At 50.0% G+C, this 56505-nt stretch carries 60 protein-coding genes and 1 pseudogene (1 of these 61 only partly in view); 30 read left to right on the plus strand and 31 right to left on the minus strand.

Translation table 11 applies throughout. The annotated features are described in order from the left end of the window. Positions 1–480 precede the first annotated feature (480 nt). Together FD737_RS11845 and FD737_RS23705 are read left to right on the plus strand one after the other, a co-directional pair. Positions 481–702 carry a DUF2116 family Zn-ribbon domain-containing protein gene (locus FD737_RS11845; protein ID WP_097117055.1) on the plus strand — a complete coding sequence of 74 codons (222 nt, stop codon included), beginning with the start codon at positions 481–483 and terminating at the stop codon, positions 700–702. A 289-nt stretch (positions 703–991) separates the two neighbouring features. Next, on the plus strand, positions 992–1162 hold the full coding sequence (locus FD737_RS23705) for a hypothetical protein (RefSeq protein ID WP_166935051.1): 171 nt from the start codon (positions 992–994) through the stop codon (positions 1160–1162). A gap of 1528 nt (positions 1163–2690) precedes the next feature. Here the strand turns inward: FD737_RS23705 and FD737_RS11850 are convergent. Continuing rightward, on the minus strand, positions 2691–2897 hold the full coding sequence (locus tag FD737_RS11850; RefSeq protein WP_141398999.1) for a hypothetical protein: 207 nt from the start codon (positions 2895–2897) through the stop codon (positions 2691–2693). A gap of 215 nt (positions 2898–3112) precedes the next feature. Between FD737_RS11850 and amyA the strand changes: the two genes are divergently transcribed. Then, a complete protein-coding gene (gene amyA, locus FD737_RS11855; RefSeq protein WP_160833570.1) occupies positions 3113–4603 on the plus strand; it encodes an alpha-amylase in 1491 nt (496 codons plus the stop codon). A gap of 52 nt (positions 4604–4655) precedes the next feature. Here amyA and FD737_RS11860 read toward each other — a convergent pair whose 3' ends face one another. After that, positions 4656–4886, minus strand: a complete 231-nt coding sequence (locus FD737_RS11860) for a hypothetical protein (protein ID WP_097117052.1) — start codon at positions 4884–4886, stop codon at positions 4656–4658. A gap of 293 nt (positions 4887–5179) precedes the next feature. Here FD737_RS11860 and FD737_RS11865 point away from each other — a divergent pair, with 293 nt between their 5' ends. After that, complete coding sequence (locus FD737_RS11865; RefSeq protein WP_097117264.1) at positions 5180–5389, plus strand: DUF3606 domain-containing protein; 210 nt, start codon at positions 5180–5182, stop codon at positions 5387–5389. 68 nt (positions 5390–5457) lie between these two features. On the opposite strand, the gene FD737_RS11870 is transcribed toward FD737_RS11865, so the two are convergent. Beyond that, on the minus strand, positions 5458–6831 hold the full coding sequence (locus tag FD737_RS11870; RefSeq protein ID WP_160833571.1) for a methyl-accepting chemotaxis protein: 1374 nt from the start codon (positions 6829–6831) through the stop codon (positions 5458–5460). Positions 6832–7163: 332 nt separating this feature from the next. On the opposite strand from FD737_RS11870, the gene FD737_RS11875 reads away from it, so the two are divergent. Both FD737_RS11875 and FD737_RS11880 read left to right on the plus strand, forming a co-directional pair. Then, positions 7164–8939, plus strand: a complete 1776-nt coding sequence (locus tag FD737_RS11875) for a GGDEF domain-containing phosphodiesterase (RefSeq protein WP_160833572.1) — start codon at positions 7164–7166, stop codon at positions 8937–8939. Positions 8940–9436: 497 nt separating this feature from the next. After that, the gene (locus FD737_RS11880; protein WP_160833573.1) at positions 9437–9760 is read left to right on the plus strand and encodes a hypothetical protein; all 324 of its coding nucleotides are present in this window, start codon (positions 9437–9439) and stop codon (positions 9758–9760) included. Positions 9761–9841: 81 nt separating this feature from the next. On the opposite strand, the gene FD737_RS11885 is transcribed toward FD737_RS11880, so the two are convergent. From FD737_RS11885 to FD737_RS11905, 5 genes are all read right to left on the minus strand, one after another. Next, the gene (locus FD737_RS11885) at positions 9842–10066 is read right to left on the minus strand and encodes a hypothetical protein (protein WP_160833574.1); all 225 of its coding nucleotides are present in this window, start codon (positions 10064–10066) and stop codon (positions 9842–9844) included. Between the two features lie 494 nt (positions 10067–10560). Then, entirely contained in the window at positions 10561–10788 is a 228-nt protein-coding gene (locus FD737_RS11890) for a YgdI/YgdR family lipoprotein (protein WP_160833575.1), read from the minus strand. A gap of 13 nt (positions 10789–10801) precedes the next feature. Continuing rightward, positions 10802–11035, minus strand: a complete 234-nt coding sequence (locus FD737_RS11895; protein WP_097117047.1) for a YgdI/YgdR family lipoprotein — start codon at positions 11033–11035, stop codon at positions 10802–10804. Positions 11036–11527: 492 nt separating this feature from the next. After that, positions 11528–11866, minus strand: a complete 339-nt coding sequence (locus FD737_RS11900; RefSeq protein ID WP_160833576.1) for a hypothetical protein — start codon at positions 11864–11866, stop codon at positions 11528–11530. Positions 11867–12504: 638 nt separating this feature from the next. Further along, the gene (locus FD737_RS11905) at positions 12505–12711 is read right to left on the minus strand and encodes a hypothetical protein (protein WP_097117045.1); all 207 of its coding nucleotides are present in this window, start codon (positions 12709–12711) and stop codon (positions 12505–12507) included. 335 nt (positions 12712–13046) lie between these two features. On the opposite strand from FD737_RS11905, the gene FD737_RS11910 reads away from it, so the two are divergent. Beyond that, positions 13047–13361 carry a hypothetical protein gene (locus FD737_RS11910; protein WP_160833577.1) on the plus strand — a complete coding sequence of 105 codons (315 nt, stop codon included), beginning with the start codon at positions 13047–13049 and terminating at the stop codon, positions 13359–13361. Here the strand turns inward: FD737_RS11910 and FD737_RS11915 are convergent. Beyond that, positions 13351–13590, minus strand: coding sequence for a hypothetical protein (locus FD737_RS11915; protein WP_160833578.1), 240 nt, complete (start codon positions 13588–13590; stop codon positions 13351–13353). The genes FD737_RS11910 and FD737_RS11915 overlap by 11 nt on opposite strands. Before the next feature lie 1065 nt (positions 13591–14655). Between FD737_RS11915 and FD737_RS11920 the strand changes: the two genes are divergently transcribed. The 5 genes from FD737_RS11920 to FD737_RS11940 all read left to right on the plus strand — a co-directional run bounded on the left by FD737_RS11920 (position 14656) and on the right by FD737_RS11940 (position 16859). After that, a complete protein-coding gene (locus FD737_RS11920) occupies positions 14656–14838 on the plus strand; it encodes a general stress protein (protein WP_160833579.1) in 183 nt (60 codons plus the stop codon). A 464-nt stretch (positions 14839–15302) separates the two neighbouring features. Further along, positions 15303–15557, plus strand: a complete 255-nt coding sequence (locus FD737_RS11925) for a hypothetical protein (protein WP_160833580.1) — start codon at positions 15303–15305, stop codon at positions 15555–15557. A 269-nt stretch (positions 15558–15826) separates the two neighbouring features. Beyond that, a complete protein-coding gene (gene ycgZ / locus FD737_RS11930) occupies positions 15827–16069 on the plus strand; it encodes a regulatory protein YcgZ (RefSeq protein WP_039328007.1) in 243 nt (80 codons plus the stop codon). A 104-nt stretch (positions 16070–16173) separates the two neighbouring features. After that, complete coding sequence (locus FD737_RS11935; RefSeq protein WP_097117040.1) at positions 16174–16446, plus strand: hypothetical protein; 273 nt, start codon at positions 16174–16176, stop codon at positions 16444–16446. Positions 16447–16592: 146 nt separating this feature from the next. Then, entirely contained in the window at positions 16593–16859 is a 267-nt protein-coding gene (locus FD737_RS11940; RefSeq protein WP_097117039.1) for a biofilm development regulator YmgB/AriR family protein, read from the plus strand. Positions 16860–17075: 216 nt separating this feature from the next. Here the strand turns inward: FD737_RS11940 and FD737_RS11945 are convergent, their stop codons facing one another. The 3 genes from FD737_RS11945 to FD737_RS11955 all read right to left on the minus strand — a co-directional run bounded on the left by FD737_RS11945 (position 17076) and on the right by FD737_RS11955 (position 18076). Next, the gene (locus FD737_RS11945) at positions 17076–17273 is read right to left on the minus strand and encodes a hypothetical protein (RefSeq protein ID WP_160833581.1); all 198 of its coding nucleotides are present in this window, start codon (positions 17271–17273) and stop codon (positions 17076–17078) included. A gap of 79 nt (positions 17274–17352) precedes the next feature. Then, positions 17353–17613: a hypothetical protein gene (locus FD737_RS11950; protein WP_160833582.1), complete on the minus strand. Its 261-nt coding sequence runs from the start codon at positions 17611–17613 to the stop codon at positions 17353–17355. Between the two features lie 157 nt (positions 17614–17770). Then, on the minus strand, positions 17771–18076 hold the full coding sequence (locus FD737_RS11955; RefSeq protein ID WP_097117036.1) for a hypothetical protein: 306 nt from the start codon (positions 18074–18076) through the stop codon (positions 17771–17773). Positions 18077–18316: 240 nt separating this feature from the next. On the opposite strand from FD737_RS11955, the gene FD737_RS11960 reads away from it, so the two are divergent. After that, the gene (locus FD737_RS11960) at positions 18317–18616 is read left to right on the plus strand and encodes a hypothetical protein (protein ID WP_160833583.1); all 300 of its coding nucleotides are present in this window, start codon (positions 18317–18319) and stop codon (positions 18614–18616) included. A 40-nt stretch (positions 18617–18656) separates the two neighbouring features. Here FD737_RS11960 and FD737_RS11965 read toward each other — a convergent pair whose 3' ends face one another. Beyond that, positions 18657–19817: a diguanylate phosphodiesterase gene (locus FD737_RS11965; RefSeq protein ID WP_097117034.1), complete on the minus strand. Its 1161-nt coding sequence runs from the start codon at positions 19815–19817 to the stop codon at positions 18657–18659. A gap of 571 nt (positions 19818–20388) precedes the next feature. Here FD737_RS11965 and FD737_RS11970 point away from each other — a divergent pair. Further along, entirely contained in the window at positions 20389–20649 is a 261-nt protein-coding gene (locus FD737_RS11970; protein ID WP_097117033.1) for a hypothetical protein, read from the plus strand. A gap of 960 nt (positions 20650–21609) precedes the next feature. On the opposite strand, the gene FD737_RS11975 is transcribed toward FD737_RS11970, so the two are convergent. The 3 genes from FD737_RS11975 to FD737_RS11985 all read right to left on the minus strand — a co-directional run bounded on the left by FD737_RS11975 (position 21610) and on the right by FD737_RS11985 (position 23543). Continuing rightward, entirely contained in the window at positions 21610–21822 is a 213-nt protein-coding gene (locus FD737_RS11975) for a biofilm development regulator YmgB/AriR family protein (RefSeq protein ID WP_160833584.1), read from the minus strand. Positions 21823–22112: 290 nt separating this feature from the next. Then, on the minus strand, positions 22113–22421 hold the full coding sequence (locus FD737_RS11980) for a hypothetical protein (protein WP_160833585.1): 309 nt from the start codon (positions 22419–22421) through the stop codon (positions 22113–22115). 582 nt (positions 22422–23003) lie between these two features. Then, positions 23004–23543: a VOC family protein gene (locus FD737_RS11985; RefSeq protein ID WP_160833586.1), complete on the minus strand. Its 540-nt coding sequence runs from the start codon at positions 23541–23543 to the stop codon at positions 23004–23006. A gap of 152 nt (positions 23544–23695) precedes the next feature. Between FD737_RS11985 and FD737_RS11990 the strand changes: the two genes are divergently transcribed. After that, positions 23696–24034 carry a DUF4440 domain-containing protein gene (locus FD737_RS11990; RefSeq protein ID WP_306439520.1) on the plus strand — a complete coding sequence of 113 codons (339 nt, stop codon included), beginning with the start codon at positions 23696–23698 and terminating at the stop codon, positions 24032–24034. A 131-nt stretch (positions 24035–24165) separates the two neighbouring features. Here the strand turns inward: FD737_RS11990 and FD737_RS11995 are convergent, their stop codons facing one another. Continuing rightward, the gene (locus FD737_RS11995; protein WP_160833587.1) at positions 24166–24576 is read right to left on the minus strand and encodes a cupin domain-containing protein; all 411 of its coding nucleotides are present in this window, start codon (positions 24574–24576) and stop codon (positions 24166–24168) included. A gap of 136 nt (positions 24577–24712) precedes the next feature. On the opposite strand from FD737_RS11995, the pseudogene FD737_RS12000 reads away from it, so the two are divergent. Together FD737_RS12000 and ttcA are read left to right on the plus strand one after the other, a co-directional pair. Then, positions 24713–24914 (plus strand): annotated as a pseudogene (locus tag FD737_RS12000) (tyrosine-type recombinase/integrase); the annotation flags it as partial. A 48-nt stretch (positions 24915–24962) separates the two neighbouring features. Continuing rightward, positions 24963–25898, plus strand: coding sequence for a tRNA 2-thiocytidine(32) synthetase TtcA (ttcA, locus tag FD737_RS12005; protein WP_097117026.1), 936 nt, complete (start codon positions 24963–24965; stop codon positions 25896–25898). Between the two features lie 52 nt (positions 25899–25950). On the opposite strand, the gene FD737_RS23710 is transcribed toward ttcA, so the two are convergent. The 3 genes from FD737_RS23710 to FD737_RS12015 form a co-directional block, all read right to left on the minus strand. After that, positions 25951–26097 carry a hypothetical protein gene (locus FD737_RS23710; RefSeq protein ID WP_167347098.1) on the minus strand — a complete coding sequence of 49 codons (147 nt, stop codon included), beginning with the start codon at positions 26095–26097 and terminating at the stop codon, positions 25951–25953. A 306-nt stretch (positions 26098–26403) separates the two neighbouring features. Beyond that, on the minus strand, positions 26404–27387 hold the full coding sequence (zntB, locus tag FD737_RS12010) for a zinc transporter ZntB (RefSeq protein ID WP_034821343.1): 984 nt from the start codon (positions 27385–27387) through the stop codon (positions 26404–26406). A gap of 213 nt (positions 27388–27600) precedes the next feature. Continuing rightward, positions 27601–29220, minus strand: a complete 1620-nt coding sequence (locus FD737_RS12015) for an ABC transporter substrate-binding protein (protein ID WP_160833588.1) — start codon at positions 29218–29220, stop codon at positions 27601–27603. Between the two features lie 210 nt (positions 29221–29430). On the opposite strand from FD737_RS12015, the gene mpaA reads away from it, so the two are divergent. After that, positions 29431–30144 (plus strand): murein tripeptide amidase MpaA, encoded by a 714-nt coding sequence (mpaA, locus tag FD737_RS12020; protein ID WP_160833589.1) that lies wholly within the window; start codon positions 29431–29433, stop codon positions 30142–30144. Here the strand turns inward: mpaA and ycjG are convergent. Next, on the minus strand, positions 30113–31099 hold the full coding sequence (ycjG, locus tag FD737_RS12025; RefSeq protein ID WP_160833590.1) for an L-Ala-D/L-Glu epimerase: 987 nt from the start codon (positions 31097–31099) through the stop codon (positions 30113–30115). The two genes, mpaA and ycjG, sit on opposite strands and share 32 nt — an antisense overlap. Before the next feature lie 153 nt (positions 31100–31252). On the opposite strand from ycjG, the gene tpx reads away from it, so the two are divergent. Beyond that, on the plus strand, positions 31253–31756 hold the full coding sequence (gene tpx, locus FD737_RS12030) for a thiol peroxidase (protein ID WP_160833591.1): 504 nt from the start codon (positions 31253–31255) through the stop codon (positions 31754–31756). Positions 31757–31832: 76 nt separating this feature from the next. Here tpx and tyrR read toward each other — a convergent pair whose 3' ends face one another. The 7 genes from tyrR to pspA form a co-directional block, all read right to left on the minus strand. Further along, on the minus strand, positions 31833–33398 hold the full coding sequence (gene tyrR / locus FD737_RS12035) for a transcriptional regulator TyrR (RefSeq protein WP_034821366.1): 1566 nt from the start codon (positions 33396–33398) through the stop codon (positions 31833–31835). Positions 33399–33611: 213 nt separating this feature from the next. Then, a complete protein-coding gene (locus FD737_RS12040) occupies positions 33612–34685 on the minus strand; it encodes a YcjF family protein (RefSeq protein WP_160833592.1) in 1074 nt (357 codons plus the stop codon). Continuing rightward, positions 34682–36079: a YcjX family protein gene (locus FD737_RS12045; protein ID WP_097117021.1), complete on the minus strand. Its 1398-nt coding sequence runs from the start codon at positions 36077–36079 to the stop codon at positions 34682–34684. Before FD737_RS12045 ends, FD737_RS12040 begins: the two co-directional genes overlap by 4 nt. Further along, complete coding sequence (gene pspD / locus FD737_RS12050) at positions 36060–36308, minus strand: phage shock protein PspD (RefSeq protein ID WP_097117020.1); 249 nt, start codon at positions 36306–36308, stop codon at positions 36060–36062. The genes FD737_RS12045 and pspD overlap by 20 nt, the downstream gene beginning before the upstream one ends. Before the next feature lie 57 nt (positions 36309–36365). After that, complete coding sequence (gene pspC, locus FD737_RS12055) at positions 36366–36713, minus strand: envelope stress response membrane protein PspC (protein WP_097117019.1); 348 nt, start codon at positions 36711–36713, stop codon at positions 36366–36368. After that, positions 36710–36937, minus strand: a complete 228-nt coding sequence (gene pspB, locus FD737_RS12060; protein ID WP_034821383.1) for an envelope stress response membrane protein PspB — start codon at positions 36935–36937, stop codon at positions 36710–36712. The genes pspC and pspB overlap by 4 nt, the downstream gene beginning before the upstream one ends. Before the next feature lie 59 nt (positions 36938–36996). Beyond that, on the minus strand, positions 36997–37662 hold the full coding sequence (pspA, locus tag FD737_RS12065; RefSeq protein ID WP_034821385.1) for a phage shock protein PspA: 666 nt from the start codon (positions 37660–37662) through the stop codon (positions 36997–36999). Between the two features lie 163 nt (positions 37663–37825). Between pspA and pspF the strand changes: the two genes are divergently transcribed. The 6 genes from pspF to sapF all read left to right on the plus strand — a co-directional run bounded on the left by pspF (position 37826) and on the right by sapF (position 44754). Further along, positions 37826–38824, plus strand: coding sequence for a phage shock protein operon transcriptional activator (pspF, locus tag FD737_RS12070; RefSeq protein WP_097117261.1), 999 nt, complete (start codon positions 37826–37828; stop codon positions 38822–38824). A 664-nt stretch (positions 38825–39488) separates the two neighbouring features. Beyond that, positions 39489–41111, plus strand: coding sequence for an ABC transporter substrate-binding protein SapA (gene sapA, locus FD737_RS12075; protein ID WP_160833593.1), 1623 nt, complete (start codon positions 39489–39491; stop codon positions 41109–41111). A gap of 2 nt (positions 41112–41113) precedes the next feature. Then, positions 41114–42079: a putrescine export ABC transporter permease SapB gene (sapB, locus tag FD737_RS12080; RefSeq protein WP_160833594.1), complete on the plus strand. Its 966-nt coding sequence runs from the start codon at positions 41114–41116 to the stop codon at positions 42077–42079. Then, complete coding sequence (gene sapC / locus FD737_RS12085; RefSeq protein ID WP_097117017.1) at positions 42066–42956, plus strand: putrescine export ABC transporter permease SapC; 891 nt, start codon at positions 42066–42068, stop codon at positions 42954–42956. The genes sapB and sapC overlap by 14 nt, the downstream gene beginning before the upstream one ends. Next, entirely contained in the window at positions 42956–43951 is a 996-nt protein-coding gene (gene sapD, locus FD737_RS12090; protein ID WP_045814412.1) for a putrescine export ABC transporter ATP-binding protein SapD, read from the plus strand. The genes sapC and sapD overlap by 1 nt, the downstream gene beginning before the upstream one ends. Positions 43952–43953: 2 nt before the next feature. Beyond that, complete coding sequence (sapF, locus tag FD737_RS12095) at positions 43954–44754, plus strand: putrescine export ABC transporter ATP-binding protein SapF (protein WP_160833647.1); 801 nt, start codon at positions 43954–43956, stop codon at positions 44752–44754. Between the two features lie 42 nt (positions 44755–44796). Here sapF and FD737_RS12100 read toward each other — a convergent pair whose 3' ends face one another. After that, positions 44797–46476, minus strand: coding sequence for a DUF262 domain-containing protein (locus tag FD737_RS12100; protein ID WP_160833595.1), 1680 nt, complete (start codon positions 46474–46476; stop codon positions 44797–44799). A 250-nt stretch (positions 46477–46726) separates the two neighbouring features. Between FD737_RS12100 and fabI the strand changes: the two genes are divergently transcribed. Beyond that, positions 46727–47515, plus strand: coding sequence for an enoyl-ACP reductase FabI (fabI, locus tag FD737_RS12105; RefSeq protein ID WP_007892455.1), 789 nt, complete (start codon positions 46727–46729; stop codon positions 47513–47515). Between the two features lie 287 nt (positions 47516–47802). Then, entirely contained in the window at positions 47803–48924 is a 1122-nt protein-coding gene (locus FD737_RS12110; RefSeq protein ID WP_160833596.1) for an oxidoreductase, read from the plus strand. Here FD737_RS12110 and FD737_RS12115 read toward each other — a convergent pair. Together FD737_RS12115 and FD737_RS12120 are read right to left on the minus strand one after the other, a co-directional pair. Further along, positions 48921–49817, minus strand: a complete 897-nt coding sequence (locus tag FD737_RS12115) for a LysR family transcriptional regulator (protein ID WP_097117015.1) — start codon at positions 49815–49817, stop codon at positions 48921–48923. The two genes, FD737_RS12110 and FD737_RS12115, sit on opposite strands and share 4 nt — an antisense overlap. 252 nt (positions 49818–50069) lie before the next feature. Then, on the minus strand, positions 50070–51659 hold the full coding sequence (locus FD737_RS12120) for a PTS transporter subunit EIIC (RefSeq protein WP_160833597.1): 1590 nt from the start codon (positions 51657–51659) through the stop codon (positions 50070–50072). A gap of 248 nt (positions 51660–51907) precedes the next feature. Here FD737_RS12120 and FD737_RS12125 point away from each other — a divergent pair, with 248 nt between their 5' ends. The 3 genes from FD737_RS12125 to FD737_RS12135 form a co-directional block, all read left to right on the plus strand. Then, the gene (locus FD737_RS12125; RefSeq protein ID WP_160833598.1) at positions 51908–54217 is read left to right on the plus strand and encodes an FdhF/YdeP family oxidoreductase; all 2310 of its coding nucleotides are present in this window, start codon (positions 51908–51910) and stop codon (positions 54215–54217) included. Positions 54218–54343: 126 nt separating this feature from the next. Continuing rightward, on the plus strand, positions 54344–56278 hold the full coding sequence (locus FD737_RS12130; RefSeq protein ID WP_160833599.1) for an exoribonuclease II: 1935 nt from the start codon (positions 54344–54346) through the stop codon (positions 56276–56278). 184 nt (positions 56279–56462) lie between these two features. After that, positions 56463–56505, plus strand: partial view of a carbon starvation CstA family protein gene (locus tag FD737_RS12135; protein ID WP_160833600.1) — the 5' portion only. Its footprint extends 2024 nt past the window's final position; only the first 43 of its 2067 coding nucleotides appear in the window; it begins with the start codon at positions 56463–56465; its stop codon lies off the right edge, out of view.

Genomic DNA, 56505 nt, shown 5'->3' on the forward strand with positions numbered 1-56505 from the left:
GATCAGGCTGCTGAGGATAAAAGCCAGGGGATACCGAAACCGGGAGCGCTTTAAGCTGGGAGTGATGTTCCACTACGGGAAACTGAATATGGCGTTCTGAGTCTCCCACCATGATCGGGGAAGACCCATTTACACACAGTATTAACGAGTTGGTGATGCTGTTCAAGCCGTACCGCTTGAGACTTTTTAAGCTGATTGAATGCTATAGGAATTAATACGTGAAGGGCATTTGATAAAGGAGATATGGTATGTAAAGAATCTCAATAGCCCATTTCGGCGATGGGTAACCCATGACCGGGAAGGAATATTTAATGCCGGGAATTTGTATGAAAAATCAGCAAATTCAGGCTATTTAAAGCGTTAAACTGCTTATTCATAACAAATGAACTAAGCTGAATGTCTGCGCAGTGAATGGCACCTGAGAACTCAGGCCGAAGAGTGCTCAGTAATACAACATAATGACAATAAGGACTTTAACTAATGGATGACGTGGATCTGGCTCAGGAACGTGAAGAAGCGCATTTAGCGGCCTCTTTGTCTGCCCGTAAGCCGCGCCTGGTAAGCCGAAATGGTAACTGTATCTGGTGCACTGATGAGGCAATAGTGGCTAACACCGCTTTCTGTTCTGCAGAGTGTGGCGAGGACTATCACAAGCATCAGCGTGAGATGAAGCAGAGAATTACTGGTGATTTGATATCTTGAAAAGTATTCACCAGAAACACAAAACCCTTTTTATATTGCTTATGTCAGATTAGCTGCTATGCGATTGGAAAATATTACCGCTAAGGCGATGTAGCACTGCCATTAGGAATGATGTCATATTGAACAATAAATTTCTGGCAACCAAAATTATGCCCGTACTTAACGGCCTTTATTACCTGTTAAAATAATTGAAATCAACATTTAATTCTACTCCTTAACTTTGACAGATTTTGTAGAAATTCTATGCTTAATTAGCAACATATCGTTGCCTTACCATGGGAAGCAAATTATGAAAAATTTATTAGGCGGGATGTTCATCATAGCGAGTTTGATTACACTGGCGGGATGCCAGCATGAAAGCCCTGCGGTGGGTAACGATGGCCGCCCACATGCACCGAGTAATGAGTCGGTGCCAGGTGGGCCATTGGGTAAGGGCCCGGTCGGACAACCACAGAGTTAAAACAAACCCTTTAACTAGAATGCTTAACCGCATGAATGTTTTAGTTATGCAGGAAAAACTGGCTTCCCTGCAGTGGTGACTCGACGCATCATTGCTGGCCAGAGATAATTAGGAAAGATTATCTGACACACTTCTCACAGACTGCAGTTAATAGCAATCTGTGTTTTTTATTTTCGGATTAGCAATATTTCAGTTACATACTAAACTGTTCCCGTTCCCAGCGGGACGCCATCAATTTAAGGCAAAACTTCTGCCGCCCGGATATCCATCCGGGTTTTATTTCTTCGCGCATGGCTAATCAACACCTTGAGACTCTTCAGCACTACTTGCCTTTGAAATTCATGGCGACAAAACATCTCTTATTTTCAGTGAGTGGCTTTCTGAGACAACCAACTTAAAAAAAGGAAATGATTTTATTTTAATCGTACTTTCAGAACGTATCAAAGCACTTCAATACATACTGAGGAGGTTTCAAACACCAAGGCCGGGTAGGTTCCTAACTTGGAAATTCAGTGTCTGCACGAACACCTTCGAGTTGCTGATAAGTGATGGTGGCAATATCGAAAGGCATTTGAATTTTATCAAAAATACGTTTTTTACACTTTTATAAAAATATACTCCATAGCATCAGGACGAATGAATTTTGAAATAAACGAAAAAACCTTTCAATTCTTTATTAAGATAGACGCAACAAATTTTAATGAATCTGCTTTTTAACTTCGATTAACCGGATTTTTAAATGAATTTAAATATCCTTTTGGCTTGACCGCTGCTCGCGCAGTCTTTTTCGATAATAAATGACTGTATTTAGTCGGCTCTTTATTCTGAAATTGGCATGGTTTATCACTTTTGCCCATCGGGGGTCAACGGTGTTCCGATTATAAGTTTTAAGAGCATCCAGCAAGGTACTCCACTGGCGGGCCTGGTAAGATTTGTCATCCCTCAGGTTAATTCGCATATGCTGTATGGTAGAATCAACCTGCCTTTTGGCTTCCAAAAGACTCAAACCCGACTGATGTGCCGCGGCTATTTTTCTAATCTCAACGACGTAAAACTGCAGATCAAATCCGTTTTCTCTCACTAACCCCACCACTCACTGCTAATTATTTTGAATATTAAATAGCAGAAAAAATCAAAAAATAAAGCGAAGCCGTGAATTTAAAAAGTCTAGCTTTTGGATTAACTATTAGATGCGCAATTTTTAAACTTGACAATTTACTTGATAGTAATCAACTAGTTCAGCGTTAACGACCTGGCACTTTAACTTCACGAGATTGATTTAAATATAAATGATTTGAATCATTCACACTCAATTCATCTAAGAATTTTTATTAAATCATGCTGCTATGTACGGAAGAGTTCAATAGCAATGAAAAAGAAATGTACAATTGATGTCATATTGTATAACTTTGGGCCGCGGCTATCGCCGCATGTAACGAATGGTGCATTGCATCACCTCTGTAAGTGTTTATGGATTTCCACTTATAGAGTTTTTTTTTAGAGTTAATCAGTCTAAACAAGCGCAGCTTTAGATTTCAAATTCACCACATGAAAATTTCCCTTCCCCAATTTCATTAGAACTATTTGGCAAGAAGTCATTCATAACGCATAAATCGATTGTTACTTCTTTTTCCTCACTTAGATTTCGACCACGCTTCAACATCTTTTCGTTATGTCGCATATCACCAAATGATTTAGAAATCGTCACAATAAGATAAATTTTATTTATCGACATCCAGCAACACATTAAAGGAGTTTAAGTAAAGATAAAAGACTCGTTTACGGCATTTTGCTTATACAATTCTAAAGAGCCCTGCTGCTTTTCTCACGACCAATCAATTTTTATTTCTTACGAGTTGTCAATGAAAAAAAGTAAAATATAAAAAACCTTCCGCGCTGCAAAAATCATTTTTCACTCCATAATTAAAATGTCTAAACATGGAGAAAAAAATGAAGAATCCAACTCTGCTACAGGCATTCCACTGGTATTACCCTGAAGGTGGCAAACTCTGGCCTGAACTCACTGAGCGAGCGTCAGACTTGAAGGAATCTGGAATAAACATGGTCTGGTTACCCCCTGCCTATAAAGGCGCCGGGGGTGCAGCTTCCGTAGGATACGACTCTTATGATCTGTTCGATTTAGGAGAATTTGACCAGAAAGGTAATATTTCAACAAAATATGGTAATAAGGAAGATTTACTCAGGGCTATCAGCTCATTGAAAGATAATGATATTGCTGTTTTATTAGATGTTGTTGTCAATCATAAAATGGGGGCTGATGAAAAGGAGGCAGTTCAGGTCAATAGAGTGGATGAAAACGACCGTACAAAAATTGACGAAGAAGTTGTTAACTGCGAAGCCTGGACACGCTATACCTTTCCGGCCAGAGCGGGAAAATACTCTCAGTTTATGTGGGATTTTAAGTGTTTTAATGGTGTAGACCACATAGAAAACCCATCAGAGGATGGGGTATTTAAGATAGTTAATGATTACACGGGTGAAGGCTGGAATCAGCAGGTTGATGAAGAAATGGGTAATTTTGATTACCTTATGGGCTCAAACATCGACTTCAGAAATCACGCAGTAACTGAAGAAATAAAATACTGGGCGCGCTGGGTCATGGAGCAAACCGGATGTAACGGCTTCAGACTTGATGCGGTAAAACACATTCCCGCCTGGTTCTATAAAGAATGGATTGAACATGTACAAGCTGTATCAGATTCGCCACTATTTATTGTGGCTGAATACTGGTCTTTTGAGTTAGACAAATTACAACAATATATAAACCAGGTTGAAGGGAAGACAATGCTCTTCGACGCACCTCTCCATATGAAATTTCATGAGGCATCTAAACAAGGCAGTGATTATGATATGAGCCGAATCTTTGAAGGCACATTAGTTGAAGCCGATCCTTTTCATGCGGTCACGCTGGTTGCTAATCATGATACTCAGCCCCTGCAGTCTTTAGAAGCCCCGGTTGAAGCCTGGTTTAAACCGCTGGCATATGCGCTTATCTTATTGAGAGAAAATGGCGTTCCTTCAGTATTTTACCCCGACCTCTTTGGAGCAGACTATGAAGACACAGGTAATGATGGTGAAACCCATCGTGTAGACATGCCAGTCATAGATAAACTCGATAAGCTAGTGCTGGCACGTCAGCAATTCGCGCATGGCGTCCAGACATCCTGGTTTGATCATCCTAACTGCATTGCATTCAGCCGGAGTGGCACGGCGGAACAACCAGGATGCGTTGTGATAATGTCAAATGGTGATGATGGTGAGAAAACGCTTAATCTTGGTGAACCCTTAGCTAATCGTATCTGGCGAGACTTCCTTTTTAATTCCGATGAAGTTATCAAGACTAATGAATCAGGTGAAGGCGTGTTTAAATGTAAAGCGGGTAGCGTAAGTGTCTGGGTTCTCGAAGAATTTATTTCCTGATAAGCTGCCCCCCACATTACTGTGCCGGCAGAATGCATACTGCCGGCAACAATTATTTGGTGGAAAGCTGATATTCTGGGTGTTTTCCTGCCAGCAGTAGTAAAAATTCGTATTCTCCCTGACTGAGTTGAGCAGGTTTCGAAAGCGACTCTTTCATCTGCCACACTCTCAGGCTCAGATTAAATCTTTCGGCTGCATTAGCCTGAGTCATACCCGCTTCAATGCGCAAGCTGCGAATGTCATTCTGGGCGGACATTACCGGTACAAAGTTGTTTTTCTTCATAACTTATCTCTGGCGTTAGTCTATGGTATGTGTAGTGGTCAAACAGATTTATAAATAACTTCACTTTCAACTGTTTAAGGCTAATATTTTTTAGTTATCGAATTAAAAAATATCGCTTCGCTTATACTTCCATCCCGCCTCGCTTAATAGCCGTCTCTATATCAGAAACATCCCATAAATAGTTTTAGACATTTAATAGGGAATATTCTGCTTTTTAGTTTTATCAAATCATTCAGAATCTGACACCCCAATGAGCCCCAATTAAATCAGAAAAATATCATATGAGGTTAGTCATGAAAGACCCAATTCAACGTCGCATTCCCCATGATTTGACGCAGGTAATAATAAATGAGCACTGGCAAATTACCTACTGGACTCTTACACTCCAAACCACTCAGGAAAGATTAACCAGAGCTATCAGAGAGGTTGGCTCAAATACAGAACTGATACGAACATGGCTCAGGGAGCATCCCCCTCTCATAACCCCCAAACCCATGATTTAATTATCTGTAATTAAGCGAGAGTTTATTATCATTTGAATCAGTTATGCCAGGCCGTCGATTAATATATCTCACACCTGTGTGGTTGCCGGTAATGCGAAATGAATGATGGTCTTAGCCATGTCTTCGGTTCTGGTATTGAGCCTTACGGCTGAACTTGCAACATGCCTTACCAATGTGGAATTTTGCTGTGTGACCCGTTCGATATCGGTAACTGCTTGCGTCACCTGAATGATCCCTTTGCTCTGTTCATTTGAAGCATAAGAGATTTTCCTGATGAGTTCATCTACTGAAGAAACGCATTGGGTCACCGCTCCCATGGTGTGCCCGGCACGGTCTGCGACCTCTTTGCCCTCATTCACACGAGCGAGAGTTGTATTGATTAATCCTTCAATTTCTTTGGCTGCACTTGCGCTGCGTTGTGCAAGTGTACGTACTTCTGTAGCAACAACAGCGAACCCTCTGCCCTGCTCGCCTGCCCGGGCTGCTTCAACGGCAGCGTTTAACGCCAGTATATTTGTCTGAAATGCGATACTGTTCACTGTGGCAGTAAACTGCCGTATTTTTTCGGCTTCCTCGGTAATACCATTCATCATGAGGCCAACTGAGTTCACCAGCTTTTCGCCTTCTCCGGTGATATATGCCGTTTTCTCAGCAAGACTGCTTGCTTCATCAGCACTTAATGCATTTTGCTGAACGTTCGCGCTCAGCTGGGTAATACTATGTGCGGTCTGCTCTAAGGAAGTTGCCTGTTGAGTAGTCCTTACAGAAAGGTCAGTATTGCCCGCTTCGATGTCTGCAGCCTCACGCTTCAGCAGGTCCGTATTATTCCTGATGGAAAGTACAGTTAATAAAAGACTGTTTTGCATGGCTTTCACCAGTGGTACCAGCTGCCCTACACAATTTCCACCCAAATCTTGCAGTGGATTAGTCAGTTCACCGGAAGCAATTCCTCTGAAATGTTCCCTTAAGGTTGCCAGAGGCTCAACGAGGTGCACGACCAGAAAGCGGTCGCAGAAAACCAGTAACATAAAGATAAATAATGAAGCAACGGTGAATGCTAACTCCAGTTTTTGACGATCATCGTTGAATGCATTCTCTTTGTCAGCCAGTCTCTCCTCGAGGAATTCTAAACGCTCTTTTGATGCTGAATTAAAATTTATATCAGAACCTGTTAAGGCTGTTCGAAATTCATCCCAGTCCGGTGTAGCAGGAACTTGTTCTGCTAAGGTTCTCTTTATGGAATCGTCACCTGATTTCATCGTATTACCTGCTCGGGTCAGAAAGATGAGTTGAGCAACCAACTTTCCCTCACGCTGCGTTTGTTTATGTAGATCTCTTAAGATTTCTGAACCATATAAGCCTGCAAGAGCAACAATAATAAAAGCGGCAACGAGAATGCACTGCACTACCCGGCGAATAGTAAAATTTGTAAGAAAGTTCATTTGATTACCTGGTGTTGTGATTAATTTAGACAAAAATAGTAACCATATAAATTATTTTAGTAGTGCGCTATTAGATTGCGCACAAGTGCGTTATCAGTTAGAGTCTGGCAGGCATTTAAAAAAAAGGAAATATTCCAGCAAGAAATATTTTTCTCAAACAGATTGACCCTTTTAATTAAACTAAAAAACAGGACGAACTCAAGGGGCTGTCTTATGATGGCGAAAGAGACAACAAAAAGCGTAATCTTCAGTCAGTTTTTAGCTTCTTCTTCCGGTCGGTTATTTTTCTTTCACTTTTACGTTCCGGTTATTAGACCCGGCACGGGGGATTTATGGTAAAAAATTTAAATGCTACTAATGAACGTCGAAAACGAGCGCTTGACTCCCTTCTCGCACCTGATGAAGGAAGGGACAGTGTTCTGAGAAAATTTGTTCATTTAGCCAATCAGGCGCTGGGTATCCCAGGAAGTTTCATTTCAGTTTTAGATGAGGAGTTCCAATACATTCGGGCCTCACATAATTTCTCACTGAAACACTCAAAAAGAGATGAGTCTTTATGCCAACATGTGGTTAATGACGACAATGCTCTCATCGTTCCAGATACATGGCTGGATGCTCGTTTCTTAACCCACCGCTTTGTTACTGGTGAACCCTACATACGTTTTTATGCGGGCGTTCCGCTCAAAGATCGTGAAGGCCACGTATTAGGTACTTTTTGCGTAACTGACCGGGAACCGCATCCGTTCAGCGATATGCAACTCGCGACACTACAACAGCTTGCTGAGTTGGTTATGTCATTTCTCGAAGCCTGGCATGCCACCGGTTTTAATGACCCTGTCACTCTCTTGCCCAACCGCTCCCGACTAATCAGCGATATGCAGTCGCTCGCTGCAGAAGGAGATAAGGTCAAGCGTCGTCTTATTATTATTGATTGCCTGAAAATGGCTCATGCTTATGACTTGGCTAAAACAGTTGGAATGGTGCCGGTTGAAGAACTTCTCAGGGATATAGCTATAAAATTGCCTCGCCGAATACGTCCTCAAAACGGTGAGATGTTCTATGCGCTTTCCACTGGACGTTTTGCCATTCTGGTGAGCGACGAAAGCCGCCTGGACGCCTCGTGGATTGCAGGGCGTATGGAAGGCATCTGTGCTGAGTTAGGTAATGGGATATCAATAACTCTTACTTCCCATGCGGGCCAAACGGATTTTACGGCGATTTCATCCAAAGCCTGTGATGTCGTTCGCCGTGCCTCGGCTGCGCTTGAAGAAGCGATCGATAAAAATTTACCCTCAGTGATGTATAAAGAGTCTGAAGAAATAAAACATTCAAATGATTTTACTCTTATGAATGAGCTTTCTGATGCAATACGTTTTGATAAAGGCTTATACCTTGTATATCAGCCTAAAACCTGTCTCACATCGGGTCAGCCCGTCGGCCTGGAGGCGCTGATACGTTGGACACATCCTGTCAGAGGGGAACTGTCACCCGCGGCATTTGTACCCATGGCTGAACAAACGGATCTACTTCATGAGATGACGGAATGGGTGATTGACAAGACGATAGCCTGCCTAAAGCGATACAATCGACAGAATATTCAATTGCCCATCACAATCAACGTCAGCCTGAACGATTTCGCGAAAAACAATTTTGCAGATTTATTAGAATCAAAAATGCTGGAAGCACGTTTATCTAATAATCTCTTGGGAATTGAATGCCTGGAAACTGAGCGGATTATAGAAAATGCACAGGCACTATCCGGTTTGCATAGACTTTATGAAAAAGGGTTTACCATATCTCTGGATGATTTTGGGACAGGCTATAGTAACATCAGTTATCTGAGACGAATGCCGCTGGATATAATAAAACTTGATCGCTCACTTATATCAGGTGTTTTAGAAGATACCTCCTCGCTTATCATCGCGCGCAGTATTATCAGAATGTTAAAAGAGCTGAATTATACGGTGCTTGCGGAGGGTGTAGAGGACGCTGAAGTAGCAATTCTTCTGCGTGATTTTGGTTGCGACCAGGCTCAGGGGTATTTCTTCTCTAAGCCGCTATCTGATCCCGAACTGGACATATGGCTTCAAAGACGCTTAAAGAACTGAAAGCACAAATTTAGTTAACTAGATACCTACTATGACTTGGTTGCGCATTACTCCATTAACACTATTCCTGTTGCTCACTTTGGTAAATTATAAGATTCATCCTGGACGTTTTAATCACAAAAAGCACTATAATTTTTGCTTAATACAGATAATTAAGCACCCTCTAGAGGGATGAGTAGCTTTAAGAATCGGTTATAAAAACAACTTTTAAATCCAGCTTTTAACCCGCTATTGCGGGTTTTTTCTCAGCAGTAAAACGATCAAAGCAATTCTTACATCACTCGTAGAAATACGTTTTTTAATTTAAGCTATTGTTTAACGACTGGATGCGCATAAAAAATCGCATTAATATGTAACAGCTTAAAATTCGAGTTGGCCTATGGCTGCTATTCTCACCCCACTTTGTTGCTTTCAAAAGCGTTCCCAAGGAAAATTTCTCTGCATGTAACCAAAGCAATGGTTAAATTGTGAAGGATTTATTGCAAAGGATGGCTGATATGAAACTTGCTCAGAAACACTATAGATTATTATCAATAATTAAAGAGAGAGGATCAGTACCCTCGTCCGTCAAACCCGTTGTCAGGAAAGAGTTATCAGAGATGGGGCTTGTTGAGTTTCTCTTAGGCGATGAATGGATGCGTGACAAAGAGCGATATAACTTACTCCGCGCGGGAGAGAAATATTGGATGAATATGACTTTAATCTGGCCGCAAATGCGTTTAAAAGCACCTGTCAGGGAAAACGAAACTCCAGTTAAAATCTATAGATCATTGTATTTTATAAAGTATTCAGAGATAGCCATACACATCTTTATTAGTTAATTACCAGTAAAATAGTACCGATTATTGTAAACACGCCCCCCGAGAGTAGCCCAACCAAAGAACTATCGAGAATAAACCAAGCTATTTTTTCTCAAACAGATTAGGAATTTCGGCATAATATATTGCTTCCATTGGACATATAACATTTTCAAGCCTTAACAATAGTCGCGAAATCATGGCACGTCTGTTGACACAACGGCGTTCACGCAGCAATTCATGCACCAGTTCACCAATCATAATCTCTGTTGGGGGTAATACTACCCTTTGAATATTTTCACCGCCTTCATCAAGATAATGAATATTCATTTTTTTCCAAAAAATTAACTAATAGTTCATAAACTATAGATCATATGACCAGAGTGGCCTTAATGAAATCAGGTCATATTTAACTAAATTTTAAATAATTGACATACCTCACAGAATTCCGATTATTTTTTCAATCCATTCCAATCACACAACACTTACCTCTCATTTAATCACTGAGTAAGCAAGACCTTGTATGATTACTTGACTAAATTTAATAATCGGCCACAAAAAATCCTTGTTTGGACTTAATATTTTGATGATAGTTTCACTCAAAATCTACATTTATTAGGTAAATTTAACAAATTCCAGTTAAACCTACTCCTTCAAATCTCCTCTGTACATTGTTGTAATGTTTTTTTAGCAACATTGATACCTGATTCAGATTTGAATTGAATCCAATGTCGGAAAGGCTTAATTTTTAATAGTCTAGGCAGTATTTTTACATTGTAACTAGGAATGTAAAAACACCGCCAGAGGTGACGGTGTTTTTTTGATTAATGTGGAATTTCTGATACTTCTTTGACTTCCTGCTTATTGATCTGTTGCTTAACACCGTTGGCATCAGTGTAACCTAGCAATCCTGCATCAGTCTCTGTAGGCTTACCATCGCTGACAATAGTTTTGCCATCATTAGTATGGATAGCATAGCTTGTCCGGGTACAGCCCGTTAACGCTGACAGCGCGATAATCGCGGCTAATGATGAAAAAATAATTTTTTTCATGAACTCATCCTTATCAATTATTTAATTCACTCATATTGGTGATTTTGTCGCGGTTGATTTGTTCAGTTCTTCCTGACTGTGCATCTTTGTAAGATACTAAACCCGTATCACTGTCAATTTGAGGTTTACCGTCTGTAACGATTGTACGACCGTCTGTGGTTTTGATAGCCTGATTTGAAGAACATCCCGCGACTGAAACTGCAAATGCTGAAGCAATTAGCAGGAAACCTATGCCTTTTTTATTCATTACTGATCCCTCATTTGGAAAAAAATTTTACTAACTGTTCAATAATAGATGGTTTCTAGCAATCTGCTTCAGAATTGTACTCATACCCCACGAAATGCAAAAAAGATATGCCAGTGAGGATTCCGGTTTTGATCTTTTTTATGAGTCAATCTCCATGCGATGCAGTAAAGACCTTAAAATTATGATGTTACCTTGTTGCTGGCGATTGGTCGTTCCAGAGAGTATTAAGCAGGTCTATTAAGTCGGACGTAACTATTTGTTGTGAAGCAGACTAACTGCGTTCCTTCACAGAGCAATTCGTAATACTCCCTTTTCGCTATTTTTTGGATTATGAGCATAGGCATATCCTGATTATTATGCTACCAGATGAATATTCGCTTATTGTTTGGAACCTGAGGATAAGTATGCTGAAGTAAAGAGTGTAAAATACTAACTAACACTACGGATTTAAATGCTGTTAGTTCAGATTGGTTAAATCGAGGCTCATTCAATTCAGGCTACGCTCACCGGCTTCATCCACATACCTTTCTTTTCTGAAAGAGCCCTGATGATTGGTTCAGAAAGGTCGACTTCTCTGGACAGTTTTTCAGACTGCCAATAGCGTTCGAGTGTGAGTCTGCCTGTCAGGTCACATGTACAATCCATAGTTGCTATGATTTTGTGCCGGGCGACATTACCCTGCATTGTAGGTACAGAACATACGACTGCAGAAAAATAGAGCTTCTCATCAAACAGGATCCACATACGGCCCGGTTCATGCTCAATGGTGCCGAGCATTTCAAAACGACGGTAAACTGTACTGGTGCTGTAAGACATTGGAATGACGTTCATGTGTATCAATCACTCAGGTGCGAATAGTAATAATTATGAACACGTTGCCGAGTATTCACTCGACACGATACCTCTAACTATAGGTTTAGAATATTTTTTTAATTCTATCCACCCCTATAATTCTTTATGGCGATTTTTTAATCACTCACTTGTACTCAATACTTGCCCTACCCACTCAAATAAGTGTGTAAAACCTCATTCGTTGTAAGCATACAATCCTTTTTGAAAGGGGTTTAAAAAACTATCGTGCACATCCCAACGCTAGCCATAACCCACTAATCTCGGCGACTATGCACTTCTGATAAGCACTGAATAGTGAATTTTACCTGAAAGAGTTAAGCCCAACACCTGCTTCATTCCACAGCCAATATTTATAATAGGAATGCCCGCATTAATTATGGCTGGCAAATTAGGGTGATTCTTATGCAGGCTGTATGCGGATTACACAAAATATCTTTGAACAGAGTGCTCTTGCGGACTTTTAGAGAAAGATTCTAATCAGGACAAATATTTTTTTGAATAAACCAGTATTTTGGCCTACCCTCAATCGGGCTTGGAATAGTTCCGGCTTTGGGTGAAATGGAAACAGAATTTTTTCCCGGGAATTGTCCCGGGATTTTTTTGCACTTAAGAAATGGCTATTGCTTCCCCACTCCATGGCTGTCTGGTAAAGGAAACCAATGCGATACGCGATATTGCCTGAATGTAGCGTCCCCCGGCATAAGAATTTGGGTGAAATTTTCAAATGATGCCTCATATTTTCCGCTTCCTACCCCTTCATCCGTACATATTGCAACTACCTGGCCGTCTGCGGGCTTTTCAACTTCATAATCAATCCAGTTCATACATTCTCCATTTTAGCTGGCTTAAAATATGGACTGCCTTTCCCCTTATCGCAAAGACAAATTCAATTTTAAGATAAACGGAAAATCGGTATCTGCTTTTTGTGGTTTCGGCCGATGATGGCCGCCTAAATCGTACAGAGTGAATCTCGTGTGCTTAAAAAAACAAAGTCGACGTAGGTGCTATGATCATAAATCGGAGAACCCGCTTTATATAGGCGATATGTTAAAGGCATTTGGCAGGCTGAAGCGATTTTGACTGCGGCTTTTTGGGGTCACCGGGAGACACCGGGGAACTTACCTATGTTGAAGAATGAAAAAGCGCTACGGAGGTGGCCATGCTCTGGATGGAAGAGGGTCTGTCTCTAAGGGTGGAAGAGTTGCCGGGCGGCCCGCGGCCGCTGCCGATGATGAGCGGGTTCAACCTAACTACCGCCTATCGGGCGCTAGGGTGTTTTAATCCGTCGGAAACGTCGGACGCCTATTTCATTCTTTCCAACGATCGCGATGAGGTCTGGTTTATTTGTAACCGGCACCTTAGAACCGTTGTTATACGCCGGGACTGCACGGCATTCCGGTTGCCGCTCTCCTTTTTCGGCAAGCATACTTTAACCGGCACCCTGTCGGCAGTCCTCCCCAGACTCAGCGATTAAAAAGCATCCTGAGCAGAACCATCAGATGTGCCGCCTCGGTTTCATCACTGGTCGCGTCAAGCCGCGCTATCATTTTCAGGCACACAGCAGTCCGCGTCAGCCGGCGCTCCTGTCGCAGGCTCTCAACGGTAATGCGGCCCAGCAGCGCAATCTGGCAGGGATGGGTAACCTGGCTGAAGTAACCGGAGAGTCCGGCATCTTTAACAGGTGGTAGTCCGTCCTGTCGCATGAAATACCCGTGTGGAGTGAATAAGTTCGGGCGCAAAATAACCGATGTAATGGCGCGTGTACAGCAGTAATCCGGCAGTGCTAAATTCTTTAAACAAAACTTGGCATTACTTCATTAAATTCATAAAGTTAAATTAACGCTCCGGTTATCAGGGAAGCTCATAGATAAAAATAACAGCGGCGGACGACTGCATGCCCATTACCCTGCACGATAACATCTTCAATCAGGTACTGAATCCGGAAGACACTAACCGGGCCGATACCCGGGTATTTCTTGCCGGCGATGCAAAGCCTTTACGCTGCCCTATTAATCTTGTACGGCTATTCCCTATGGCAGTACGCAGCAGAACGGCAGTTCAGGCTGTACGCACAGGAGCCCTAGCCGGAAACCGTCTATGCGGTGACTGGATGACAATGAAGACTACACCTCGCCCTAGCAAGCCAGCATATAGGTAAAGATATGGCGCAAAAGCCAGCCGCTGCATTAGTATACGCTGCATGGCCTGGCACGACGAGTTTTCTGCAATTTGCTGCCTCGCTGGTCGATCATCATTACCGACAGCGCGCAGACCAACGCGGCAGAAGTGATGTGGATGAGAATGGTAGCCTGGGCCCTGCGCGACCCGGAGCACCACGTGTACGTGTGGGACGGCACAGGTGAATCGGGCTGCCTGTACCCGGTACGCAGCTGGCTGGCATTTTGAGACCGCTGGCCCGCCTTTCTGCTGGGGCGTCCAGCCTGAAAGTCATCTGTGGAGACGGGGTGTTGTTAGCACACAGCCCCTAACGCTGCGCGGAACTGACACAGTTGCGGAACGGCACGGCCGCAAAACAGCTCTCCATCGGAGGGTTGTCACGCACCGTTCCGCGCACAAAGCCTGGCGCATTACCATGAAATGGCAAGCCGCACGCGCTGTCAGGCGCTCATTTAAGATACAGCCGTCCTGCAACTCGTGTCGCCGTCGTATTCCTGAAAAAAAGCGTGCCGAACTCAGGCAGTCCTGTGCCGACGTGCCACAATTTAACTGCCTGAAATGCAGGACATCTTTTAACTAAGGAAGACATCATGACAACAACAAGACGCGGTGGTGCTGGAAACTTTGCGGCCGATCCCGCACGTGCCTCCGAAGCAGTCAGTAAAGGCGGCGCCGCCAGCGGCGGCAACTTTAAAAACTGTCCCAACCGCGCACGCGAGGCCGGCCGTAAGGGCGGACTTATCAACCGCCGGGGTTCCAAATCTAAAATTTAATTGAGCTGAACATACGCGCGACGAGGCTAATATTACATCCCGGCGCGCTTATTTAGGGAATCTTCATTTCCTAAATGCTTTTTGATTCTGATACAGAATAATCTCCGCGTTTTTCTCAGTAATTTTTTTCTCGCCCGTCTCGAACTTTTAAAGGGTTAACCTTACAGCCTGACAGATGGTTAGCCGTAACACTTTCAATCCTCGGATGAAATTAAATCTCATATTACCCCGATTCCTTTAGATGAAATCGATTTCAGGTAACACTTAAATTTTATTCAGTATTTTCCGACGGTTAACCCTGATAGCCTGTCAGGCATCTGAATTCATGATGTTTTTATCTTCTGACGGAAGCTTTTATTTCAGGCTGGCCGGACAATGCGCTGAAAATAATGATACGGAAGAGGACTTCATTGCATTAAACCACTACACTGAAATACCGCTATAAGACTGAGAGTGAGCTGAACATGTTTGAAGACTTTCATAACGGAAACCAGCTGATTATTGGCGAGGCTGCGGTTCACCTGGCGATGAATAATACGGATATCACCGTTAATTCACTTATCCGGGAACTGGCTGATATGGCCGCAGCTGAAGAAGATCCTTTGCGCTGCGTGCAGATAAGAGGGGCGAAGCGCTGGCTTCGCGGGTTTAAATCATTACCGGGCAACCGGGACGAGCTGAGATGGGTCACCGGAGCGGGCCGCACCTCACCGCACTAAATAGTTTCCGCCTGTCCGCGACATACCGGGCAGGCATCTTTAATGACATCTCATCTGAACATCCTTCCTGTTGTACAACCTTTCCATTGAATCATTCACTCATTATTTGCGCACAGATACTCATCTAACTTACTGAATAATAATTGGAAGCATTTTTTGCACAAAAATAAAAGTTGTACAACAACACAATTGCTGTACAAGTTTGATTTAGTTGTATAACTTTACTGTCAGACAGAGCCGACTACATTTCAACCATTGAGAGGTTCACCATGCGTCAGAACGTTACGAAATTCCCGGACTCCGCCAGCGACATTGCGCATTACTTCAGCAAGGCATCGGCGCCGACCCAGCAGGAAACGCTGGGGCAGATTGTCGTTGAAATTCTGCGCGCAGGCAAGAACCTTAACCGCAAGGCCATCTGCACCAAACTGCTGCGCCGCCTTGAAGTGGCGGCAAATCAGGAAGAAGAGCGTCATTATCAAACACTAATCGGCATGCTGTTTGAACGCTGAGTTTTTTCGCTGTAAGCAGGTGATGCCCGCAGCGTGCATTCAGGACCGCCCGGAATAGTTGTCCTGCTACCCTGCCTGGAGGGCATTAACCTGAAGATGCGGGTATGAAAAATAAAGATTTAATACGCCTTGCCGATGTCGTCCTGGGTGAGGCCGTGGTAACGCTGCTGAGCATCGAAGACGGAATTAGCGCAGACAGCGTGGCTCGACAGCTCCGGGCTATGGATAGCAGTGAGACGACTCCGGACAGGCGAGAAGCTATAGCCTTGGCGCTGGGCGAGGTGCAGACGGAATTTATACAGTCCAGGGAAGGCCGTGATGCAGCAGTGCTGGCATTGGGTGCCCTTAATGGATCGGGTAGTAGTACAAAGAAATAATAGTAGCCGATTAACCCAGGACGAATCTCCGTATTTTCGGAGAGTGGCAGGACGCCCGCAGGATGTGGCTACCCAAGGGGTGGCCGTTATTTATTTCAGGCTATAAGCCTGGTCACTTTAGCCCGCAGGGCCTGACGGATAACACTATGCAGCTTAATGAACAACACACCTCTACAGAAGCAAGCATCATTCAGCACTTCCGTAGCTGCGGCGACGAGCTGGCCGCAGAAACTGCCGTGCTGGACGCAGTTATCCGCGACATCGTCATACATGGTAAAAAGGTGACCAGCAAAGCGATTATACTTTATCTGATCGCCGAGCTGGAGAGCACGACAGATGTGGGTGAGCTTGACATACTGCGCAGCGCGCTGGAAATCGTGGTGGGCAAAACGCCTGACGATGAAGGTTTTTGAAACTAATTCTGCTGCGTGACGTGCGCGGCGGCCATCGCAGCCGGGGAGTCAAATCCCCACTGCGAAGCCCACACGGAGCAGCTGATAGCGGCGGCAAGACTTACAACAATCCAGACTTTCACAGGCTTCTCCCGGCTTAAAAGTTTAACACTTCATAGTGTGGCACATCACCGTCAGTGAGCCAGGATGTATGTCAGAATAGGAGGAATCTGAAAGTCAGTGCATTTGCTCTGCCAGAAGCCTGATGGCGCGTTCGCAGCTTAGGCGCATTCCGGCAGTGCCGACCACTTCACTCATGCTGTGCAGGGCGCTGGTAATCTCGTGGAGAGTGAGGTGCTGGTCCGGCTTAAGAAGGCGAGCCACTACCGTTCCGATAACGGCGTAGATATCTTCGGCGGTGGTGTCATCATTCATATGACCTCCGTCCGTAAGGTGGATGAGTGTACAGTATAACAGAAAGGGGCAGTATCAGATACCGCAGCCCCCCATGGAGTCAGTGAAGCTTCTGCTCTGTCAATCCGGCAACCCTTTTCCCCCCTGTCTTTTCACCATTACGAATATGCATTTCCCGCCGTACTTCTTCAATAGCGCGCAGACCTGCGCGAATCCGATCTTCGTCCGTTTCAATTTCAATGGCCGATCGTAAGCGATCCGTCAGGGCCGCCCAGCTAATGGCCACGTCCTCATCCAGCAGCGCCGTGACGGCTTCGCCAAGAATAATGTCGGCCATTTTATCTTCAAAATCATTTTTCATGGGGTTATCCGGCAGCAGGTTTTGGGCGCAGAGCTTAGCACAGTGAAGCTGGCCCGAACATGAACGGGAAGGATACCTATAGAAAACATTTACGCGGCAGTGTTAACACGCGTCACGTCAGGGGAGTCCAGCAGAGCTAAGCTGTGCTGAAGGTACCTTACTCCAGCGCCGATAATTTCTTTCTGCGGCCGCGCTGCTTTGCTACGGGCGATGAGGCTGCCGCCACCTGTGAAGGCTTTTCAAGGCGATACAGGCAGACGTCGCCCCGCTCCGCCAGGCTTGCCGGCCAGATCATAGCCGCGTTCCCGTCCTCAACGTAAAGCTCGCCCAGCGGTTGCACCACGGCCCAGGGGGCACCTAGCATACGCCGCAGTTGCAGGATCTCCAGCGCCATGGCCACAGCTTCCGCTTCATAGCTGCCCTGATTTTCTGCGATTTGATTCAAACGATCTTCACTGAGCATTACTGACCCCCCTCTCAGTTATTCCCTTTTGCACTGATAGCCCGCCAGCGGATTGCCGGATACGCACCTCAGGTTCATGCTATAGACGTCTGCGGTGTTGATAAGTCTTTTAACCCGCTGCCTTTACGAAATTTTTACGAATAATAATGTGCCGTTAGCTTGCAGAGTCCGCAACCAGTTCTACGCTGGGCAGACCAGTGAAAAAAGTCTGCCAACTCTAAAATAACAAAGGCGAAAAAGATGATTCTAAGTGAGTTTATGCTGAGGTTAAACCGCTGGCCTCGCATGCATTTCACAGCAATTGAAAGCGAGCAACGTGATACCGGTATTGAGATTTATGCCATCGACTGCACAAACCAGACCAAAAGCCGGCTGCTTATTTATCGCACGCCCGACACACAACACGCTTCCGCAATGATGACGCATTTCATTAGCTGGCTTGAAAAAGCGAATCGTGGCAGAACTTTGCGGTTTGAGAAGGCACAAATAACGGCTGTCATGGCCGAGCAGCCAGCAACCAACCTTACCGCAACCTCCTAATCCTGTTGGGCCCGCTTTGGGCCCTTTTCTTTCCTGTATCTCAAACAGCCTCTCGGGTCTCCGGCCAGGCAACGGCCGCGCCTTTTGCAGTGAACAGGGCACCCTGGAAATCAGTGACACCAGCCGCCTCCAGCCACATCCATTCCTCAGGCTGTTCGATACCCGCTGCAATGACGTTTATCTCCAGCGCTGAACAACAGCGAAGCACTGCGTGTACCACCGCCTGACGGGGACCGCTGCGGTGAATATTGCGCACGATCGCTGCGCCGATGCGCACGCGGTCCGGCTGGACGTGCGCCAGCAGAGACAGTCCTGCCGAACCGTCACCAAAGTTGTCGATAGAGATACTGATACCGGCTTGCTTCAGTTGGCGTACCGCCTGAGTGAATGATTCCAGCTGAGAGATAACCTCTGTTTCACTGACGCCGAGTATTATTTGCTGCGGCACCAGCTCAGCACGGTCAATTGCGTTAATGAGCCGGCTAACGGCATCCGCAAGATTAACCAGCGTCATGGGCAATATGCTGACGTATAACATGATGTCGTCGGGACACGATCTGCCTGCCTTGTTCAGCGCCTCTGTGACGACGCTTAGGTTATACGCATAAAGCGCCTCGCCGGTCAGTCCATCCGGGGCTTCATCGGGTATGGCCTCGATGGCTGTGACCTTACGACCCAGAGGATCAACCACCGGGCGGAAGGTGACGCCCACCGCCGGGAACGGGGTACCGTTCTCATCCGGTACAAAGTCCCAATAGTCAGCGGGCAAAACCTCGAAGTAGTTTTCTTTCTCACGGGCTTCCACGAAGGTGCGTAAGAACTGCAGGCCCCGATCGTCGTATGTCAGACGATATTTAGACGTGCCGCGGTCAAGCACCGCCTGCAGCACACTGCCACTGTCATGGCGGCGCAGGTCAAACAGCTCCATTCCATGGTTGCCGAAGCGGCGCGACGGTGAGTAGTCGCGCATCAGCTCAACCACATTGTGGTGACGCCGGTCGGCGCAGATACGACCATAAATGTCCAGTACGCCCTCCTCCGGGCCCTCAAGAATCTGGAAGAAGTGCGTGCCGTTAAAGAGCAAGATCCCCGTAACCTGATGCCGGGCGTTGAGCAGGCTGGCTTTCTCCACCATACCCGGCAGGATGCTTATGGGTACCTCATCGGCAAGATGGCTTCGGTAAATAATTGTTGTAAGCATTTCTGGCTCCCTATTACCGCAGATTGTCACGGGCACCATAGCAGTTGGCTGACCATTCTCAAACCGGACCGGTAGTCACTCTCACCGCACCGCGACTTAAACGACGTAGACATCATTAAGCCTTTTTGTCCTCAACACAGGTATTAATTCATGCGGGTGCCGCGCTTCACAAAGCCAGTACGCATAGTAGCGAAGCATTTGTACGCAAAGTAATATCTTTCGATTTGAGCGCCTCCTGCATGCGTTTACCCAAAATCCTTATCAACAGTACTCAACCTGCGCGCCGCGAAAGGCTCAAGGTTACCGGCAGCACACGTCCACATTAACGCATGCAAAATCTGACGGATTGAACAGCCTGATTTAATTGTCAGAAAATAAATTTATCCGGCCACGGTTAATTCTTCGTGGATTACTTAAGTGGATTTTTTTTCATAAAGGGCCCATTAAACTCAGCAATTGATACAAATTATTACGAATTCAGCTTTTTTCAGAATAACCTACGGGCACTTTCACCATCTGCGACTACAGTGTGACGTGAGGCTGTCATCAACGTGAAACGGAGGTAGCTAATTTGTCTAATCATCACGACGGGAAAGGGCACGTCATTATTGGCGAAGCGGCATTAAGTCTTGCGCTGGGTGAAAAAGAGATAAGCGTGCATTCGCTTATTTCTGAGCTTGGACGCATGGCAAAAGCCGGCGGCAGCGATAACAGGCTCACGGAAATTTCGGAAGCCAGAAGCTGGTTGAAAAGCTTCAATGAGCCTGAACAGGCTGTCCGGTATCTGCCGTACCTGCAGACTTTTGCAGACCTGAACGACGAGAAGAACTGACGCCAAAGGACGTAGTCCGGCTCTGGCCGGAAGACGACGATGAAGATGACCTCACCGGTCTCGCCCAGGCGTGCACCGGCCGGAGAACCTGTCAGGGACGACACCCTTCGGTAGTACCGGCTTAAATCGCTTATAAAAAATGAATTTCACTACCTGACATCCCAGCATACAGTATCTCTTTTAACCAGAAGGAAACACGTATGTCCCGGTTTTATTACCTTCTCAATGCAGGACAGCATTACCAGTTACACGCCAGAGGATGCGTATGCCTGGAAGATCATCCAGAGCGTCAATTTCTGGGGTCTGCCCTCACCTATAGGCACGCCTATCAGATTGCATCGCAACGTATGAATGTTTGGGCCTCCATCTGTCGTCTGTGTATCGATGACAGCATGTCCGATACGCGGGACTCTACGCTCACACTTCATGCGCGATGAACTTTTTTAATCCTAAGTCACATTACGGATAATGATTCACACTCAGTAAAGTAACGCAGCTAAACTTAATGTCATCTATTTAAAGGTGACGGGAAGAACTATGTCAGAACATTTTATTCATGATGTAGCTATACCGCTGCCAGGTCATGAAGACGAAGCACCTGGCGGCAATCACGATATTCCACCTGACCGGAAATCCCTTTACTGATTGAACTGCTATCAGACTGTTTTTTTCCGCGCATGTTTATCAGCACCGCTTATCGCGATACACTGTATATATCCCCAATAAGCGGAGCGCATCTGAAAAACGGAAATGAAATAGAGGACCTTATGCACCAGGCTGTGGCTGTCGCGCTGAAGCAATTGCTGCGTCCCAGCGGGACCGTACATGTGCATGAACTCATCGCTGCCCTCTGGCGCCTGAAGGAGTCCGCCCCGGACAAAATAATGCGCGACTCCTGTGAGCGGGCTATCAGGTTACTGGCAAAAAAACTCAACTGAAATTATGCGGCGCCAGCCGCTTTCAGACACCGGGATCGTCCGGCGTATATCCCACGATCAACTGGAGCAGAACGCGCAGGATTTCCTGCCTTTCGGCGTTATTTTCAACCATGAGCTGATTCATGATATGCCGCATAATGGTTTTGTTATTCACCGGTGCCCCTATATAAATAAGGTTGTGGATAATGTCGTCCAGCGTTTCTTTCTGTAATGCATAACGGTCACCTTTAACCATAAGGCATGCCTGTATGTGTGCAACCGTATTGGTTTCTCTCATGCTGTGATGATCCCTGAATGCTCGCGCGATTCGCGTTGGTTTAAATTGCGCATTGGCTGGATTAAAGGTTGAAGATTATAGTCCTGCAGTCATAAATACTGCCGCTATAGTGAAGTATATGACAGTAAATGTATTGCGGAGCGAGCAAGCGCAGATTCAGAAAAAGCAGCTATTTGGGTAATTAAAACCCTGGCACTGACACATACGAAAGCGACAGGCATTACCTTACCTGCCGCCACAGTATGTGGTTATCTTAAGTCATCGTCATCTGCCATCAAGCGTAAGGTACTTTCCTGTGATGCAGTGCCTGAATGGCCTGCATCTGGTAAAAGCCAACTATCTTCACCAGTAGATTTAGCGCTAATACTACGGTGTCCTCGCAACCACTTGATGGCTTCCCTGATTGACAGCTCTCTTGAGTGACTACTGTCTGCCTTAAGCATCGCGGCCAATTCAGAGATAAGCGCATCGACGGTTATATCCTGTTCACGCACGGCTAGATTGACTGCTGCTTCACCAATAATTGCGTGACCGGTCATGTCTTCGCTGTACAACACGTTTGTACCTCGCTTATGAATTAGAGAACATTGTTTACTACGATAGTATTATAGCATTAACCTCCCCGGCTATATTATTTACCCGATGGGTTATGCCTATTAAAATATGCAACTCAATGTTGGAACTTTTCTCAACCTCTCTAAACAATAGGAATATTTGAATTACCTTGCGGCATGTAACAATCTCATCATTTATTTATAATAATGGTAGATAAGAGGTGCCTTAGAGTTTTCTATTGTTTAACTCTCACTTATGACGTTAAGGGATCGAAATTTCTCAACGCTTATGTAAACGACTTAATTAAATGTCTGGCATCATTAATGATTAGGTGACTAATCTAATAAAGTATTAACTAGCATAAGCAAAAGCAAGTTAATAACGAGATGTAATAGCAATGTGAGTCAGTAAACTGCTGATCTGAGCATAACTCAGAAGAGACATCTGATGATGAAAGTAAGAGGGGCTAGCTACATAGCTGACACAGTGCGTAAGTCAGCTATGGTTAAGTGTTTGCCAGTTTTAAGACACGTGCTGCGTGAATGGGCGCAGGTTTAGCTAAGCACCCTTACCTGAGATGATGACTACGGCGCAGGTATCCATGTCTCTGCTTCGCTATCATCGGGATAATAGTAACCATTCGGTATTGATTGAAGTTCAATCAGGCTGCCCCACGGAGCCTGAAAGTATACGCTAGCATTATTTTCGGTATCTTCATGACGGGAGTTACCATGTATTTCTGAAAGAAACCTTCCTCCCGCTGCCCTGACCCTTTCCACCGCATAATTTATATCGTCCACATAAAGAGAGATGTGATTCCAGCCAATATCCTGCAGCCTTACAGGTTGCTCCTGTTCTTCACTTTGTATCTCAAAAAGCTCGAGATTTGGACCATTACCAATCCGTAGCAAGCGCTGCTTGATAATCATTGTCCCGGAGCTTAAGCCTAATTGTTTCTCTGTATCTGCTCCCTGTCGTGGATGATCATGCTCTGTTAGGCCGTTATAGACAAATTTAGCGTCCAGCGCCTTCTGTAAAAATTCAGTTGCCTGTTGCAGGTCGGGAACGGTAAGCCCTACATGGTTTATGCCCCTGGTTGGCGCGCGCGTCGGTATATTTTCCATACATATCCTCCGGTTAGAATTATGATAACTTCTACAAAGAGTAGTACTTTTCTGCCCAATGAGCGGCGCGATAACTCATTGACACCCTTTCAATGCAAAAAAACGTCCTGTCAGATCATTAAGGGTTAATTAGAATGCTCCTTGAAAAGCTCATGTTGCTTGAATGCAGCCTTCACGGTGACAAACGCAACGACCGGGATTGGCTCGAGCATCTTCTTCATCCTGAATTCCGGGAGATTACACGTTCAGGCATGATGGTCGATCGCTCAGACACGATCATGTCGCTATTGAGCGAGAAAACTGCAAGTCCAATCATAAGCAGCAATTTCCGGTTAACCGAAATAAATGAAAGTTGCGCAATACTTCTTTACCGTACGTCTGATGCTGACGGGAGCCGACCTGCATTACGTTCCTCTTACTGGCTACTTTCGAAAGAGGGCCAGTGGTCTCTGATTTTCCACCAGGGTACGCCTGTACCGACGCGTGCTTAGCTAATTAGCCGCACTATTGTTTTCAGGTGTGATGCCCGGCAAATTCGAATATGAAATGAGTTCGACGGGTCGGTGCAACACAACCCGCACCAAAATGGACGGCAAAATTCTGAGTACTGTGGTCTTTTAAATCAGGCCTGGTATTCAGGTTTCTCTCCAGGAAGAGGTTCTGAAAGCTCCTGACCTTCAACTCCTGCGTAAAAAATTACCAGTTCAGCCCCCTGTTCAGACGTATACCCGCGGTGTGCGCTATTTACCGTTTCATTGATCGCCTCACCCGCATTAACGCGATATGTGGCGCCTGTATTCATGTCTTCAATTGTCAACTGTCCCGACAGGACGTATGCCGTGTTAGGCATGGCATGTGTGTGCCAGGGCAGCTCGCTATCAGGAGGTAAAGACATGCGCATTACCGAAATGAGTGGCTTGCCTTTGGAATACGCTTCATAAGGCTGCTTATTCCATGCTGTCCCACTCTGAAGAATAAGTTTATGTTCGATCTTATCCGAACCTTTATTTGGGGTCAGCTCTGCGTTTGCCATTGTCTATCCTTCTAATTGTGTATTTTCATGCTTTCAGACAAAAGTTTAGCAGAAGCAGAAAGATTGCTTTTTAAGCTCAACGCCAAAACAGCTTCAGAGCCGGACGTTGAAAATTCAAATTAATAATCAGATTGGAGCTGGAATTCGTCGCCGTAATCCGTACCATACGCGACATACTTTTGCCTGCTGGCTTTTTGTCGGCTGGCGCCAACCCGTCATTCATAGCGAATCAGATGGGGCATGAAAACGCGCAGATGGTATATGAAATCTACGCGACATGGATTGAAGAGATGAATGGCGAACAGGTTGACATGCTCAACAGCAAACTGGCTATCTGATAACAGTTGCCCCCTGTATGCCCCTTTTGGTTTCTGAGACAGTAAATAATGCATGATAATCAAGAAGTAACAAGAAAAGAGCAGTACAACCTGAACAAGCTTCAGAAGCGTCTGCGTCGTAACGTGGGCGAGGCCATTGCTGATTTCAACATGATTGAAGAAGGCGATCGCATCATGGTCTGCCTGTCTGGCGGTAAAGACAGCTACACCATGCTGGAAATTTTGTGCAGTTTGCAGAAGAGCGCGCCGGTGAACTTCTCACTGGTGGCGGTCAACCTCGACCAAAAACAGCCAGGATTCCCGGCACATATTCTGCCAGCGTATCTGGAAGAACAGGGTGTCGAGTATAAAATCGTTGACGAAGATACTTACTCCATCGTTAAAGAGAAGATTCCGGAAGGCAAGACCACCTGTTCGCTCTGTTCACGTCTGCGTCGCGGGATCCTTTACCGCACCGCTACCGAATTAGGCTGTACCAAGATTGCGCTGGGCCATCATCGCGACGATATCCTGCAGACCCTGTTCCTGAACATGTTCTACGGCGGCAAAATGAAAGGTATGCCACCAAAGCTAATGAGTGACGATGGTAAACATATTGTCATTCGTCCGCTGGCCTATTGCCGCGAAAAAGACATCATCCGCTTCGCTGAAGCGCGCCAGTATCCGATTATTCCGTGCAATCTGTGCGGTTCACAGCCGAACCTGCAGCGTCAGGTCGTCGCGGATATGCTGCGTGACTGGGATAAACGCTATCCGGGCCGTATCGAAACCATGTTCAGTGCGATGCAGAACATTGTGCCTTCCCACATGGCGGACATTAATTTGTTCGACTTTAAAGGCATTCAGCACGGCGATGAAGTGGTCGACGGCGGCGATATTGGCTTTGATCGCGAAACATTGCCGGTGAAACCTGCGGGCTGGCAGCCGGACGAAGAAGACGCGCCGGAAATGAGCGTGCGACTGGATGTGTTAGAAATTAAGTAATTTGTAGACGATTCTAATTAAGGCGCAGCGCTTCGGCTCTGCGCCTTTTTTATTACCGGTGAGGTGGCGGATCGATGATCGGTGGAAACTCGGGATCGTAGGGAGGATCGGGTTCCGGAATTGGCTGCGGATGAGGAATCGGTTCTGGAATCGGTGGCGGATCGGTTGGAATGGGATCGCTGGCAATGAGTTCTTGCATGCCCTGCTCCTTATCGCTGAATGTCCTTTAAGCATAGGAAAGGAAACACAGCCAAGCCAAGCGGGCAAAAAAAAGCCGGCGGATTAGCCGGCGTTGTACGAATCAAATGTGCTATGCAGTAATTCTAAAAAAGGAAGTAAGACAATATGGAGCGCAACGCCCATCGCTTGACGTTGCATTCACCTGCGAGAGAGAGTTTGCCCCTGTTAGGCGATCCACTTATTGATATCGATCAGGTTTTTCCCGCTTTTTTGCTTACAGCACCTTATTTAACAGCGGGTTAACGCTTATAACCTGAGACTTACATTACAACCAGTTGCGTCGTTTGAGCCATATCGCCACGCCCACCACCATCACCAGCAGTAGTACGCAGAACGCGGTAAAGCCCAGCGGCCAACTACCACCCGGAATACCGCCAAGGTTGACGCCAAACAATCCTGTCAGGAATGTCGCTGGCAGGAAAATCATCGCCATCAGCGACATGGTATAGGTGCGGCGGTTCATCGACTCTGCCAGTAAAGACGCGACTTCATCGGCCAAAATCCCGGTACGCGCTACGCCTGCATTGAGGTCATCCAGTCCGCGTCCCAGACGATCAGCAACGTCCTGCATACGACGACGGTCGTCATCATTCATCCACGGCAGTTTTTCACTTGCCAGACGGGCATATACATCACGTTGCGGCGCCATATAACGACGCATCACGATCAGTTGCTTACGCAGCAGCGCTAACTCGCCGCGTGCCGGAACCTGCTGATCCATCAACGCATCTTCCAGCTCGATAATTTTGTCGTGCATCTCTTCGATAAATTCGCTGGCGTGATCGGTGAGCGCATCGCAAACATCCACCAGCCAGCTACCGCCATCCACCGGGCCGTTACCGTTTTGCAAATCAGCCAGCACTTCGTCAATGGCATACACTTTGCGGCGACGCGTGGAGACGATCACTTTGTCGTTGATAAACACGCGCATGGCGACGAGTTGATCCGGTCGTGAATCGGCGTTGTGATTGACACTGCGCAGCACTATCATAAAACCGTCGCCCAGGCGCGTGACGCGTGGGCGCATGCTGTCGCCCGCTAACGCATCACGCACGGAATCGGGGATCAGCGGGGTATTTTGCAGCCACTCGGCACTTTGCCGTTGGGTGTAGTTCAGATGCAGCCAGCACGGACGCTCACAGTTGATGACATCTTTATCTTCAATCGGGATAACCCCGCCTTTGCCGTCGAGCTGGCAGGAGATAATGGCATCCGAAACTTTTAACGCTTTTCCTTCAATGACGTTCACTGACTCGCCTCACTTTCAAAATCAATACGATACAGTCTAGCGTGGCGCAGACGAGTTGCAATCATCAAGCTGTGAGCAAAGATGACAAGATAAAGGTGAGCATCCGCAGAAAGCGAGAGCGGCGACATCGTCATTGGATGCGTCTCCTTAATCCGTTGCTACGGTTATGGAGACGCACACAATCACACCACTCTGCTGATTAGCGTCGTTATATCAGTGCTTTTCGATCCACAGTTCGCGGCTGTAGGCGACATCTTCGGGATTGGTGATCGGATAACCTTTGACCCACGGTTTGATCAGTCGCCCGTTGGTATATTGGTAGATCGGGGCGATCGGTGCCTGATCGGCAATGATCTGCTCCGCTTTGTTGTAGTCGGTATTGCGGGCAGCCACGCTGGTTTCCATGCTGGCTTTGGTCAGCACCGCATCATAATCCGCGCTGTGGAAACGGGCGATATTGTCGGTGTGTGTTGAGGTCAGCAAACTCAGGAAAGTGGAAGGTTCATTGTAATCCCCGACCCATGACGCACGAATCACGTCAAAGTTACCGCTGTTGCGGCTGTCGATGTAGGTTTTCCACTCCTGGTTTTGCAGCGTAACGTCCACTCCAAGGTTCTTTTTCCACATCGACGCCACGGCGATGGCAATCTTCTGATGGCTTTCCGAGGTGTTATACAGCAGCGTCAAATGCAGCGGCTTGCCGGGACCGTAGCCCGCCGACGTCAGCAGCGCTTTTGCCTGTGCATTCAATTCCTGCTGGCTGTGCTGTTGCAGATAACTTTGCTGAGGTGTAAAGCCTGCGGTGACATCCGGTGTAAAGTGCCAGGCCGGTTTCTCCCCGGTACCCAACACTTTCTCGGCAATAATGCGACGATCGATGCTCCATGACAGCGCTTTACGCACGCGCACATCGGCGGTCGGGCCCTTTTCGGTGTTAAAGGCGTAGTAATAGGTGCCCAACTGATCCGGCGTATACACCTGGCCCGGCAGCTCTTTTTTCAGCAGCGCATACATATTTTTCGGGAAAGATTCGGTGATATCGATATCGCCCGCGCGGTAACGTTTGGTGGCGCTGGACTCTTCATTGATAGGGATAAAGGTGACTTTGGTGAGTACGGAATGGCTGTTATCCCAGTAGTGTTGATTGCGTACCAACACAATTTTTTCGTTCACCACGCGATCCTGCAATTGATAGGCGCCGTTGCCCACCAGTTTACCGGGCGACGTCCAGCTATCAGGATTTTGCTCAATCGCCTTCTGCGATACCGGATACATCGCGGCATTGGCCACCATGCTCGGGAACCACGGCACCGGGCGTGACAATGTCACCTTCAGATGAGTGGCATCGGTGGCTGTGACACCCAGCTGATCGGCACTCATTTGCCCTTTGGTGATGGCATCCGCGTTTTCGATGCCACTCAGCGCGGCAAACCACGCAAAGGGAGAACTGTTTTTCGGCTCCACCAGGCGCTGCCAGCTATAAACGAAGTCCTGCGCTGTCACCGGTTCGCCATTTGACCAGCGCGCATCTTTGCGCAGCGTGAAGATCCAGGTTTTGTTGTCATTGCTGTTCCAGCTTTCGGCCACGCCCGGCACGATTTTGCCGTGTGCGTCCTGATTGGTCAGCCCTTCAAACAGATCGCGCATCACCTGAATTTCTGGCAGCCCCACGGCTTTCATCGGATCCAGCGAGGCGGGTTCGTCTTTGATATGGCGAACAATTTCCTGTGTCGGCGCTAACTGTGCGCCCGCTGGCACATTAGCGGCAAACACCGGTGAGAAAACACCAGCAATCATTACGGCGGCCAGCGTCATGCGGAAAGTTAATGTCATCACCACTCCTTTACCCAAAAAAAATGGCGACTGCGAAGAGGTCTGCGTCGCCAGCGTCTTTGGTGACTCTATCGCAAATTGCTGATTGATATATAGCTATTTCCCTGTCTGCTGTTTACCGTTATGTTGAGGCTGAATTATCGGTCACATTTTTAATCCTGAACGCCAACCCAATTCAGGCTCTTTTGCACGATTTCAGAGAGGAATGTCATGTCGTCACACCATCCCCGTCCGCTGCGCGGCAAACTTGACGCGGTCTGGCAACAATATGGGCAATCGGTGCTGGGTGCGCCGCTGCTGTGGTTTCCCGCCCCGGCGGCCGATGCTGATAGCGGATTGATCATTGCCGGCACACACGGTGATGAAAATGCTGCCGTCGCGACCTTATCCGGTGCGATGCGCACGCTGCCGGAGTCACTGCGCCGCCATCATGTGGTGCTGGCGGTGAATCCGGATGGATGCCAGTTGGGCCTGCGTGCCAATGCCAACGGTGTCGATCTCAATCGCAATTTCCCGGCCGCCAACTGGCAAAATGGCGACACGGTGTATCGCTGGAACAGTGCGGCTGATGAGCGTGATGTGGTGCTGTCGACGGGCAGCAGCCCCGCTTCCGAGCCGGAAACGCGCGCGCTTTGTCAGCTGATCCACCAAATCAAGCCGAGCTGGGTGGTGTCCTGGCATGAGCCTCTGGCCTGCATTGACGACCCGCACCACAGCCACCTTGCGCAGTGGCTGGCAGAACAAACGCAATTACCGGTGGTGAGCAGCGTCGGCTATGCCACGCCAGGTTCTTTTGGCAGCTGGTGCGACGATCTCGGCTTGTTGTGCATAACCGCCGAGATGCCGCCCATTTCAGTGGATGAAGCGACTGAAGTGTACCTTGATGCGATGATTAACCTGCTGCGCTGGCAGCCGCAGGCTTAAGCACGCCGTGTGAAAAATGCAGCGACGGCTCAACATCGGCAGCTAGCCAGGTTGGGCCGTCAAGATCGGCGAATTTTGCGATCGGTGTCAGCGGTAACGCCGCGCGGATCGCCCTTGAAGTACACAGCATACAGCCGAGCATCACTGCAAACCCTTGCTGACGTGCCTCTTTTGCCAGCGCCAGGGCTTCCGTCAATCCACCGGTTTTATCCAGCTTGATATTCACCATCTCATAGCGCCCTTTGAACTGCGCCAGATTCTCCCGGGTGTGACAACTCTCATCCGCACAGATAGGAAGTGGGTGGACAAAGTTCGCCAATGCGGCATCTTCGGCTGCCGGAAGCGGTTGTTCGAGCATCGCAATGTTTAAATCTGCCAGTAGCTGACAGCGCGCCGCCAGCCCTTCTGCCTGCCAGGACTCATTGGCATCCACAATTAACGTCGCTTCCGGTACGGCACTGCGAATCGCCACCAGACGTTCACTGATCAAATGATGATCGAGTTTTATCTTCAGTAGACGCGCACCATGTTGCCACAACGCTAACGCGCTGCTGGCCATCGCTTCCGGTGTATCGATACTCACCGTATGCGCCGTAATGATTTCCTCTGCCAACTCAACACCGCACAGCGCCTGCAAACTTTTATTCTGTTGCTGGCGTTCCAGATCCCATAAGGCACAGTCAAGCGCGTTCCGCGCTGCACCGGCCGCTAATGCCTGTTGCAACTCCGCTCGCGTCATACCATTTTGTATCGCAGGCAACTGCGTGGCAATTTGTTGCAGCACTGAGTCTTCACTTTCGCCATAGCGTGCGTAAGGAGTCCCTTCACCTACCCCTTTCAGGCCGTCCTGTTCAATCTCGACCACCACAACATGCGCTTCCGTCCTGCTGCCGCGTGAAATAACAAACGGCGAATGTAACGGCCAGGCCTCTGGATAACTCTTCACTGTTCTCATTAATTCTCCTTAAATCCGTGGCTTAATTGCGATGTGCTTCTGCTATCGCGACGAAATGCGCTCGTAAACCCTTCGAAATTATGTCATAAACAAACGCTATATCTGCTCTGGCAGGCTTAATGCCAGACTTTTTCATCGCTAAAAGGAAATCGTATGTCTCAGAATGTTCACTTTCAGGGCAATCCGGTCCCGGTTGCAGGTCACTTCCCGCAGGCTGGCGAACAGGCAAAAGCTTTCTCTCTGGTCGCAAAGGACCTGAGTGACGTCTCCCTTTCTCAGTATGCAGGTAAACGCAAAGTTCTGAACATTTTCCCAAGTATTGATACCGGCGTGTGCGCGGCATCAGTGCGCAAGTTCAACGAGCGTTCTGGCGAATCCAGCAACACTGTGGTGCTGTGCATCTCTGCCGATCTGCCGTTTGCCCAGTCTCGTTTCTGCGGTGCAGAAAACGTGAGCAACGTGGTGACCCTGTCTGCGCTGCGCGGTGCTGAGTTCAAAGAAGATTACGGTGTGGCGATTGCTGATGGCCCACTGAAAGGCCTGACTGCCCGTGCAGTAGTGATACTGGATGAAAACGACAAAGTGATTTACAGCGAATTGGTGAACGAAATCACCGAAGAGCCCAACTATGATGCGGCACTGGCTGCACTGAAGTAAGTATTAAGATGATGTGATAAGGGCGCACTTCATAAAGTGCGCCCTTTTTTATGGCAGTGAGATAAGCGCTGTAAAATTACTCGCTCTCGCCGCGCTTCTGCCCCAACCCGTATTCTCGCAGTTTATTGGCAATCGCGGTATGCGACACTCCCAGGCGTTTTGCCAGTTTGCGCGTGCTTGGGTAAGACAAGTAGAGCCGCGTCAGCACCGAACGTTCGAAACGGCTGGTGATCTCATCCAGCGAACCTTCCATCGCTTCTTCGCCCAGCGTCACGTCTAACGCCTGCTCAGGCAGAATGATGTCCTGAGGACGTAACTCGTAGCCTTCCAGCTGCGTCAGTGCGCGATACAGCGCATTTTTCAACTGCCGCACATTACCCGGCCAGTTATAGCGTGTCAGGAACGGTGCCAGCTGCGGTGACAAACGCGGACGCGGCAGTCCCTGCTCATCGGCAAATCGCGCCACAAACATCTCTGTTAGCGGCAGGATGTCCAGCGGGCGCTCACGTAAAGGCGGCAAATTGAGCGTCAGTACATTAAGGCGGTAAAACAGGTCTTCACGGAACTCACCCCGTTGCACCAGCTCGATCAGGTTCTTCTGCGTGGCACAAATGACGCGCACATCCACATGCACTTCATGTTCTTCACCCACGCGACGGAAAGTGCCATCGTTGAGGAAGCGCAGCAGTTTTGTCTGCATGCGCGGTGACATCTCACCAATCTCATCCAGCAGCACCGAGCCGCCATTGGCCTGTTCAAAGAAACCTTTCTTGCCTTCCAGCGCGTTCGGATAAGCGCCCGCCGCGTGACCAAACAGCTCACTCTCGGCCACATCATCCGGCAGAGACGCACAGTTAAGCGCCAGAAAAGGTTTTTTACCGCGTGCGCTGCGCAGATGGCAGGCGCGTGCCAGCATATCTTTGCCGGTGCCAGTATCGCCGACAATCAGCAGTGGCGCGTCGTGCATCGCCAGTTTACGAGCCTGATCGATCACCTGACGCATTTTTGGCGTCACCGCCACGATGTGGTCAAATTCCGACTCATCCGTCACGGTGAGATTTTGCAGCTGACGTCCCATACGGGCGGTGGATTTCAGCGTGATCATTGCGCCGACGGGCTGATCGCTCTGCCCCTCTTCTTCCGCCAGATAAATTGGTCGGGCTTCCATCAGGAAATCACGGCCCTGAATAACAACGTGATGTGCCTGGGCTTCCACACGCTCATTCTCGATCCAGCGCTGGAAATTGAAACCGGTGATCAGAGTCGCGGCGTTCTGATTACGCAGCTTCTGTTCATCGAGATTAAACAGGTTTTGCGCTGCCGGGTTGGCGAGTTCCACCTTGCATTTAAGGTCGATAGAGAACACCGGCTCCGGCATAGCAATGAGTAATGCACTTAACGCGCGATGTTCACGCTCAGAGGGCATGTAGCTAACGGTGCGCACATCTGTTACGCCAGGTGTACGACGGATTTCCGCCATCAGTGTACTGAAGGGTTCGAATTCAAGGGCAGAAAAGTTGAGATAGATGCGACCGAGCGGCGCAATTTCAATACCGCGCAAGTCGATGTTGCGCGCAACCAGCAGGTCGAGTAGCTCGCGCGCCAGACCGATGCGGTCCTGGCAGAAAACTTCCAAACGCATTGCGATGAGCCTTAGTCAGGTTTTGATTTTAGTGATAATACGCTAACTTGCAGCGCCTCAGAAGGGGGCTGTCATGAAAAGTTGACAGTTTGAGGCAGGTGACGCGAAGAAGTGTAGCGGAACGATGCACAATAATCCCGCCAAATATCACATTTAACAAAGATAGTTTCACCTTTCACCCAGTTAGCAGCGTGAAAGGTGAACAAAGAGATGTTATTTAGCAGCCTGCCCTGCTTTATCCCCACTCTTAGACAGGGATTCTTTCAGCTGAACCAGTAATTCCCGACGGAAATCCCCAAGACGCGGCTTATCATCTTCCAGCCAGGGCAGTGGACGGCATAATTCCATGGCTTTGATGCCTAATCTCGCGGTCAGCAAACCGGCACCGATACCCTGTGCAGCGCGTGCCGAAAGGCGGGCCGCGATATCCTGCGACATCCAATCCATCCCCACTTCACGCACCAGTTCTGAGGCACCGGCGAAGGCCATATTCAGCAATACCAGGCGAAACAGGCGGATGCGGCTGAAATAGCCCAACTCAATGCCATAAATAGCCGCAATACGGTTGACCAGCCGCAGGTTACGCCAGGCAATAAACGCCATGTCCACCAGCGCCAGTGGGCTCACCGCAATCATCAGTGTCGATTCCGCAGCGTGGCGGCTGATCTCACGATGCGCCTGACGATCCAGCACCGGTTGCACCAGTTGCGCGTAAAGCATCACTATTTCGCGATCGTTATGAGTTTCATGCAGCGCCGCGTGCCAGCGCTGCAAAGCCGGATGCGCCTGATCGAGCTGCGCCTGCTGGGCTAGCTTTTCGCAAAAAGCGCGGCCTTTACCGATACCGTGGCTGTGCAGTAATTCCCGCCCGATATCCCGCTCTTCGGCTCGCTGGCGCAGTCGATAAAGACGACCCCATTCGCCAATTAATGCCCCGGCTCCGGCAATCACAATCAGGCCTCCAGCCACACCGGTGCCGAGTGAGAACCAATCACGCGTGATCCAGGCATCGTGCATCCACTGAGCGCCCTGCGCGACCACGCTGATGCCAAAAATCCCCAGACCCAGACCCACCAGCTTGCGCCAGAGACTGCGTTTGGGGCGTAGCGCGGCCTCAACCACTTTTTCACCTTCGCCCTCTGCCAGCGGCTCTGACTCTTGAGTGGCAAGAAACGCGCTCTCGCTTTCCTTACTAAAAGTTTGCGCCGTACGTAGCGGTTTCTGCGCCTCATCTTCGAGCGGTCGTGCAAAATCAATGCGCGGTTTTAATGGGGTTTCGTCGCTCATCGCAATTTATCTCCAAGTAAAAATTCCAGCGCGGCATCCATGCGAATGTGCGGCAGCGGCCGATCGACATCCAACTGCTGCGGCCGGAACTGTTCAAACTGAAATCCCTGCTGCTGCCAGAACTGATACCCGGGCAAACGTGGCGGCACTTCGCCGGGATAGAAGGTCAGCGCTTCGCCGTCATGAAGACGATGACCGCGCAGCGCGGGCAGCTTTTCGCCACGATGATCCACCAGCCCACTTTCGGTGGCCTGCACCGACGCCAGTCCAAGACAATCCATGCTGATCCCTTCAAACGCCGCGTTTTGCCAGGCATCCTGAACCAGCTGTTGTAACAGCGACACCATATTGGCGTGCTGATCGGCCGTGATATGGTCGGCTTTGGTGGCGGCAAACAAGAGTTTGTCAATCACCGGGGAAAACAGACGACGGAACAACGTGCGCTGCCCGTAATGGAAGCTTTGCATCAACTGCGTCAGTGCCAGCCGCATATCATTGAACGCCTGCGGCCCGCTGTTTAACGGTTGCAGACAATCCACCAGCACGATCTGACGGTCAAAACGCAGAAAATAATTTTTGTAGAAGCCCTTAACCACATGCTGGCAGTAATAGTTGAAACGTTGCTGCAGCACGGCAAAGTTACTGCCTGCGGGAGCCTGCAACAGCTTGCTGGCGTGAATCTCATCCAGCTGTGGCCAGGGGAAGAACTGCAGTGCCGGGGCACCTGCCAAATCACCCGGCAGTACGAAGCGGCCAGGCTGGATAAAGTGCAATCCCTCGGTTTTGCACTGATGCAGATAATCCGTCCAGGCCGCGGCAATCTCCGCCAGACGATTTTCATCCGCTGCGGCGAAAGGATCGAGATCCTGAGATAGGCTATGCCAGCGCGCCGCCCATTGCTGGCGATCGCCCTGCAGCAAGCCCATCATCTGTCGTGACCAGCTGAGGTAATCCTGCGCCAGCATCGGCAGATCGAGCAGCCATTCACCAGGGTAATCGACAATTTCCAGATAGAGCGTGGCGGTATCTTTGAAGTGGCGCAACAGCGATTGCTCTGGCCGATAGCGCAGCGCCAGACGCATTTCACTGACGCCGCGTGTCGGCGTTGGCCAGATGGGAGGCGTGCCATAGAGTTGCGCCAGCCCTTCGTCATAGGTAAAACGTGGCGTGCCCAGCTCACGCTGCGGCACACGTTTGACGCCCAGCAGGCGCTCTTCACGCACAACGGAAAACAGCGGCAAACGGGCGCCGCTGTGTACATTGAGAAGTTGGTTCACCAGCGAGGTGATAAACGCGGTTTTGCCGCTGCGGCTCAGACCCGTTACGGCAAGGCGTAAGTGGCGGTCAACACCGCGATTCATCAACGCCGCCAGTTCATTTTGCAGTCTTTTCATCCATCTCCCTGACGAAACGTGCTGACAGGCGTTTGAATACCTTACTCAGCAACGGTTCCAGGGCGGCCGCCAGAAGCAGGCGCAACGGGCGACGCGCCACCGATTTCACTGCCCAGCCAGCTAATCCGCCGGGCCCATAGGTTACTGCACTGATGATGATGAATTTCCCCGCCGACTTCAACGCAGGTGTTGCGCGGCGGCGCAGAGCAGTCATACGCGAATTGTACATCTCCACTCCTTAAGAATATGCGGTGAAGCGGACCCGCAGTGGGCCCGGCGGAAAAAATCAGATTTGACGGAAGCGGCTGCGCACGCTGAAGGTCTCGGAGGTGACGTAGCGTTCGATATCTCGCACGTTACGCTCATCACTGTTCAACGATGTTTCCAGCTCATCCAGTAAATCACGTGCAGTTGGCGTATGCTGGTCTGGAGCATCTGCGGGCTTTTCATCCAGCACAAAGCCCAGGATGAAGTACGCCACCACGGTAAACATGAACAACCCGAAAAACAGCGACAGCACCACAATCACACGTAACAGGCGCACCGGAATATCCAGATATTCCGCCAGACCGGCACAGACGCCGCGCACTTTGCCTTGCTGCGGGATGCGCCACAATTTGCGGCCATTCATCATGGTTGCCTCCAGTTTGGATGCTCCGCATCCAGAATGGCTTCGAGTGCTTCCACACGTTCACGCATGCGGCGCGCGTCTTGCGTCAGCTGTTGCAGACGCTGCATATCGCCTGATGACAGTTCCGCGCCACCGTTGCGTTTGTTGCTGTAGTGCAGCCATAACCAGATCGGCGCCACAAAGAGCACGAAGATCGTCAGGGGTATGGCGAGAAAAAGTGCGCTCATTGACTCTCCTTAATCATTAACACTCTGGTCGAGGGGCTCAGCGTCGAGCCCTACGTCCCTTACTCGCTGCGGTTCATTTTGGCTTTCAGCGCGGCCAGTTGCTGGCTGATTTCGTCGTCAGCTTTCAGCTCGGCAAACTCCTGGTCGAGACCTTTTGGCTTACCAAAACGCTGACTCTCCGCTTCCGCCTCCATGTGGTCGATACGACGTTCGAAGGACTCGAAGCGCGCCATGGCTTCATCCAGCTTACCGCTGTCCAGCTGACGGCGCACATCGCGGGAAGAAGATGCCGCCTGATGACGCAGCGTCAAGGCCTGCTGGCGTGCACGGGTTTCGCTGAGTTTTTTCTCCAGCTCACCGATCTCGCCTTTCATGCGATCCAGTGTTTCTTCAACCTGAATGGCTTCTTGTTTGAGTGCTGCAATCAGATCGGTTAGTTTCTGTTTTTCAATCAGCGCAGCACGCGCTAAGTCTTCTTTTTCTTTGCTGATGGCCAGCTCAGCTTTTTCCTGCCATTCAGCCTGCTGAATTTCGGCCTGCTCGATACGGCGCAGCAGCTGTTTCTTTTCTGCCAGCGCGCGCGCTGAGGTGGAGCGAACTTCCACCAGCGTGTCTTCCATTTCCTGAATCATCAGGCGTACCAGTTTCTGCGGATCTTCGGCGCGTTCCAGCAGGGAATTGATGTTAGCGTTCACGATGTCGGCGAAACGAGAAAAAATACCCATAATGATGTTCCTCTATTTGTCATGTGGTTGTGCGGTGCACGGTTTCTTAATACAAATGGCGTGCCAACTTTTAATTTGTTGATTTTGCTTGTTTTGCATATTTTACTTTCACGTAAGCATCTATTAATGTAGTGAAATTGATTAACCAGTGGCGAAATTCATCATGGCAAATGGTAACGATAACCTGTTGGGCGAATCGAATAACTTTCTGGAGGTGCTGGAGCAGGTTTCCCGTCTCGCGCCGCTGGAAAAACCGGTGCTGGTCATTGGCGAACGCGGAACCGGTAAAGAGTTGATTGCCAGCCGCCTGCACTATCTCTCCGATCGCTGGCAAGGGCCTTTTGTGTCGCTGAACTGCGCGGCACTGAATGAAAACCTGCTCGATTCCGAACTGTTCGGCCACGAAGCCGGGGCGTTTACCGGCGCGCAAAAACGTCATCTTGGCCGCTTTGAGCGTGCTGACGCCGGCACCTTGTTCCTCGATGAGCTGGCGACCGCGCCGATGCTGGTGCAGGAAAAGCTGCTACGTGTCATCGAATACGGCCAGTTAGAGCGTGTTGGCGGCAATCAGTCCTTGCAGGTCAATGTGCGTCTGGTGTGTGCCACCAATGAAGATCTACCCGCACTGGCTGCTGCAGGAAAATTCCGCGCCGACCTGCTCGATCGCCTCGCTTTTGATGTGGTGCAACTGCCGCCGTTGCGCGAACGCCGCAGCGATATCCTGGTGATGGCCGAACACTTTGCTATCCAGATGTGCCGCGAACTCGGCCTGCCATTATTCCCCGGTTTCAGCGAACGTGCTCAGCTCACGCTGCTCACTTACAGCTGGCCGGGCAACGTGCGCGAATTGAAGAATGTGGTGGAACGCTCGGTGTATCGCCATCACAGCGCAGAAGAAGAGCTGGATAACATCATCATCAACCCTTTCGCCCCGCGCAACGCCGCGCCTGAAACCCACTCTGAACACAACACCAGCGGCTTACCCGCCCTGCCACTTGATCTGCGCCAGTGGCAAAATCAGCATGAGCGCGACCTGGTCGAAGCCAGCTTGCAACAGGCAAAATACAACCAACGCCGCGCCGCCGAGCTACTGCGGGTCACCTACCATCAGTTACGCGCCATGATGAAAAAGCACGGCATTCAGGCGCGGGACGAAGATTGAACACCAAAGCGCGTGCTGCAAACGCTGCGGCGCCGAATTACTGCGGATGACGTACCAACAATTACGATAAATTATGAACAAGCACGGTATGCGGCACGTGATATGGATTAGCCTTAGCCACATAAGATGAAAATGTGCACCCTGGTGATTATTAGGGCGTACATCGTGGCTTTGCTGCTAGCGGAGAAATCCCCACATCATCGTTTAACTGGTCGAAAGGTTTTTCAACGACAGCTCAGGTGTGGGTCGGTTTTCCCTATAGCTTTTGTGCTGACGCAAGGCGGCAAGTGCGCTAATCCCCGGGAGCATACATCAGTATGTGACTGGGGTTAGTGCGCGCAGCCAACGCAGCAACAGTGCAAAAGATGACGGGAAAAATGACACACAAAAAAAAGCCCGCACTAGGCGGGCAACTTAATACTGGAAGCAATGTGAGCAATGTCGTGCTCTTCTTCGGTAGAGCCACCGTCGAAGCGCAGAAGAATAATAATCATTCTTATTATCATCTGTAAAGCCCTAATTGAGAATTTTTCTCATTTCCACACTAACATTGTGATTACCCCTTCGCCAGATTGGCGAAAAACAACGCAGAACCATCATGAATTTGGGGAGTGTGTGACGTTTGCGATACACTCACGCTATTGCCTCAGAATCGTTGAGTTCTATGCCAAAATTATTCTCCTCGCTGCTGCTCGGTCTCAGCGTATTGAGTGCGTCTGCGCTGGCCGCACCAACCAATAACATCCGTAATAGCGGTTTTGTTTATTGCGTCAATGGCACGGTCAATACCTTTAATCCACAAATGGTCAGCAGCGGCCTGGTTGTGGATACGCTGGCGGCACAGCTCTATGACCGCCTGCTGGATGTGGACCCTTACACTTATCGCCTGATTCCTGACCTGGCCCAAAGCTGGGAAGTGCGCGATAACGGTGCCACTTATCGTTTTCATCTGCGCAAAGATGTCTCTTTCCAGCACACAAACTGGTTTAAACCCACGCGAAAAATGAATGCCGATGACGTGGTGTTCAGCTTTGCGCGCATGTTTGACCGCCAGCATCCATGGCATAACGTCAACGGCGGCAGCTATCCCTACTTCGATAGTCTGCAATTCTCGGACTCGGTACAAAGCGTTAAAAAACTGGACAACGACACGGTCGAAATCCGTCTCAACAGTCCGGACGCCTCATTCCTCTGGCATATTGCTACTCATTACGCGCCCATCCTGTCGCAGGAATACGCCAACAAGCTAACGGCAATAGGACAGCAGGAGCGACTGGATCGCGAACCGGTGGGTACCGGGCCGTTCCAGCTAAGCGAGTACCGCACCGGGCAGTATCTGCGCCTGGCGCGCAATCCGCAGTACTGGAAAGGTGTGCCGCGTTTGCAACAGGTGGTGATCGATCTTGGCGTGGGCGGAACGGGGCGTCTTTCGAAATTGCTCACCGGCGAATGCGATGTGCTGGCCTATCCGGCAGCCAGTCAGCTCTCCATCCTGCGCGATGATCCACGTCTGCGCATGACGCTGCGCCCCGGCATGAACATCGCCTATTTAGCTTTTAACACGCGTAAACCGCCACTGGATCGCCCGGAAGTGCGTCACGCGCTGGCGCTGGCGATCAATAACGAACGCCTGATGGAATCGATCTATTACGGCACTGCTGAAACCGCCGCCTCCATTTTACCGCGTGCTTCCTGGGCGTATGATAATGATGCGCGGGTCACCGAATACAATCCGGCGAAAGCTCGTGAAGCGCTGAAAGCGCTTGGGCTGGAAGATCTGCACTTGCGACTGGTGGTGCCCACCACCTCACAATCCTGGAACCCCAGCCCACTGAAAACCGCTGAGCTGCTGCAAGCCGATTTGGCTCAGGTTGGCGTGCGCGTCACCATCGCGCCGGTGGAAGGCCGTTTCCAGGAAGCGCAGTTGATGGCGATGAATCATGATCTGACGCTGACCGGCTGGGCAACAGACAGTAACGACCCGGACAGCTTCTTTCGGCCGCTGTTGAGCTGTGCAGCCATCCGCTCGCAGACCAACTTTGCGCACTGGTGTTCACCGGCCTTTGATGAATCATTGCAACGGGCGCTGTTGTCGCAACAACTTTCGGCGCGCATCGACAGCTACGATCAGGCACAGCAAATTCTGGCGCAGGAATTACCGGTATTGCCGCTGGCGTCATCGTTGCGTTTACAGGCATATCGCCATGATATTAAAGGTCTGGTGCTAAGTCCGTTCGGGAATGCCTCGTTTGCCGGGGTTTACCGTGATGAGAGCAGCGAGGAATAAGCATGATCATCTATATATTGCGTCGCCTGCTGTTGCTGCTGATCACCCTGTTTTTATTGTCGCTGGTGAGTTTCAGTCTTAGCTACTTTACGCCGAATGCGCCGCTGGAAGGTGCCTCACTGTTCGATGCCTGGTGGTTCTGGTTTAAAGGCCTGCTGCAATTTGACTTCGGTGTTTCCAGCACCAACGGCCAGCTGATCGACCTGCAACTGCGCGAGGTGTTCCCCGCCACGCTGGAGCTTTGCATTCTGGCCTTCATGCTGGCGCTGCTGGTGGGTATTCCGCTGGGAATTTGCGCGGGTGTGATGCGCAAAAAATGGCAGGATAAAGCCATCAGCGCACTGGCACTGCTCGGTTTCTCGATGCCGGTGTTCTGGCTGGCACTGCTGTTCACCCTGTTCTTCTCCCTGACACTGGGCTGGTTGCCGGTTTCCGGGCGCTTTGATCTGCTCTACCCGGTACAGAACTTGACCGGCTTTGCACTGATTGATGCCTGGCTGAGTCCTTCACCGTGGCGTCATGAGATGTTGATGAGTGCCCTGACTCATATGATTTTGCCGGTGGTGGTCCTGGCGGTCGCGCCAACCACCGAGGTCATTCGTTTGCTGCGCAGCAGCACCAGCGATGTCATGGATAAAAACTATGTGAAAGCGGCGGCCACGCGCGGATTATCTCGCTTCACCGTGATTCGCCGCCATGTGCTGCACAACGCGCTGCCGCCCGTCATCCCGCGTCTGGGTTTGCAGTTTTCTACCATGCTGACGCTGGCGATGATTACGGAAGTGGTGTTCAACTGGCCGGGCATTGGCCGCTGGTTGATCAACGCCATTCGTCAGCAGGATTATGCGGCCATCTCTGCCGGTGTGATGGTGGTCGGCGGTTTGGTGATTCTGGTCAGCGTGCTGTCAGATATTCTGGGTGCGGCGCTTAATCCGTTGAAACACAAGGAATGGTATGCCTTACGATGATATCTATGCAGAGAAGCGGCTGCCCAGCCCGTTTCGTCTGTTTTGGCAGCGTTTTTATCGTGATACCAGTGGCATGATCGGATTGTACGGCTTTGGTGCCCTGTTATTCCTGTGCCTGTTTGGCGGCTTATTGTCGCCCTATGGCATTGATCAGCAGTTCCTCGGCTATCAACTGTTGCCCCCTTCCTGGTCGCGCTACGGGGATGTCTCCTTCTTCCTCGGCACCGATGATTTGGGCCGCGATGTATTGAGTCGCCTGCTGAGCGGCGTAGCGCCAACGGTTGGTTCGGCCATCATGGTGACGGTTTTAGCCGCGATCTGCGCCCTGATCCTGGGGGTGCTGGCTGGCATTACCCACGGTTTGCGCTCTGCGGTAATGAACCACGTGCTGGATACCTTGCTCTCCATCCCTTCGCTGCTGCTGGCAATCATTGTAGTGGCCTTTTTAGGCCCGCGTCTTGAACACGCCATGCTGGCGGTATTGCTGGCAATCATTCCGCGCCTGGTGCGGGAGATCTATACTGCGGTACATAACGAGATGGAAAAAGAGTACGTGGTGGCGCTGCGTCTGGATGGCGCGCGCAATCTGAATATTCTGTGGAACGCGGTGCTACCCAATGTCCTGCCGCTGCTGGTCGGGGAATTTACGCGTTCACTCTCCATGGCCATTCTCGACATTGCCGCACTCGGTTTCCTCGATTTAGGGGCACAGCTGCCCTCACCGGAATGGGGAGCGATGCTGGGCGATGCGCTGGAGCTGATTTATGTCGCGCCCTGGACCGTGATGCTGCCCGGCGTCGCGCTGATGGTCAGTGTGTTGATCGTTAACCTGCTGGGCGATGGCATCCGTCGCGCTGTAGAAGCGGGAGCTGAATAATGCCGTTACTGGATATTCGTAATCTCACTATCGAGTTCATGACCTCAGAAGGTCCGGTGAAGGCCGTTGATCGCATTAATCTGACGCTCAGTGAAGGTGAAGTACGTGGGCTGGTGGGGGAATCCGGCTCCGGCAAAAGCCTGATTGCGAAAGCGATTTGCGGCGTAACCAAAGACAACTGGCGCGTCACCGCCGATCGTATGGTGTTCGATGATATCGATTTGCTGCGTTTGTCGCCGCGCGAACGACGCCGCATTGTCGGCCATAACGTGTCGATGATTTTCCAGGAACCGCAATCCTGCCTGGATCCCTCTGAAAGCATCGGCCGCCAGTTGATGCAGGCGATCCCACGCTGGACGTTTAAAGGGCGCTGGTATCAGCGTTTGTGGTTCTGGCGCAAAGCGCGTGCCATCGAGCTGTTGCACCGCGTGGGCATTAAAGACCACAAAGACATCATGCGAAGCTTCCCGTATGAATTGACGGAAGGTGAATGCCAGAAAGTGATGATCGCCATTGCGCTGGCCAATCAGCCGCGTCTGCTGATCGCCGATGAGCCGACCAATGCTATGGAACCGACCACGCAGGCACAAATATTCCGCTTGTTGAGTCGCCTCAACCAAAATAACAACACCACGATTTTGCTGATCAGTCATGACCTGCGCACCATGAGCCAGTGGGCGGATCGCATAAACGTGATGTACTGCGGTCAGACCGTCGAAACCGCGCAGAGTGAAGATTTAATGGATACGCCGCATCATCCTTATACACAGGCGCTGATTCGCGCGATGCCCGACTTTGGCAGTGCGCTGCCGCATAAAAGCCGCCTGAACACACTGTCCGGCGCGATTCCCTCACTGGAGCATTTACCGATTGGCTGTCGTCTGGGACCCCGCTGTCCCTATGCACAGCGTAAGTGTATTGAGACACCGCGCCTCACCGGCACTAAATCCCACCTGTTTGCCTGTCACTTCCCGTTAAATGTGGAGGGGCAATGAGCATGGAAACGCTGCTGGAAGTGCGCAACCTGAGTAAAACCTATCGCTATCGCACCGGTCTGTTTCGCCGACAGCATGTGGAGGCGGTAAAAGGGGTAAGCTTCACCTTGCGTGAGAAGCAGACCTTAGCGGTCATTGGCGAGAACGGCTCGGGGAAATCCACGCTGGCGAAAATGTTGAGCGGCATGGTGGCCCCGACGGCAGGTGAGATGCTGATTGACGATCATCCGCTGGAGTATGGCGATTACGGTTATCGCAGCCAGCGTATTCGCATGATTTTTCAGGATCCTTCGACCTCGCTTAATCCGCGCCAGCGCGTCAGTCAGATCCTCGATTTCCCGCTGCGCCTGAATACCGAACTGGATGATGAAGCGCGAGAGAAGCGCATTATTGCCACACTGCGCCAGGTGGGTTTGCTGCGCGATCACGCCGGTTACTATCCGCATATGCTGGCTCCCGGCCAGAAGCAGCGTCTGGCACTGGCTCGCGCACTGATCCTGCAGCCGAAAGTGATTGTTGCCGATGAGGCCCTCGCCTCACTGGATATGACCATGCGTTCGCAGCTGGTCAATCTGATGCTGGAACTGCAGGAGAAGCACGGCATCGCCTATATTTATGTGACGCAACATATCGGCATGATGAAGCACATCAGCGATCAGGTGCTGGTGATGCATCAGGGTGAAGTGGTGGAACGCGGCGGCACGGCTGATGTGCTGGCCTCGCCACTGCATGACCTCACTAAGCGGCTGATCACCAGCCATTTTGGCGAAGCCTTAACCGCTGAAGCCTGGCGCAAAATTTAAAGTAAGGCTATGCAACAATTGCATAGCTTTTTTTAAAAAATTTCAAATAGACCATATCGCTTTAGCTTGCTTTGCCAAATAGCCTTGCCGATTTCTAATGTTATCTGGATTCCATTTTTTAAATCCAAATTTACTTGATAGCTCATATTTGCTGGTTTGATAGACCTCTACTTTTTTATCTAACGTACTATTTGCGATGGCAACATTTTTAGATGCTTCTAATATTGTAAAGTTTCCTAGCCTATAAATAAATGCTTCCTGGGTATCCGCCGGGAAACTTTGTTCCCAATCTGACGAAGGATTTTCCGGCAGAATATGCTCCAAAGTACCCGCATCATTTTCATAGTCTAAACTTTTAGAGCCTAAGTGATTTTCTATAGTGAAGAGGATATACCTTGCCATTTTTGCTGAGCGTTTAGTTTTTACAATTTTTTCCTCAAAATTCCTTACAAACTCCTCATCGCTAATGTAAAGCCCTCTCAATCTATCAAACACCTCGGAGGCTTTCGTAATCTGCCCTGAACTTATCGACATGGCAACTTCAGTATAAATCTTTTCCATTGCATTAGGATTTTGTCCAGAGATAATTAGATATCTAAATGAGATAACTGTGCATACCCTCAGGGTTCTTGTAAATTCTTCGGGTTCGAAACATTTTTCTGCTGCCATCAGAAGTGGGAAGCATTGCGAAATTTTGAATAAATCCAACTCTCGTATGTGTTTTTTATTTTTTTGAGCATCTTCCCAATAAGCACTATTGGGCTCATTCAAAGCTGAATATACCGCAGCCATTTCTTCTAATTCTTTCATTAAATCAGATGCTTCCTTAGCACTTTTAACTTTTTGCTTGATTGTTTTAAACAACTCTTTTTCTTGAATGTGGCCCCTTGATGTCATCCATGAGTGCCTGAGAAAACGAGGGAAGTTAGGATATGAGACCTGTTGAATAATCGAATCCCAAAGATATTTTATATGTTGTCGATCATCATCATTAACTATTGAAAAAATATAGTTCTTCAGTAAATCTGTAACCGAAAGTGCTAAGCCTCGATCATTAAGCGTTTCAAATATTAGAAAGGCGCTTAAGTCGTTTGTAGCAGTAATTTTAATAAACAATAAATTATCTGAAATATACTCTACGAACTCTACTAAAGCCTCCATCCCACCTAATGCTAGGATGTCAGAATGTAGCTTACCCTTGAAATATTGAAAACACTCATATAAATTTTTATTGCTTTTTAACTGAGATCTGAGATTGTGAGGCTTCCTCAACTGAAGTAAAAAAGTCGTGAAGAAAGGATCATTATTTTCGTTCAGTTTTAACTTATTGATAGTGGTGAGGGAAGATAATGATTTCTTCCCTATATAACCATCCATTAAAATATCCTTTCTAAGTTCATTTTCCTCTATATTTTCGCCACTTGATATCATGTCATCAATAATGCTAATTGATGATAAAATTATTAGAGTTAATGTAGTGAGTCTTTGCTGACCATCTATAACTTCAAATCCTTTCTTTTCCCTCGGTATTAAAACAATAGATCCCATATAATGTTTCGCATCAGCTAGCCTGTTAGCAGTAATGTCGTTCCAAAGATCTTCCCAATGAGATTCTTCCCAAGAGTAATCACGTTGATAAGTTGGAATAATAAACCGGCTATCACTTTTAATTATTTTACCAAATGATTCAGCCCCAGCATTGAGGAGACTATCTGCGCTCATATCAAATTCCTTATTAATTCATGAGATTAAATAACATCACGATATTTACAATTGTTAGTAGCAAATCAAAGGATCATACTAATTCTAACAATATTTCTAATGATTTCAGGTGTCCAGTAATAATTGAATTCTTAGTTCTCGATTACCTATGCAATGGCGACTATGCTAGAATCCGCACGTCGATTAACGTCGGTCGCCTACTATTTAATCATTGCGACCGCCAACAACAATGACCATAAGGATTACAGCTATGGGTTTTCTTTCCGGTAAGCGCATTCTGATTACTGGCGTTGCCAGTAAACTCTCCATTGCCTACGGTATTGCACAGGCGATGCACAAACAGGGCGCAGAACTGGCTTTCACCTACCAGAACGACAAGTTGAAAAGTCGTGTGGAAGAGTTCGCTAAAGATTTGGGTTCTGACATTGTTCTGCCGTGCGATGTGGCAGAAGACGAGAGTATCACTGCGCTGTTCACCGAACTGGCAAAAACCTGGCCAAAATTTGACGGTTTTGTTCACTCAATTGGTTTCGCACCAGGCGATCAGCTGGATGGTGACTACGTGAACGCCGTGACCCGTGAAGGCTTCAAAATCGCTCACGACATCTCTGCCTACAGCTTCGTGGCGATGGCGAAAGAGTGCCGTGCAATGCTGAACCCGAATTCAGCCCTGCTGACCCTGTCTTATCTGGGTGCTGAGCGCGCAATCCCTAACTACAACGTAATGGGTCTGGCTAAAGCGTCTCTGGAAGCCAACGTACGTTACATGGCGAACGCGATGGGTCCTGAAGGTACGCGTGTTAACGCCGTATCCGCGGGTCCAATCCGTACCCTGGCAGCATCAGGGATCAAAGATTTCCGTAAGATGCTGGCTCACTGTGAAGCTGTTACTCCAATTCGCCGTACTGTCACCATCGAAGACGTGGGTAACTCTGCGGCCTTCCTGTGCTCTGACCTGGCGGGTGGTATCACCGGTGAGGTGGTACACGTTGATGGCGGCTTCAGCATTGCCGCGATGAACGAGCTGGAACTGAAATAAGTTCTGAAGGCGAGCCGGGTGCTCGCCTTTTTTCTTAGCGAAGTCTCGGCTGTCTTCGCCGATTTTCGCCCTGTTCACTTTCGACTGATTTCTCCCGCAAACTCACCTCTCCCTGCTAGCTACCGATTGAATTTTCAGGCGTATAGATTCATTCGATCTTAATTATTCCCCTTCATTCTTTTGCCACAGCCAGTGCTTCAGCGACGATAAGCTAGCCTTTTGGTGGCGATGCGCTTTTCAGATTTGCCCGTCGCGTACCCAGACCGTTTTTTGCGCAAGGAATGACCATGGAACAACGCCGTTCTCCCGGCCATGACCACTGGTTTTATGAAAGCCAGACTCGCCCGCACACCCACGCCACCACGCCATTAGTGCCCGAAGCCGCCTTTCTCGAAGATCGCTTTTTATTAGGTCTGCAACAGGAAGCCACTGCTCTTCAGCCCCTGTTTACTCGTTTCCAGCCGGCGTTACTGGCCGCGCGCGATCTGAGCCAGATTTTGCTGCCGGATACGCTGAGCAACTCACTCACGCATACCTTAACGCTCTACGATCGTCTCAGTACCGCGTTGACGGTGGCGCAGGTTGCCGGTGTGCAGAGACTGTGTAATCACTACTCGGCGCGCCTCAACCCCCTGCCGGGCCCGGATTCCTCTCGCGAGAGTAACAACCGCCTGACACAAATCACCCAGTACGCGCGTCAGTTGGCGATGCAACCGGCTCTGATCAATGTCACTGGTATCAGCGCCCTGGATGCCGTCGGGCTCACTGAGCCAGATATCGTCACTCTCAATCAACTGGTGGGATTTGTCAGCTATCAGGCGCGAGTGGTCGCGGCACTGCAAGCCATGATGGGCTTACCGGTACGCTGGATACCTGGCGTATCACCACCAGCGGATGCCGATCCGGCGCTTTTTGACCGCGACACCGCATGGCAGCACGCGCTCAAACCGGTTGAGTTACGCTATGCCAGTGCCGATCAATTGGCGGCGATAACCTTCTGTCAGGGCATCGAAGGATTAGAGGACGCGATTTGGTTGCTGGTGCATGACGCGCAGGCGCTGTATGGCTGGGCGACTTTGCAACAGCGCATCGGTGAACATCATGATGAGCAATCCGCGTTGGCGCTGGCAACCTGCGCGCGCATCCTGGGTTGTCAGCGCCCGTTCACGCGTCATGCCGCTTGCCAGCGCGAAGCATTGCTTGCAGATGTTGATAAAGCGGGAGAAGTGCAGCCGGTGATTGGCGTTACCGCTCAGCTGGTTCGCATGCCAGAGCGTTTTAGCGCAGCACACTTGCAGCCATTGCTGAATGCGGGATGGGGAACCGAGCGCATTTTCGCTCTGTTGCAAGCAGTGGCGTTTGCCAGCTGGCAGGATCGGTTATGGATGGCGCTGGGTGAAACGCGTTAATCCGGCAGATGGCGCCGCGCTTCGTCAAAGAAATGTTGAGCCAGCGGCGATGCCCTGCCCGGCTCAGCAACCACCAACGCGGCCTGGCGTCCCATGGGTGCCATCGCAATCGGCCTCCGCGCCACATTTTGCAGCATTTCCGGCAGTAAATGTCCGCGCGGCGACACCATCACGCCTAATCCCACCTGCGCGCTCTGTAATAGCTGCATAATCGAGGCACTTTCCACAATCACTCGCGGTAGCAAACCGGTTTCGCGCAGTTGGCTATCCACGTAACGACGGAAATAGCGCGTGGGTTCCGCAAGGCACAGCGGAAGCTGCGCCAGTTGCGCAAGTGATACCGTGTCGTGTTGAAGTAAATCCGGGAAGTGCTCAGGATTAAAAATCGCCTCCACGCCGGGATCTTTCAACAGCGCGGTCTGAAAGTGTAATTCTCGCAGAGCGGTGAGCTCGAAGAAACCAATGCCGCCGTCCACCGTATGGCTATTCAGTGCCTCCAGCAGTTGGTCCGCACTCATGGCGGAGACACGATAATCCAGCTGCGGATAGCGCGTTTCAACCGCTTTTAATAACGCCGGCAAGGCGACACTGCACTGTGGCATCACGCCCAGGCGCAGCGTGCCGTTGACGCCATGCTTCAGCGACTCGACTTCCAGCTTCAGTCCCGAGTAAACCGACACGATTTCACGCGCCCAGGTCAGCACCCGTTCCCCTTCCGGCGTAAAGCCGTCAAAGTTGTTGCTGCGATTGATCAGCGATAAACCCAGTTCACGCTCAAGGTTTTTTAACCGCATCGATAAGGTCGGCTGACTGACAAAACTGGCCTCTGCCGCGCGGCCAAAATGGCGCTCGCGCTCAAGATTGCATAAATAAATCAATTGCTTGATGTCGATGTTAATATCCGCCCTGAAGTCACGATCGCGCTATGTTAGCAAACCCGCGCAGCTTTATCCGTTTCACCATGCAAAAAGCACAAAGGCCGCCGTTTGGCAGCCTTCGGTTGAAAGTTAATGTCCCACCCGGCGCTTATCTCCGGCACTCTTAATGGCTTAGCTCTTGAAGGGGCGAAGTCATCATCTCCCATCTCAGCTAGGGGGGCTTAACATTGATTGCTAATTTTATTATTAGCGTGGTAACTAAATGTGTTATGCCACGCCCAGTGCACTTTTCACTTCGTTAGCAATTTTCTCCACCTGCGGACCGTAAATGACCTGCACATCGTGATCGCTGACCCGGTTAACACCGTTGGCGCCAGTGGTCAGCAACGTTTGATCGACCACTTCATTCATCTCTTTCACGCGCACCCGCAGGCGGGTGAAACAGCAATCGACGTCCTCTATATTGGCCTCGCCGCCCAACCCGCTGATGATCACCTTAATACGTTCATCGGCTGTCACCTGCACGGTTTGCGGCTCCTCATCCGATTCTCGTCCAGGCGTTTCCACTCGCATGCGCGTAATGACAAAACGGAAGCCGTAATAGTAGATCGGCGCATAAATCACCCCCAGCGCTACCGTCCACCACCATTGGGTTTTACTGCCACCGAGTATACCGAACACCACCAGATCGATCGCGCCGCCCTGCACGTTGCCGATCATTAAATGCAGCATCGACATCAGCATAAATGACAGGCCGGTCAATAACGCATGCAGGATGTAGAGCATCGGTGATACGAAGATAAAACAGAACTCCAGCGGTTCAGTGATGCCGGTGGTGAAGGAGGTCAACGCACCTGCCATCACCAGCGCTTTAACCCGCTGTTTATGCTCCGGGCGCGCGGTGTGGTAGATCGCCAGTGCAGCAGCAGGCAAGCCGAACATCATCACCGGGATTTTACCCTGAGCCAGGAATTGGGTGGCACTGCGCACCGTCTCATCAGGTATAGCGTCTGGATGGGTGAGCGAAGTGTTGAAGATATTCAGTGCACCAACAATGGTTTGCCCGTCCACGGTCGCCATGCCACCGATAGGGGTGAAACGCACTGTTTCATTGAGTATATGGTGCAAGCCAGTCGGGATAAGCAGACGTTCGCCGGTTCCCAGCAGAAACGCGCCGTACTGGCCGCTTTTCCCAATCATCTTGCCGACCCAGGCAATGCCTTCGCCGATCGTGGGCCAGATGAAGGCCAGCAGCACGCCAATCAGCGGCAAGACGATAACGGTGACGATGGGGACAAAGCGCCGCCCGCCGAAAAAGCTAATCGCCGTCGGCAATGGTTGCGTGTAAAAGCGATTATGCAGTGCCACGGTGACCAGCCCGGCAATCACGCCGCCAAGCACACTCATGTTGTAAGTAAAGATGCCCAGCATCTCGATGTACTCTGCCGAGGTCATCATCGCCGTGGTTTGATCCAGGCCTGCTTGCTGTAAGGCTTCTGGGGTCGTAGTAGCCGCCGTCAGCCCTTTGGCGGCCAGCGTAGCACTGATGCCCACATTCATCACGACATAGCCAATGACTGCCGCAAAAGCCACAGTAGGCTTCTCCGCTTTCGCCAGACCGATGGCGCTGGCAACGGCGAAGAACACGGGCAGATTGGCAAATAAAGCCGCCGCCACTTTGCGGATAAAGCCAATAATCAGCTGTGGCACCTGTAGATTGGCAAAGGCATCACCGGTGACGGCGGGATTCTGCATCGCGGCAGCCAGACCGAGAAAGATACCGGCAGCGGCAATAACGGAGATCGGCATCATTAATGCTTTACCGAAGGCATGAATTTGGCTGGCAAGATTCTTCATGGTGCGCGCCCTTTCATCGATAGAAAGAGCAATTATTAGCCAGTTATTGGATTCTCACGTCGCAGCCCGGTCCTGCCAGCGGATAAAGTTTGAACTGCATCACGCTTCTGCAGGCTTGAACGCGATAAACGCCGCCTATCGCACCATTAAACCAATCAATTAGACAACTTTTGCTGTCAGTCGCACACTTCCTCACAACAGAAGTCATATTCTGATAACAATTCATAAACAATAAGCCTGCAACGACTATGAAATTTAAACGTAAAATTCAGCCTTATCGTGCCGCTGCTGGCGGCTGGGGCTCTTTGGAAGCTACCACCCGTTTCGTCCTTGATAGTAAAGCTGCGCTGAAAAACATGCGCAATTTGATGCGCATGAACAAAGCGCGTGGCTTTGACTGCCCGGGTTGTGCATGGGGTGATGACAACAAGAGCACCTTCAGCTTCTGTGAGAACGGCGCGAAAGCGGTGACCTGGGAAGCGACCCGCCGCGTGGTGGAGCCCGAGTTTTTCGCTCAGCACAGCGTGAGCACGCTTTATCAACAAAGCGACTATTTCCTGGAGTATCAGGGACGCCTGACGCATCCGATGCGCTATAACAGCGCCACCGATCACTATGAACCGATCAGCTGGGATGATGCGTTGGCGATGATCGCCCGTCACCTCAAGGCGATGGACCATCCCGACCAGATGGAGCTTTACACTTCCGGTCGCGCCAGTAACGAAGCCTCATGGCTCTATCAGCTGTTCGGCCGCGTGATGGGCACCAATAACTTCCCTGACTGTTCAAACATGTGCCACGAAGCCAGCGGCACCGGCTTGAAGCGCAGCATCGGCGTCGGTAAAGGCACCATCCGCCTGGATGATTTTGACCACGCTGATGCGATTTTCGTTATCGGTCAGAATCCGGGGACTAACCATCCACGTATGCTGCACAGCCTGCGCCACGCGGCCGATCACGGTGCGAAAATCGTTACCTTTAATACCTTGCGCGAGCGTGGGCTGGAACGTTTTGCCGACCCGCAGAAACCACTGGAAGTCGTCACCTCCATGGCGGGAACCATTAGTTCTGCCTATTATCAGCCCAATCTTGGCGGTGACATGGCAGCGATTCGCGGCATGGTGAAAACTCTGCTGGAAGTGCAACGCGAGCGTTTAGCTGCGGGTGAACCGGGCATCTTCGATCAAGAATTTATCGACGCCAACACCCATGGCATTGAGAGCTATCTGGCTGCCGTGGATAACACGCGCTGGGACGATATCGTGCGTCAATCCGGCCTGAGCGAAGCGCAGATTCGGGAAGCGGCCGCGATCTACCAAAGTGCTGAGCGTGTCATCATTACCTGGGCGATGGGCGTGACTCAGCATAAACACTCCGTTGATACGGTGCGTGAGATAACCAACCTGCAACTGCTGTTTGGACAGCTGGGTAAAAAAGGCGCTGGCCTGTGTCCGGTGCGCGGCCACAGTAACGTGCAGGGGAACCGCACCATGGGGATCGATGAGAAACCCAATAAGCCGTTCCTTGATGCCTTAGGCGCGCATTTCGGCTTCGAACCGCCGCGTGAACACGGTCATAACACCGTTGAAGCGCTGGGCGCGATGCTGCGTGATGAAGTAAAAGTGTTAATCGCTCTGGGCGGCAACCTTGCGGCTGCCGCACCCGATTCCCCGGTGACGGAGGAAGCGCTTCAGCATTGCGGTCTGACCGTGCACATCAGCACAAAACTCAATCGCAGCCATCTGGTGCCGGGCCACGAAGGTTTGATTCTGCCGACGCTCGGCCGTACTGAGCGCGATCGTCAGGCCAGCGGTAACCAGTTCATCACCGTTGAAGACTCTTTCAGCATGGTGCACGCCTCAGAAGGTGTGGGTATTCCTCTGGCAGACACCCAGCGCTCCGAAACCGCGATTGTGGCCGGTATTGCACACGCCACCCTGGGCAGTGACAAGATTGACTGGCTGGGCATGGCCGATGATTACAACGTGATCCGCGATCACATTGGCGCCACCATTCCTGGCTTTGCTGACTTCAATAACAAGTGTGATATTCCGGGTGGATTCTACCTGGGTAGCGCAGCAGCGGAGTTGCGTTTTAATACACCAAGCAAACGGGCGGAGTTCAGCGCGGCAGCCTTGCCAACCTCGCTGTTCCCACAGCTGGGCAGCGAAGTGGAGGTGCCGTTCACGTTGCAAACTCTGCGTTCGCATGACCAGTACAACACCACCATTTACGGCCTCGATGACCGCTACCGCGGCGTGTATGGTCAGCGTGAAGTGGTGTTTATCCACCCGGATGACATGGCGTCACTCGGCTTCAGTGAAGGCCAATTGGTGGATATCGAAACACTGTGGAATGATGGCCTGACGCGTCGTGTGAGTGGCTTTAAGCTGGTGCCGTATAACATTCCGCGCGGTAATCTCGCGGCCTATTATCCGGAAACCAACCCGCTGGTGCCGCTCTCCAGCTATGGTGACGGCAGCGGGACGCCGACCTCGAAATCGGTGCCGGTAAAACTGGCGTTAACCGCCGCTGAACCGACCCAACGTATTGCCTGAGTCGTCAGCGTTATCAGAAGGTAAAAAGCCGCGTAATGCGGCTTTTTAGCCTGTTTTGGCCTTGCCGCGCGCCCCTGATTCGCGTAAAACTGTCCACCGCTCTTAGGCCACGAAACTAAATACATTATGTTCCAGGATAACCCGCTGCTCGCGCAGCTTAAAGAGAAGCTTCACGCGCAAACTCCGCGCGCCGAAGGTGTTGTGAAAGGCACGGAAAAAGGCTTTGGCTTCCTCGAAGTCGATGCCCAAAAAAGCTACTTCATTCCCCCTCCGCAGATGAAAAAAGTGATGCACGGTGACCGTATTTCTGCGGTGATCCACACTGATAAAGATCGCGAGAGCGCCGAGCCGGAAACCCTGATTGAGCCGTTCCTGACCCGCTTTGTGGGCCGCGTGCAGAAGAAGGACGATCGTTTGTCGATTGTGCCTGACCATCCGCTGCTGAAAGAGGCGATCCAGTGCCGCACTGCCCGCGACGTCACCCATGATTTTCAGAATGGCGACTGGGCCGTGGCGGAAATGCGCCGCCATCCGCTGAAAGGCGATCGCGGATTCTATGCTGAACTGACCGAATTCATTGTCACTGCGGACGATCATCTTGCGCCGTGGTGGGTCACCCTGTCGCGCCATAATCTGGAGCGCGAAGCCCCGAACGTTGGCTTCGGCGAAATGCTGGATGAGCACCTGCAGCGCGAAGACCTTACCGCGCTGAACTTCGTCACCATCGATAGCGCCAGCACCGAAGATATGGATGATGCGCTGTATGTTGAAGAGCAGGCTGACGGCAATCTGCAGCTGACCATCGCGATTGCCGATCCGACCGCTTACGTAGCGGAAGGTAGCGAGCTGGATAAGCTGGCTTCAAAGCGCGCGTTCACCAACTATTTACCTGGCTTCAACATCCCTATGCTGCCGCGCGAACTGTCTGATGACATCTGTTCGCTGCGCCCAAATGTGCGTCGTCCAGCGCTGGCCTGTCGCGTGACGCTCACGGCAGACGGCAGCGTAACGGGTGAAGTGCATTTCTTTGCGGCCTGGATCGAATCCAAAGCCAAACTGGTCTATGACGAAGTGTCAGACTGGCTGGAAAACGCCGGTAGCTGGCAGCCAGAGAATGAGGCGATCGCCGGGCAGATTCGCTTGTTGCATCGTGTGTGTCTGGCGCGCAGCGAGTGGCGTCAAACTCACGCGCTGGTGTTCAAAGATCGCCCTGATTACCGCTTTGTGCTGGGTGAAAAAGGCGAAGTGCTGGATATCATTTCTGAGCCACGTCGCATCGCCAACCGCATCGTTGAAGAATCGATGATTCTGGCTAACGTCTGCGCGGCCAAAGTGCTGCAGGAGAAGCTGGGCTTCGGTATCTATAACCTGCACACCGGCTTCGATCTGGCAAACGCAGAGCAAGCTGCTGGCGTGCTGGCCGGTCACGGTATTACCGTGGATCCTCAGGCGATCACCACGCTGGAAGGTTTCCGCCAGCTGCGTCGTGAACTGGATGCCCAGCCAACGCAGTACCTCGACAGCCGCATTCGTCGCTTCCAGAGCTTCGCTGAAGTCGGCACCGAACCGGGTCCGCACTTTGGTCTGGGCCTCGAAGCCTATGCGACCTGGACATCGCCGATTCGTAAATTCGGCGATATGATCAACCATCGCCTGCTGAAAGCCATTGTGCGCGGCGACAGCATTGCCCGTCCAAAAGACGAGTTCACCGCCATTATGAGTGAGCGTCGTCGCCTGAACCGCATGGCCGAACGTGATGTGGGTGACTGGCTGTATGCGCGCTTCCTCGCGCCCTCTGCCGGGACCGATCGCAAATTCAGCGCCGAGATCATCGACGTGTCTCGTGGCGGTATGCGCGTACGTCTGCTGGAGAACGGCGCCGTTGCCTTTATCCCTGCCCCGTTCATCCACGCGGTGCGTGATGAACTGGTGTGCTCACAAGAGAGCGGCACCGTGCAGATCAAAGGCGAAGTCGCTTATCGCGTGACCGACATTATCGACGTGACCATCGCCGAAGTGCGTATGGAAACCCGTAGCGTGGTGGCGCGCCCGGCTGCCTGAGCATGAATATCTGCGGGATAACAGCCGTTATCCCGCATTTTTCCCCCTAAGTTTTATCTGTTGTTAAATTTGCCTTCCGCTTCACACTTCTGATTCGAATCCCTGTCGTTAACAATTCATTACATTACTTTTAACTTGTTGTATCCGATCGCCTATTTTCCCGGTCTCTACAAGGAGTTAACTCATGAACAACGTCAAAACCGGATTGATCTGGTTAGCGGTGGCGT

This window comes from Pantoea sp. Seng (assembly GCF_009829935.1).
GTDB lineage: Bacteria > Pseudomonadota > Gammaproteobacteria > Enterobacterales > Enterobacteriaceae > Pantoea > Pantoea communis.

Excerpts from the sequence above, each read along its gene's own strand:
- FD737_RS11845 (WP_097117055.1), top strand. The coding sequence starts at position 481 with ATGGATGACGTGGATCTGGCTCAGGAACGTGAAGAAGCGCATTTAGCG.
- FD737_RS23705 (WP_166935051.1), top strand. The coding sequence starts at position 992 with ATGAAAAATTTATTAGGCGGGATGTTCATCATAGCGAGTTTGATTACA.
- FD737_RS11850 (WP_141398999.1), bottom strand. The coding sequence starts at position 2,897 with ATGTCGATAAATAAAATTTATCTTATTGTGACGATTTCTAAATCATTT.
- amyA (WP_160833570.1), top strand. The coding sequence starts at position 3,113 with ATGAAGAATCCAACTCTGCTACAGGCATTCCACTGGTATTACCCTGAA.
- FD737_RS11860 (WP_097117052.1), bottom strand. The coding sequence starts at position 4,886 with ATGAAGAAAAACAACTTTGTACCGGTAATGTCCGCCCAGAATGACATT.
- FD737_RS11865 (WP_097117264.1), top strand. The coding sequence starts at position 5,180 with ATGAAAGACCCAATTCAACGTCGCATTCCCCATGATTTGACGCAGGTA.
- FD737_RS11870 (WP_160833571.1), bottom strand. The coding sequence starts at position 6,831 with ATGAACTTTCTTACAAATTTTACTATTCGCCGGGTAGTGCAGTGCATT.
- FD737_RS11875 (WP_160833572.1), top strand. The coding sequence starts at position 7,164 with ATGGTAAAAAATTTAAATGCTACTAATGAACGTCGAAAACGAGCGCTT.
- FD737_RS11880 (WP_160833573.1), top strand. The coding sequence starts at position 9,437 with ATGAAACTTGCTCAGAAACACTATAGATTATTATCAATAATTAAAGAG.
- FD737_RS11885 (WP_160833574.1), bottom strand. The coding sequence starts at position 10,066 with ATGAATATTCATTATCTTGATGAAGGCGGTGAAAATATTCAAAGGGTA.
- FD737_RS11890 (WP_160833575.1), bottom strand. The coding sequence starts at position 10,788 with ATGAAAAAAATTATTTTTTCATCATTAGCCGCGATTATCGCGCTGTCA.
- FD737_RS11895 (WP_097117047.1), bottom strand. The coding sequence starts at position 11,035 with ATGAATAAAAAAGGCATAGGTTTCCTGCTAATTGCTTCAGCATTTGCA.
- FD737_RS11900 (WP_160833576.1), bottom strand. The coding sequence starts at position 11,866 with ATGAACGTCATTCCAATGTCTTACAGCACCAGTACAGTTTACCGTCGT.
- FD737_RS11905 (WP_097117045.1), bottom strand. The coding sequence starts at position 12,711 with ATGAACTGGATTGATTATGAAGTTGAAAAGCCCGCAGACGGCCAGGTA.
- FD737_RS11910 (WP_160833577.1), top strand. The coding sequence starts at position 13,047 with ATGCTCTGGATGGAAGAGGGTCTGTCTCTAAGGGTGGAAGAGTTGCCG.
- FD737_RS11915 (WP_160833578.1), bottom strand. The coding sequence starts at position 13,590 with ATGCGACAGGACGGACTACCACCTGTTAAAGATGCCGGACTCTCCGGT.
- FD737_RS11920 (WP_160833579.1), top strand. The coding sequence starts at position 14,656 with ATGACAACAACAAGACGCGGTGGTGCTGGAAACTTTGCGGCCGATCCC.
- FD737_RS11925 (WP_160833580.1), top strand. The coding sequence starts at position 15,303 with ATGTTTGAAGACTTTCATAACGGAAACCAGCTGATTATTGGCGAGGCT.
- ycgZ (WP_039328007.1), top strand. The coding sequence starts at position 15,827 with ATGCGTCAGAACGTTACGAAATTCCCGGACTCCGCCAGCGACATTGCG.
- FD737_RS11935 (WP_097117040.1), top strand. The coding sequence starts at position 16,174 with ATGAAAAATAAAGATTTAATACGCCTTGCCGATGTCGTCCTGGGTGAG.
- FD737_RS11940 (WP_097117039.1), top strand. The coding sequence starts at position 16,593 with ATGCAGCTTAATGAACAACACACCTCTACAGAAGCAAGCATCATTCAG.
- FD737_RS11945 (WP_160833581.1), bottom strand. The coding sequence starts at position 17,273 with ATGAATGATGACACCACCGCCGAAGATATCTACGCCGTTATCGGAACG.
- FD737_RS11950 (WP_160833582.1), bottom strand. The coding sequence starts at position 17,613 with ATGAAAAATGATTTTGAAGATAAAATGGCCGACATTATTCTTGGCGAA.
- FD737_RS11955 (WP_097117036.1), bottom strand. The coding sequence starts at position 18,076 with ATGCTCAGTGAAGATCGTTTGAATCAAATCGCAGAAAATCAGGGCAGC.
- FD737_RS11960 (WP_160833583.1), top strand. The coding sequence starts at position 18,317 with ATGATTCTAAGTGAGTTTATGCTGAGGTTAAACCGCTGGCCTCGCATG.
- FD737_RS11965 (WP_097117034.1), bottom strand. The coding sequence starts at position 19,817 with ATGCTTACAACAATTATTTACCGAAGCCATCTTGCCGATGAGGTACCC.
- FD737_RS11975 (WP_160833584.1), bottom strand. The coding sequence starts at position 21,822 with ATGGTTAAAGGTGACCGTTATGCATTACAGAAAGAAACGCTGGACGAC.
- FD737_RS11985 (WP_160833586.1), bottom strand. The coding sequence starts at position 23,543 with ATGGAAAATATACCGACGCGCGCGCCAACCAGGGGCATAAACCATGTA.
- FD737_RS11990 (WP_306439520.1), top strand. The coding sequence starts at position 23,696 with ATGTTGCTTGAATGCAGCCTTCACGGTGACAAACGCAACGACCGGGAT.
- FD737_RS11995 (WP_160833587.1), bottom strand. The coding sequence starts at position 24,576 with ATGGCAAACGCAGAGCTGACCCCAAATAAAGGTTCGGATAAGATCGAA.
- ttcA (WP_097117026.1), top strand. The coding sequence starts at position 24,963 with ATGCATGATAATCAAGAAGTAACAAGAAAAGAGCAGTACAACCTGAAC.
- FD737_RS23710 (WP_167347098.1), bottom strand. The coding sequence starts at position 26,097 with ATGCAAGAACTCATTGCCAGCGATCCCATTCCAACCGATCCGCCACCG.
- FD737_RS12015 (WP_160833588.1), bottom strand. The coding sequence starts at position 29,220 with ATGACATTAACTTTCCGCATGACGCTGGCCGCCGTAATGATTGCTGGT.
- mpaA (WP_160833589.1), top strand. The coding sequence starts at position 29,431 with ATGTCGTCACACCATCCCCGTCCGCTGCGCGGCAAACTTGACGCGGTC.
- ycjG (WP_160833590.1), bottom strand. The coding sequence starts at position 31,099 with ATGAGAACAGTGAAGAGTTATCCAGAGGCCTGGCCGTTACATTCGCCG.
- tpx (WP_160833591.1), top strand. The coding sequence starts at position 31,253 with ATGTCTCAGAATGTTCACTTTCAGGGCAATCCGGTCCCGGTTGCAGGT.
- tyrR (WP_034821366.1), bottom strand. The coding sequence starts at position 33,398 with ATGCGTTTGGAAGTTTTCTGCCAGGACCGCATCGGTCTGGCGCGCGAG.
- FD737_RS12040 (WP_160833592.1), bottom strand. The coding sequence starts at position 34,685 with ATGAGCGACGAAACCCCATTAAAACCGCGCATTGATTTTGCACGACCG.
- FD737_RS12045 (WP_097117021.1), bottom strand. The coding sequence starts at position 36,079 with ATGAAAAGACTGCAAAATGAACTGGCGGCGTTGATGAATCGCGGTGTT.
- pspD (WP_097117020.1), bottom strand. The coding sequence starts at position 36,308 with ATGTACAATTCGCGTATGACTGCTCTGCGCCGCCGCGCAACACCTGCG.
- pspC (WP_097117019.1), bottom strand. The coding sequence starts at position 36,713 with ATGATGAATGGCCGCAAATTGTGGCGCATCCCGCAGCAAGGCAAAGTG.
- pspB (WP_034821383.1), bottom strand. The coding sequence starts at position 36,937 with ATGAGCGCACTTTTTCTCGCCATACCCCTGACGATCTTCGTGCTCTTT.
- pspA (WP_034821385.1), bottom strand. The coding sequence starts at position 37,662 with ATGGGTATTTTTTCTCGTTTCGCCGACATCGTGAACGCTAACATCAAT.
- pspF (WP_097117261.1), top strand. The coding sequence starts at position 37,826 with ATGGCAAATGGTAACGATAACCTGTTGGGCGAATCGAATAACTTTCTG.
- sapA (WP_160833593.1), top strand. The coding sequence starts at position 39,489 with ATGCCAAAATTATTCTCCTCGCTGCTGCTCGGTCTCAGCGTATTGAGT.
- sapB (WP_160833594.1), top strand. The coding sequence starts at position 41,114 with ATGATCATCTATATATTGCGTCGCCTGCTGTTGCTGCTGATCACCCTG.
- sapC (WP_097117017.1), top strand. The coding sequence starts at position 42,066 with ATGCCTTACGATGATATCTATGCAGAGAAGCGGCTGCCCAGCCCGTTT.
- sapD (WP_045814412.1), top strand. The coding sequence starts at position 42,956 with ATGCCGTTACTGGATATTCGTAATCTCACTATCGAGTTCATGACCTCA.
- sapF (WP_160833647.1), top strand. The coding sequence starts at position 43,954 with ATGGAAACGCTGCTGGAAGTGCGCAACCTGAGTAAAACCTATCGCTAT.
- FD737_RS12100 (WP_160833595.1), bottom strand. The coding sequence starts at position 46,476 with ATGAGCGCAGATAGTCTCCTCAATGCTGGGGCTGAATCATTTGGTAAA.
- fabI (WP_007892455.1), top strand. The coding sequence starts at position 46,727 with ATGGGTTTTCTTTCCGGTAAGCGCATTCTGATTACTGGCGTTGCCAGT.
- FD737_RS12110 (WP_160833596.1), top strand. The coding sequence starts at position 47,803 with ATGGAACAACGCCGTTCTCCCGGCCATGACCACTGGTTTTATGAAAGC.
- FD737_RS12120 (WP_160833597.1), bottom strand. The coding sequence starts at position 51,659 with ATGAAGAATCTTGCCAGCCAAATTCATGCCTTCGGTAAAGCATTAATG.
- FD737_RS12125 (WP_160833598.1), top strand. The coding sequence starts at position 51,908 with ATGAAATTTAAACGTAAAATTCAGCCTTATCGTGCCGCTGCTGGCGGC.
- FD737_RS12130 (WP_160833599.1), top strand. The coding sequence starts at position 54,344 with ATGTTCCAGGATAACCCGCTGCTCGCGCAGCTTAAAGAGAAGCTTCAC.